The organism is Vibrio sp. RE88 (assembly GCF_013113835.1).
Classification (GTDB): domain Bacteria; phylum Pseudomonadota; class Gammaproteobacteria; order Enterobacterales; family Vibrionaceae; genus Vibrio.
Window position 1 is genome coordinate 1 of record NZ_VTYQ01000003.1, and the last position, 57,671, is coordinate 57,671.

Annotated in this window: 45 protein-coding genes (1 of these 45 running past the window's edge); 33 read left to right on the plus strand and 12 right to left on the minus strand. The window is 45.0% G+C overall.

Going from position 1 to position 57,671, the window contains the following annotated elements:
• The coding region (locus F0265_RS05930) for an Ig-like domain-containing protein (protein ID WP_171748195.1) at nucleotides 1-2,486 on the minus strand (2,486 nt) is incomplete at its 3' end.
• Between the two features lie 415 nt (nucleotides 2,487-2,901).
• On the opposite strand from F0265_RS05930, the gene F0265_RS05935 reads away from it, so the two are divergent.
• The 3 genes from F0265_RS05935 (at nucleotide 2,902) to F0265_RS05945 (ending at nucleotide 5,278) form a co-directional block, all read left to right on the plus strand.
• Nucleotides 2,902-4,206: a TolC family outer membrane protein gene (locus F0265_RS05935; RefSeq protein WP_171748196.1), complete on the plus strand. Its 1,305-nt coding sequence runs from the start codon at nucleotides 2,902-2,904 to the stop codon at nucleotides 4,204-4,206.
• A 1-nt stretch (nucleotide 4,207) separates the two neighbouring features.
• Nucleotides 4,208-4,819 carry an OmpA family protein gene (locus F0265_RS05940; RefSeq protein ID WP_006962111.1) on the plus strand — a complete coding sequence of 204 codons (612 nt, stop codon included), beginning with the start codon at nucleotides 4,208-4,210 and terminating at the stop codon, nucleotides 4,817-4,819.
• A 105-nt stretch (nucleotides 4,820-4,924) separates the two neighbouring features.
• Entirely contained in the window at nucleotides 4,925-5,278 is a 354-nt protein-coding gene (locus F0265_RS05945; RefSeq protein WP_019278084.1) for a DUF2750 domain-containing protein, read from the plus strand.
• 65 nt (nucleotides 5,279-5,343) lie between these two features.
• Here the strand turns inward: F0265_RS05945 and queC are convergent, their stop codons facing one another.
• The gene (queC, locus tag F0265_RS05950; protein WP_006962109.1) at nucleotides 5,344-6,039 is read right to left on the minus strand and encodes a 7-cyano-7-deazaguanine synthase QueC; all 696 of its coding nucleotides are present in this window, start codon (nucleotides 6,037-6,039) and stop codon (nucleotides 5,344-5,346) included.
• A gap of 10 nt (nucleotides 6,040-6,049) precedes the next feature.
• A complete protein-coding gene (gene queE, locus F0265_RS05955) occupies nucleotides 6,050-6,700 on the minus strand; it encodes a 7-carboxy-7-deazaguanine synthase QueE (protein ID WP_171748197.1) in 651 nt (216 codons plus the stop codon).
• 175 nt (nucleotides 6,701-6,875) lie between these two features.
• On the opposite strand from queE, the gene F0265_RS05960 reads away from it, so the two are divergent.
• Nucleotides 6,876-7,685: a Cof-type HAD-IIB family hydrolase gene (locus F0265_RS05960; protein WP_171748198.1), complete on the plus strand. Its 810-nt coding sequence runs from the start codon at nucleotides 6,876-6,878 to the stop codon at nucleotides 7,683-7,685.
• A gap of 29 nt (nucleotides 7,686-7,714) precedes the next feature.
• On the opposite strand, the gene F0265_RS05965 is transcribed toward F0265_RS05960, so the two are convergent.
• The 8 genes from F0265_RS05965 to F0265_RS06000 all read right to left on the minus strand — a co-directional run bounded on the left by F0265_RS05965 (nucleotide 7,715) and on the right by F0265_RS06000 (nucleotide 18,416).
• The gene (locus F0265_RS05965; protein ID WP_171748199.1) at nucleotides 7,715-9,142 is read right to left on the minus strand and encodes a bifunctional NUDIX hydrolase/phosphatase PAP2 family protein; all 1,428 of its coding nucleotides are present in this window, start codon (nucleotides 9,140-9,142) and stop codon (nucleotides 7,715-7,717) included.
• A gap of 14 nt (nucleotides 9,143-9,156) precedes the next feature.
• Nucleotides 9,157-9,633 (minus strand): GNAT family N-acetyltransferase, encoded by a 477-nt coding sequence (locus F0265_RS05970; RefSeq protein WP_171748200.1) that lies wholly within the window; start codon nucleotides 9,631-9,633, stop codon nucleotides 9,157-9,159.
• Nucleotides 9,634-9,745: 112 nt separating this feature from the next.
• Entirely contained in the window at nucleotides 9,746-11,623 is a 1,878-nt protein-coding gene (locus F0265_RS05975) for a propionyl-CoA synthetase (RefSeq protein WP_171748201.1), read from the minus strand.
• A gap of 57 nt (nucleotides 11,624-11,680) precedes the next feature.
• Nucleotides 11,681-12,871 carry a 2-methylaconitate cis-trans isomerase PrpF gene (prpF, locus tag F0265_RS05980; RefSeq protein WP_171748202.1) on the minus strand — a complete coding sequence of 397 codons (1,191 nt, stop codon included), beginning with the start codon at nucleotides 12,869-12,871 and terminating at the stop codon, nucleotides 11,681-11,683.
• Nucleotides 12,872-12,880: 9 nt separating this feature from the next.
• On the minus strand, nucleotides 12,881-15,472 hold the full coding sequence (gene acnD / locus F0265_RS05985) for a Fe/S-dependent 2-methylisocitrate dehydratase AcnD (protein WP_171748203.1): 2,592 nt from the start codon (nucleotides 15,470-15,472) through the stop codon (nucleotides 12,881-12,883).
• Nucleotides 15,473-15,552: 80 nt separating this feature from the next.
• The gene (gene prpC / locus F0265_RS05990) at nucleotides 15,553-16,680 is read right to left on the minus strand and encodes a 2-methylcitrate synthase (protein ID WP_171748204.1); all 1,128 of its coding nucleotides are present in this window, start codon (nucleotides 16,678-16,680) and stop codon (nucleotides 15,553-15,555) included.
• 122 nt (nucleotides 16,681-16,802) lie between these two features.
• The gene (gene prpB / locus F0265_RS05995) at nucleotides 16,803-17,699 is read right to left on the minus strand and encodes a methylisocitrate lyase (RefSeq protein WP_171748205.1); all 897 of its coding nucleotides are present in this window, start codon (nucleotides 17,697-17,699) and stop codon (nucleotides 16,803-16,805) included.
• Nucleotides 17,700-17,711: 12 nt separating this feature from the next.
• Nucleotides 17,712-18,416, minus strand: a complete 705-nt coding sequence (locus F0265_RS06000) for a GntR family transcriptional regulator (protein ID WP_006962098.1) — start codon at nucleotides 18,414-18,416, stop codon at nucleotides 17,712-17,714.
• Between the two features lie 281 nt (nucleotides 18,417-18,697).
• On the opposite strand from F0265_RS06000, the gene F0265_RS06005 reads away from it, so the two are divergent.
• The 22 genes from F0265_RS06005 (at nucleotide 18,698) to F0265_RS06110 (ending at nucleotide 46,560) form a co-directional block, all read left to right on the plus strand.
• Nucleotides 18,698-19,495: a hypothetical protein gene (locus F0265_RS06005; protein WP_099609185.1), complete on the plus strand. Its 798-nt coding sequence runs from the start codon at nucleotides 18,698-18,700 to the stop codon at nucleotides 19,493-19,495.
• Nucleotides 19,496-19,689: 194 nt separating this feature from the next.
• Nucleotides 19,690-21,672, plus strand: a complete 1,983-nt coding sequence (gene tssI / locus F0265_RS06010; protein WP_171748206.1) for a type VI secretion system tip protein TssI/VgrG — start codon at nucleotides 19,690-19,692, stop codon at nucleotides 21,670-21,672.
• A gap of 1 nt (nucleotide 21,673) precedes the next feature.
• On the plus strand, nucleotides 21,674-22,246 hold the full coding sequence (locus F0265_RS06015) for a hypothetical protein (protein WP_171748740.1): 573 nt from the start codon (nucleotides 21,674-21,676) through the stop codon (nucleotides 22,244-22,246).
• The gene (locus F0265_RS06020) at nucleotides 22,243-22,545 is read left to right on the plus strand and encodes a PAAR domain-containing protein (RefSeq protein WP_019278072.1); all 303 of its coding nucleotides are present in this window, start codon (nucleotides 22,243-22,245) and stop codon (nucleotides 22,543-22,545) included. The genes F0265_RS06015 and F0265_RS06020 overlap by 4 nt, the downstream gene beginning before the upstream one ends.
• Nucleotides 22,546-22,941: 396 nt before the next feature.
• Nucleotides 22,942-24,345 carry a type VI secretion system ImpA family N-terminal domain-containing protein gene (locus F0265_RS06025; protein ID WP_171748207.1) on the plus strand — a complete coding sequence of 468 codons (1,404 nt, stop codon included), beginning with the start codon at nucleotides 22,942-22,944 and terminating at the stop codon, nucleotides 24,343-24,345.
• A 34-nt stretch (nucleotides 24,346-24,379) separates the two neighbouring features.
• Complete coding sequence (locus tag F0265_RS06030; protein ID WP_006962090.1) at nucleotides 24,380-24,901, plus strand: type VI secretion system tube protein Hcp; 522 nt, start codon at nucleotides 24,380-24,382, stop codon at nucleotides 24,899-24,901.
• Between the two features lie 19 nt (nucleotides 24,902-24,920).
• Nucleotides 24,921-25,427: a type VI secretion system contractile sheath small subunit gene (gene tssB / locus F0265_RS06035; protein WP_006962089.1), complete on the plus strand. Its 507-nt coding sequence runs from the start codon at nucleotides 24,921-24,923 to the stop codon at nucleotides 25,425-25,427.
• Nucleotides 25,424-26,902 (plus strand): type VI secretion system contractile sheath large subunit, encoded by a 1,479-nt coding sequence (gene tssC / locus F0265_RS06040; protein WP_171748208.1) that lies wholly within the window; start codon nucleotides 25,424-25,426, stop codon nucleotides 26,900-26,902. Before tssB ends, tssC begins: the two co-directional genes overlap by 4 nt.
• A gap of 61 nt (nucleotides 26,903-26,963) precedes the next feature.
• Nucleotides 26,964-28,358, plus strand: coding sequence for a type VI secretion system contractile sheath large subunit (locus F0265_RS06045; RefSeq protein ID WP_171748209.1), 1,395 nt, complete (start codon nucleotides 26,964-26,966; stop codon nucleotides 28,356-28,358).
• A complete protein-coding gene (tssE, locus tag F0265_RS06050; protein WP_171748210.1) occupies nucleotides 28,358-28,780 on the plus strand; it encodes a type VI secretion system baseplate subunit TssE in 423 nt (140 codons plus the stop codon). Before F0265_RS06045 ends, tssE begins: the two co-directional genes overlap by 1 nt.
• Entirely contained in the window at nucleotides 28,773-30,524 is a 1,752-nt protein-coding gene (gene tssF, locus F0265_RS06055; RefSeq protein WP_171748211.1) for a type VI secretion system baseplate subunit TssF, read from the plus strand. Before tssE ends, tssF begins: the two co-directional genes overlap by 8 nt.
• Nucleotides 30,525-30,544: 20 nt before the next feature.
• Nucleotides 30,545-31,474: a type VI secretion system baseplate subunit TssG gene (locus F0265_RS06060; RefSeq protein WP_171748212.1), complete on the plus strand. Its 930-nt coding sequence runs from the start codon at nucleotides 30,545-30,547 to the stop codon at nucleotides 31,472-31,474.
• A 74-nt stretch (nucleotides 31,475-31,548) separates the two neighbouring features.
• Nucleotides 31,549-34,161 carry a type VI secretion system ATPase TssH gene (gene tssH / locus F0265_RS06065; protein WP_171748213.1) on the plus strand — a complete coding sequence of 871 codons (2,613 nt, stop codon included), beginning with the start codon at nucleotides 31,549-31,551 and terminating at the stop codon, nucleotides 34,159-34,161.
• Nucleotides 34,162-34,195: 34 nt separating this feature from the next.
• Nucleotides 34,196-36,730 carry an MFS transporter gene (locus F0265_RS06070; RefSeq protein WP_253809357.1) on the plus strand — a complete coding sequence of 845 codons (2,535 nt, stop codon included), beginning with the start codon at nucleotides 34,196-34,198 and terminating at the stop codon, nucleotides 36,728-36,730.
• Entirely contained in the window at nucleotides 36,727-37,728 is a 1,002-nt protein-coding gene (locus F0265_RS06075) for an ABC transporter substrate-binding protein (protein ID WP_171748215.1), read from the plus strand. The genes F0265_RS06070 and F0265_RS06075 overlap by 4 nt, the downstream gene beginning before the upstream one ends.
• Complete coding sequence (locus F0265_RS06080; protein WP_038158866.1) at nucleotides 37,725-38,438, plus strand: transporter substrate-binding domain-containing protein; 714 nt, start codon at nucleotides 37,725-37,727, stop codon at nucleotides 38,436-38,438. Before F0265_RS06075 ends, F0265_RS06080 begins: the two co-directional genes overlap by 4 nt.
• 3 nt (nucleotides 38,439-38,441) lie before the next feature.
• Complete coding sequence (locus F0265_RS06085) at nucleotides 38,442-39,380, plus strand: type VI secretion system-associated FHA domain protein (RefSeq protein WP_171748216.1); 939 nt, start codon at nucleotides 38,442-38,444, stop codon at nucleotides 39,378-39,380.
• Complete coding sequence (gene tssJ, locus F0265_RS06090; RefSeq protein WP_171748217.1) at nucleotides 39,380-39,862, plus strand: type VI secretion system lipoprotein TssJ; 483 nt, start codon at nucleotides 39,380-39,382, stop codon at nucleotides 39,860-39,862. Before F0265_RS06085 ends, tssJ begins: the two co-directional genes overlap by 1 nt.
• Before the next feature lie 20 nt (nucleotides 39,863-39,882).
• Nucleotides 39,883-41,214 carry a type VI secretion system baseplate subunit TssK gene (gene tssK / locus F0265_RS06095; RefSeq protein WP_171748218.1) on the plus strand — a complete coding sequence of 444 codons (1,332 nt, stop codon included), beginning with the start codon at nucleotides 39,883-39,885 and terminating at the stop codon, nucleotides 41,212-41,214.
• A gap of 5 nt (nucleotides 41,215-41,219) precedes the next feature.
• A complete protein-coding gene (gene icmH, locus F0265_RS06100; RefSeq protein ID WP_065741701.1) occupies nucleotides 41,220-42,425 on the plus strand; it encodes a type IVB secretion system protein IcmH/DotU in 1,206 nt (401 codons plus the stop codon).
• Between the two features lie 2 nt (nucleotides 42,426-42,427).
• Nucleotides 42,428-45,811, plus strand: a complete 3,384-nt coding sequence (gene tssM / locus F0265_RS06105) for a type VI secretion system membrane subunit TssM (RefSeq protein WP_171748219.1) — start codon at nucleotides 42,428-42,430, stop codon at nucleotides 45,809-45,811.
• A 2-nt stretch (nucleotides 45,812-45,813) separates the two neighbouring features.
• Nucleotides 45,814-46,560: a hypothetical protein gene (locus tag F0265_RS06110; protein ID WP_171748220.1), complete on the plus strand. Its 747-nt coding sequence runs from the start codon at nucleotides 45,814-45,816 to the stop codon at nucleotides 46,558-46,560.
• On the opposite strand, the gene F0265_RS06115 is transcribed toward F0265_RS06110, so the two are convergent.
• Entirely contained in the window at nucleotides 46,526-49,567 is a 3,042-nt protein-coding gene (locus tag F0265_RS06115) for an HD domain-containing phosphohydrolase (RefSeq protein ID WP_171748221.1), read from the minus strand. The two genes, F0265_RS06110 and F0265_RS06115, sit on opposite strands and share 35 nt — an antisense overlap.
• Nucleotides 49,568-49,999: 432 nt before the next feature.
• On the opposite strand from F0265_RS06115, the gene F0265_RS06120 reads away from it, so the two are divergent.
• From F0265_RS06120 to F0265_RS06150, 7 genes are all read left to right on the plus strand, one after another.
• Nucleotides 50,000-50,971 (plus strand): tripartite tricarboxylate transporter substrate binding protein, encoded by a 972-nt coding sequence (locus F0265_RS06120; protein ID WP_171748222.1) that lies wholly within the window; start codon nucleotides 50,000-50,002, stop codon nucleotides 50,969-50,971.
• A 200-nt stretch (nucleotides 50,972-51,171) separates the two neighbouring features.
• The gene (locus tag F0265_RS06125) at nucleotides 51,172-51,690 is read left to right on the plus strand and encodes a tripartite tricarboxylate transporter TctB family protein (RefSeq protein ID WP_171748223.1); all 519 of its coding nucleotides are present in this window, start codon (nucleotides 51,172-51,174) and stop codon (nucleotides 51,688-51,690) included.
• Nucleotides 51,691-51,707: 17 nt separating this feature from the next.
• Complete coding sequence (locus F0265_RS06130; RefSeq protein ID WP_019275836.1) at nucleotides 51,708-53,234, plus strand: tripartite tricarboxylate transporter permease; 1,527 nt, start codon at nucleotides 51,708-51,710, stop codon at nucleotides 53,232-53,234.
• A 102-nt stretch (nucleotides 53,235-53,336) separates the two neighbouring features.
• Nucleotides 53,337-54,764, plus strand: coding sequence for a TolC family protein (locus F0265_RS06135; protein WP_171748224.1), 1,428 nt, complete (start codon nucleotides 53,337-53,339; stop codon nucleotides 54,762-54,764).
• Between the two features lie 9 nt (nucleotides 54,765-54,773).
• Nucleotides 54,774-55,748, plus strand: coding sequence for an efflux RND transporter periplasmic adaptor subunit (locus F0265_RS06140; RefSeq protein WP_021457570.1), 975 nt, complete (start codon nucleotides 54,774-54,776; stop codon nucleotides 55,746-55,748).
• 1 nt (nucleotide 55,749) lies between these two features.
• Nucleotides 55,750-56,910, plus strand: coding sequence for an ABC transporter permease (locus F0265_RS06145; RefSeq protein ID WP_171748225.1), 1,161 nt, complete (start codon nucleotides 55,750-55,752; stop codon nucleotides 56,908-56,910).
• A protein-coding gene (locus F0265_RS06150; protein WP_171748226.1) for an ABC transporter permease crosses the window boundary here: on the plus strand, nucleotides 56,907-57,671 show its 5' portion. The gene runs 360 nt beyond the window's last position; 765 of the gene's 1,125 nt are visible here — the first part of the coding sequence; its start codon is at nucleotides 56,907-56,909; its stop codon lies beyond the right edge, outside the window. The genes F0265_RS06145 and F0265_RS06150 overlap by 4 nt, the downstream gene beginning before the upstream one ends.

Sequence of the window (57,671 nt, forward strand, 5' to 3'; positions counted from 1 at the left end):
AGGGTAACCGCATGGTCAACAGGGTTGGAGAGGTTGATACTGAAGGTTGCCACCTCACCTTCGGAGACGGTACCTGCACCTGTGACGGTTAAATCAGGGCGATCGGATTCATCGCTGATTGTACCTGTCCCAGACTCATTGAGATTAAAACTCTCATCGCCTATTGTAGCGTTTGCACTTACATCCAACGTAAAGCTTTCGTTGCCCTCAAAAATACTATCATCCGTAGTTTCAACAGAGACTTGAATGTTAGTTGCGTTACCGGGAATGGTGTAGCTGCCATCTTGATTCGCTGCAGCTGTCTGCGTCTGCCCATTCACTTGATAACTAACATCGATGGGATTTACGGCAAAATCATCAAGAGTCGCAGATTGATCATTGAAATTTAATGAGAAGTTATAGGTAACATCGCCATCAACATCATTCGACAACGCAACGCCAAATACTGCTGTATTGCCTTCTACAACAGATTCTGAACTAACCGAAAGAGTTGGTGTATCAGCATTACTACCACCTACTTGTTCGTCGGTAATTGTGCCTATTCCTGATTCATTCAAGTTAAAACTATCATCACCAACGGTAGCGTTCGCTCTAACATCCAGTTTGAAGTTTTCGCTGCCTTCAAAAATATCGTCATCTAATGTTTCAACTGAAACTTGAATATTGGTTGCATTGCCAGGGATGGTGTACGTCCCATCCTGATTGGCTTCAGCTGGCTGAGTAACACCATCCAGTTGGTAGCTGACACTGATCGGATTCGTTGTAAAGTCTGCTAACTCCGCAGATTGTCCTTCTATACTAAGTGCAAAGTTATAAGTCACATCACCATCGACAACATTCGACAGTGCAACATTAAACACAGCGGTGCTGCCTTCAACGACAGGTTCAGAGCTCACTGACAAGGATGGAGTATCCGCGTTGCCTCCTCCCTGTTGTTCATCACTGATCGTGCCTGAGCCAGACTCATTCAGGTCAAAGCTTTCACCACCCACTGTAGCACTCGCATTAGCATCCAACGTAAAGCTTTCACTTCCTTCGAAGATCTCATCATTTGCGGTTTCAACCGAGACTTGGATGTTGGTCGCATTGCCTGGAATGGTATAACTGCCATCTTGGTTTGCGGTAGCAGTTTGAGTAACACCCGCTATCTGATAAGTGACACTGATAGGGTTTTCGGCAAAGTCAGCAATCTCAGCAGTTTCACCATTGAGATTTATTGAGAAGTTATAGGTAACATCACCATCAACATTGTTTGACAAAGCAATATCGAAGACGGCGGTGTTGTCTTCAAACACGGATTCATTGCTGACCGTGAGTTGCGGAAGATCGGACTCGTTGCCAGTGTTGTCCAAAATTGCTGTGCTAGCACTGCTGCTGCCAGCACCATCTCCAACTAGACCGAATACAGGCTCAACGTTAAGCTGGTATTCTTCTGAACCTTCAAATGTTGTGTCTTGAGTAGTGTTGACCGTCACACGGAGTGAAGTAACACCCGCTGGCACCTCAACCGTTCCATCAGCTCCCACTATAAGAATAACGCGCTGCGATGACCCTGAGTCGTCAGAAGAACTTATTACTTCTACACTCATCCCTGACAAGTCTTCATCTTCAGCAGAACTCAAGGACAAAGTCAGTTTTAAGGTTGTGGTTTGATTTGACGCTTTATCAAAGTTGATGGTGTAGCTCGCGTTGCTACCTTCGTCGACCTGAGTATCTCCTGAAACCGATATAGCCGGGATTGGGGTGACATCAACATTAACTACAACTGTATCTGTTCCTCCATTTCCATCATCTACCGTTACCTCAAACGCATCGGAACCATCATAATTTTCATTGGGGGTGTACTCCCAAAGCCCAGTAACAGGGTTGATTGTAACTACCCCGTTTTCAGGGGATGAGGAGATAGAAAAAGTGAGGGAGTCATCGGGGTTTGGATCACTAGCACTCACCTGTCCACTTATCGACGTGTCTTCATTCGTCGTTACAGATACATCATCGGCAAGAGGACTGCTGTTTGAAGCAGTAAACGTTGGGGCTTGTTGAATGGCTTGATATTGGTCTAAAAGCGTTAGGCTCTGAGTTCTCGAAATACCCAAGCTTTCAAAACCTTGAGTATCAAACTCAGTATTAGCTATGGTTTCGTCACCTGTCCTGACGATGGAACCAATTGTGGTCAGACTAGAGCCTATTTGCCCACCAGCAGCGGTTGAAAATTCATCACCTAATTGGGTTGGGTCTTGGCCCTCTTCCAGCGCTGCAATAATGTCATCTATTTCGTTTGTGATATCCTGCAGTTCAGCGCTTTCATCAACAATGCCAATGTTCACATCGGCAAAATCTGGGTTAAGCTCTTCCATGGACATAACTACGTCGCCTGGTTTGGCGACTTCGTTATCATTCAATACGCGAATATTTCCACTTTCATCTATTGCAATTGTTTGTCCAGCAGCTAGGTTACCAATTACTACGTATGCACCAAAACCCATGATAAACCCCTAATCCTTTACAACGTTTTGTCTGTCAAAGTTGTGACAGGTGAAGTTAATATACACATTCACATGATGCATAAATTAACATCGACAACTTTCAAAACAAAAACATTTTTGCTTGTAGTGTTAACAATCTCTACTAAACAAATTACATAGTCGATCGCACATTCTTTGGATAAAGATCACATTTTATTAATCTTTATCTGCAACTTTCATTTTTCATTCCGATTTGAGTATTCATACTAGCCAAACAACATTTTATTAACGAACCATCATCCCAGTTTCTTAAATGATGTTAGTCTTCATAAGCAGATAGTGTTATTTTATTGACGTCGCAGATGGATAATTCTCAAAAATGAGACTTCATATTTGAGTAATATCTCTCGTTCAGGAGTACCCAAGGAGCCCCATCGTGAATTGGAATAGGATTAAGTTGTTGAGCATTGCCACTATGCTCTCTTTTCCAGCACAGAGCCAAACACTCGAACAAGCAGTAGCTTATACAATAACAAACAACCCTGATATTAAAGCTTCGTACAACGAATATATGAGTAAGCTTTATGATGCGAAAGCATCATCAGGTGCGTACCTGCCTTCCATAGACCTAGATGCTGGTATTGGTTATGAACAGGTTGATTTAGCTTCTGGGACAGAAGACGATCTCACCAGAAAAGAAGCGACGCTGAGCCTCACTCAGTTAATTTGGGATGGCTCCGCAACGCTTAATGATATGGATAGAACGGCAGCCGATGCCGAGTCAGTTAGGCTTCAGCTACTTGCGGACTCGCAAGATATTGCACTTGAAGTGACTGATATTTATCTTAACGCAACCAAAGCCTACGAAGTGTTAGCACTGTCGGAGAGCAACTTGGCTGTACATAAAGAAATTTATAACGATATCAAGAAGCGAGTGGACTCGGGTATCGGTTCGACTGCTGATTTATCGCAAGTTGAAGCACGTCTTGCCAAGGCGCACAGTAATCTACTCGCAGCACAGAACAATCTTTATGATGTTCACACGCAGTTCAAACGAATTGTCGGTAAATCGCCACAAGCTTTAATTTTCCCACGAGCAGATGAAAATGCGGTCCCGTTTTCTGTAGATGAAGCGCTGGACTTTGCTTTTAAAAATCACCCAGTGATCAAAGTCGCTCAAGCGGACGTCGACTCGGCTCGATTCCAGTATGACCAAACTAAAGGCGTAAACTACCCAACTCTGTCTATCGAAGCCAACCAGATTTGGCGTGACGATGCAGGTGGTATACGTGGTAGTAGCAACGAATCTTCAGCCATGCTTCGTATGCGCTACAACTTGTACAACGGTGGCTCTGATTCTGATCGAACTGAAAGTGCGGCTTATCAGCTAAACAAAGCGAAAGACTTTCGTGATCGCACATTCCGCAGCCTCGAAGAAGGTCTACGCCTGTCATGGAGTGCATTGGATCTCACTTTGCAGCAGAAGGAGTTCCTAGCGGACCACGTAGACTCGGCATCTGAAACGGTTATCGCCTATGAAAAGCAATACAAGCTTGGAAAACGAACTTTACTTGATCTATTAAACACTGAGAACGAGTTGTTTGAAGCACGCAAAGATTACCTAGATGCTAAATACGCTGAGCAATACGCAAAATATCGAGTCATGAATGCGACAGGTGGTTTGTTGGCAGCGTTGCGTGTTGACACCCCAGAAGATTGGAATAAGGCGGTTGAGTACTAATATGAAAAAAGCATTTTTCACCCTCACTGCTGTCGCCTGCCTATTGTCTTCTGCAACTCACGCTGAAGACGTTTATGACTATCGACAAACGCCTGTACCAAATCAGATAGCTGATTTACTCGACGATGACAAAGACGGTGTTATCAACGCACGCGATTTGTGCCCAGATACCCCACTAGGTGCCGACATTGATAACGATGGATGTGGAACATACGTTAAGTCGGAAGAAGAAATGGATCTTCACATTTTATTCGAGAATGACTCCAGCGACATCCAGCCTGTATTCCTGACTCAAATTCGCGAGATGGCCGATTTTCTTAAAATCTACCCTTCAACATCAATTGAGCTACAAGGCTACGCCAGTAAGGTCGGTAATCATGGCCATAACATGGCTTTGTCACAACGTCGTGCTGAAGAAGTCGAAAGTGCTCTGATTAATAACGGAGTCAGCCACACTAGGATCAGAATTGTGGGTTTTGGTGATACGAATCTCGCTGATACAGGCGATGATGAAATCACACATGCGAAAAACCGCAAAGTCGTGGCAACCGTCGTAGGCCACAAAGGTAGCATCAAGAAAGAGTGGACCATCTTCACTAAAAAAGCGAAGTAAGCGACCTTCTCACCATTTAAATGGGCACTCAATGTGCCCATTTTTATTTAGCTTTCATAGCAACAGTGGTACCCTATCCGCGATTCTACTTATGAGATAAATCCTATGAGCAAATTAACTGCTGATATTCAGGCTAACCTAGAGCTATTCGTATCTGAAACCAAAGCAAATAGCTTGGTTTGGGGTCTTCGCAATGAAGAAGGTTGGCTGTCTTGTGACTCAACGGAATTTGAAAACAGCGAAGTCATGCCATTCTGGTCTTCTAAAGAAGACGCACAAGCACACAACGTGGAAGAGTGGTCAGATTTTGAAGTTTTGGAAATTCCACTAGATATCTTCGTTGAAGACTGGCTACTAACACTAGCAGAAGATGGCGTTCTAGTTGGTACAAACTGGAATGCGCAGCTAGAAGGCAAAGAGCTTGAGCCGTCTGAGCTTGCAAAAATGTATCTGGATTAATAACTCCTGATTAGAAAAACGCCCTCATTTGAGGGCGTTTTTGTGTTCGCGATCATAGAGAAACTTTACGCTTCACTACTTTGCTTGCTGACTAACGAGGCCATGACCGCTTCTCGATTGTCGATGTAATCATTCAAGCCCGCTTTTCTTAAGTCGCATGCTGGGCAATCACCACAGCCATCACCAATAATGCCGTTGTAACACGTCAGTGTTTTTTCTCTCACCAATTGCAGTGCATCGTATTGGTCAGCCAGAGCCCAAGTTTCCGCCTTATTTAGCCACATCAGCGGCGTAACAATGTCTAGATTACGGTCCATACCTTGAACCAACGCACTGTTCATCGCTTTAACGAAGTCATTACGGCAATCAGGATAGCCTGAGAAGTCCGTCTCACACACGCCAGTAATCACAGCCTGAGCACCAATTTGATACGCATAAATGCCCGCTAGGGTCAGAAAAAGAATGTTACGGCCAGGGACGAAAGAGTTAGGTAAGCCATTTTCCTGCAGCTCATGTGAAACCGGAATATCATCACGAGTCAATGAGCTAATGGCAAGCTCATTCAGCAAGCCCACATCCATCACTTTATGCGCTTTAACGCCTAGCTCTTTTGCAAGGTCTTGAGCCACTTCAATTTCCAGTTTATGGCGCTGACCATAATCGAAAGTGATTGCATGCACTTCATCATAATTCTTAAGTGCCTGAACGAGACATGTCGTGGAATCTTGGCCACCACTAAATACTACAACTGCTTTTTTCATTTCGTTTCCCTTACGCAATACTTAGATACTTGTGTGTCTGGATAGAGAGTCTCCAGTTACGCGCAATACAAGTATCAATACATAGCTGAGTGGCGCGTGTTTTCTGACTGATCGGCTGTAAGGCAATAGTCGTACTCTCAGGCACGCCAGCGCGCTCAATCAAAGCATCGAGTTGCTCAATGTCTTTATCGGTCGCCACTGGATGTTTAATCTCATTTGCTCGGAGTAAAGCACAATCCAGAACAGGCAGTTTACCTTTCATTGCCACTTTTGGTGACACTGTCACCCAGGTATTTTCACTCGCCAAAACTGGTGATGTGCCACTGGTTTCAATTTGGCAACGACATCCAATCGCTTCGAATGCTTCTGTCATCGGACGCAAGTCGTAGATGCATGGTTCGCCGCCAGTAATAACAATATGCTTAGCCTGATAACCTTGTTGACGATACTGCTCGATAATGTCACCTCCAGACACACTACACCATGTTGGTGAGTCTTCCGTTTTCGCGAGCACTTCCGCTAACGGGCGTTCGTCTTGAGGTGTCGCATCCCAGGTTTGTTTCGTATCGCACCAAGCACATCCTACCGGACATATCTGCAGACGAACAAACACCGAAGGAACGCCAGTAAAGACGCCTTCACCCTGAATGGTTTCGAACATTTCGTTTAATTTGTACAACTTTGTCTCAGCCTAACTCATCATCAATATTTAGCAGGAACGAGACCATAAATGACTGCACTGCGAAGGTCAACTAAATCAGAAATTGATCATTCCGATTCACTCATTTAATCTGCTTCTTTCTTTAGTGATAACTTTAAAACTTTTAGGTAAGTATATGTACAAGCTGATTGCTTTGGATATGGATGGCACCTTGCTAACCAGCGAGAAGTCCATTTCAGAAAGAACAAAAACCGCCATAGAAAAAGCGCGAGCTCAGGGAGTCAAAATCGTTCTTGCTTCAGGCCGCCCTCTCGCAGGAATGCAAGAGAAACTGACAGAACTTGGCATAGACGGACACAATGAATTTGTGGTCTTCTACAACGGAAGTACTGTGAAAGAAATTGGCTCAGGAAAAGTCATTCATCAAGCCTACATTGACGGTCGACGTGCGAAACAAGTGGCGAAGCTCGCTAAAGAGCTAGGATTGTACTGTCATGCATTCAGTACTGAGCACGGCTTAATTACGCCTGAGAATAACGAGTTTACTACCTTGGAATCTGACATTAACCAAGTGCCGATTACGGAAATGGCGTTCGATTCATTGGAGGATGACCACCCTATCATCAAAGCCATGATCGTCGGTGAACCATCAAAACTGACGCAAGCTGCGAAAGCCATTCCAGATGTACTTCATCAGGAATTCACCATAGTACAAAGCGCCCCGTTCTTTCTAGAGTTTCTTAACCTTGAAAGTAATAAGGGCGTCGGTGTTAAAGCGATTGCAGACTACCTTGGTATTCACGCTGACGAAGTGATTTGTATGGGAGACGCGGAGAACGATCATCACATGATTCGCTATGCGGGGCTCGGAGTCGCAATGGAAAATGCGATGGAGCAAACTAAAGCCATCGCTGATTACATTACCACCAGCAATAACGATGACGGCGTTGCATTGGTCATCGAACAATATGTACTGGCTCAGTGATACTCATGCATTAACGATAAAAGCTGCCATCAGGCAGCTTTTGCAAATTTCCTAACACTAACTACAAACAAAATCATGAGCACTGGGTAACGAATTGCATCTAACCCAAATGACAACACACTGCTTCGAGAAACCAACACTTCACTGTACTCAAACAACCAATATATCGCGACCATGGATATGGTGATCGGAATAGTCAGCTCTGCTGTGATTTTCTTTTCGTTTTCATCCGCCGTATAAATCACTCCTAACGCAGTGCCAATGATCCCAAGCCAAATACCAAATACCGGAATTGGCCATACAGAGACCATCACCAAGCCAGCGGCAATCAACACAAACCAAAGTGCTTTCAACTGTATCAATGTCATCAATTCTACGTCAGGTTTGTTATCTAAGCGGATCAAATGCCAGGCGCACAAACCACCAATCAGCAAACCACTCACCATATCGACAATAAAGTGTGTCCCGGTGTAAAAACTGGAAATAGCAAGCCAAGCAATCAAGCCCACACTAGTCGCTGCAAGGTAATCTGGCCCGTTCTCCCTCATTTTGTTTAGTAGTAAGGTGATCACGCACATCCATACTGCAAACGGCAAACTCGGTAAGCTGTAACCTGAGAATTGTGGTAAAGCCCTGCTCGCAAGATAGACCTGTGGTGGAGGGAGCTGAAACCCCTGTTTCGCCAGTAAAACAATCAATGACGTAATCGTTACGGCGAAAAACACTTTATAGCTAAAATCTCGCCCAAAACGCCAATAAAGATAGGGAAAGAGAACCAGCAGAATGATGGGATGATTCAGTTGAAGGCTTAACTTAAACAGTTCTTCAATAATGGCTTCGGCATGAGTTGGTAGCTTGTCTAGCAACAAACGGAACTCATTTAACCAAGCCAACTCCATTTGATTAAAGGTAGGCGCAGATTCAACCAAGTTATCCACATATCGAACAGGCTGAGGGGTTGCTTGTTCAAAATACCCTGCAATCCGTTTAAGTTGTTCTGGGAATCGGTATTCCTGAGCATTGATCATCTCTGGCGAAATTAACATTGCCGACGCAATTTCAACGCCATAATGCGGTGCAAACCATATTGGTAATTGGTGTGCATCAAATGAATCATCAATGTGAAACGCCACAATTTCAGAATCAGATATACAATCGTAATAAATCGTGTTGTTTCTCTGACCCAGAACTTTATTGATTGAAACAACCAGCCCTGTTTCTTCCCAGGTTTCGCGCTGTGCGGCTGATTCTGGCTTTTCGCCTCGTTTCACATTGCCTGCAGGCAACCATGACTTGCCAGTCAAAATTTCATTAACAAGCACCAGCTTATCATCCGCTCTGATGACACAGGCGGCGCCTTCTATTTCTGGCTGTTTTTGCTCAGCGAAAAGCAAAGATGAGAAAAATGTGAGTGTAAAAAACAGAAACACTCGATCCAACTGCTTAAAAATGGTCATTTATTACTTCTTGTTTAACCCACTGGTTTGCGGAGCCAATGGATGTGATGTTCGAAACCCAGTTCTTTATAAAAATCCAGCGCATTGCTGTTGAAATTCCACACTTCAACAAAGATCTGTTTTACGCCATAGTCATCAAAACGCTGTTCAATCGACTTGCATAATTGTTTTGCAATACCCGACTTACGACACTCTGGAAGAACATAAAGTTCATCGATACTGCCCATTTGTACGGGTTTACTCACGCTGGAAATCAGCTCGCAAAAATGACCGGATACAAAACCAACAATCCGTTGACCTTCAAAAGCAATTAGTACAATACATTCTGGGTCATCTAAGTATCGAGCGATGCTCTTTTCCTGCTCTATATCTTCTGCAGTTTTAAAGTGTTCAGGACATTGGTGATGATGTTCATCGTGCAACCTGAACATCATGTCATTGAGCGATTCTAAGTCCTGCGCTTGAGCGACTCTAATTTCTAATTTGTGCATATTTATTTTGATGTCGCAAATAAAACCACAGTGTGAGTCGAACATAAAAATTTATCAACAAAAAAGCCCCTTAAAGAAGGGGCTAATTAGTGATTATGGAACGCCGTCTCAACTATGATTCGAGGGCTTTCTGAATTTCTTCCAGACTCGTCGGATCATCGATGGTTGAAGGAACAGTATACTTTTCACCATCGGCTATTTGTCGAATGGTCTTGCGAAGGATTTTACCCGAACGCGTTTTCGGTAGACGCTCAACGACCAGCGCGTGCTTAAAGCAAGCAACTGCGCCTATTTCATCGCGTACCTTGCCCACGAGCTCACCTTCAAGTTGCAAGTCATCGACTTTGACACCGTCTTTTAGGACCACAAATCCTAATGGTAGCTGCCCTTTTAAGTCATCATGCACACCGACAACCGCACATTCCGCAATGGCTGGATGACCACCAACAATTTCTTCCATTTCACCGGTCGACAATCGATGTCCGGCGACATTAATCACATCATCGATACGGCCCATAATAAACAAGTAGCCATCTTCGTCTAGGTAACCACCATCACCTGACACATAGTAGCCTGGGAACTGGCTCAAATATCCCGACTCAAATCGGTCATGGTTACGCCACACGGTAGGCAAACAGCTAGGTGGCAATGGGCGTTTCAACGCAACAAAACCTTGTTTATTCGGCGCGACAGGCTCACCTAGCTCATCCAATATTTCAACCTGATAACCGGGGATAGGTTTAGTCGCTGAACCTGCCTTAACAGGCATCAACTCAATCCCCGTTGGGTTACCCGCAATTGCCCAACCTGTTTCCGTTTGCCACCAGTGGTCCACAACCGGTTTGTCGGTTTTACTTTCTACCCACTCCAAGGTTGGAGGGTCTAAACGTTCCCCCGCCATAAAGATGGTTTTTAGATTCGACAGGTCATATTGCTTGAGGTACTCACCGTCTGGGTCTTCTTTCTTGATGGCACGGAAAGCAGTTGGTGCAGAGAATAATACATCGACCTTATACTCTTCACACACACGCCAAAAGGCGCCTGGGTTTGGCGTTCTCACAGGCTTTCCTTCAAACAAAATCGTTGTGCAGCCATGAATGAGCGGCGCATAGACAATATAAGAATGCCCGACTACCCAGCCCACATCAGAAGCCGCCCAATAAACACCATCCTGAGGAACGTTGTAAATGGCACTCATTGAGTACTTCATTGCGACAGCATGGCCTCCGTTGTCACGTACGACTCCTTTCGGTTTTCCGGTTGTGCCTGAGGTGTAAAGAATGTAGAGAGGGTCAGTGGCCAGAACGGGTACGCACGCATGAGGTAAAGCGTTGTTGTACGCCTGCATCCAATCCACGTCTCGCGCCTGACTTAATTCAGCCTCACACTGGGGGCGTTGTAATATCAAAACCTTTTCAGGTTTCCAGCGGCTATCCATCACTGCTTTATCAACCATAGGTTTATATGGGATGACCTTATTGATCTCGATACCACAAGACGCGGTCATGATAACTTTTGGCTCAGCATCTTCTATCCGTACCGCAAGCTCGTTTGGGGCAAAGCCTCCAAATACCACAGAGTGAATGGCCCCTAAACGTGCACATGCCAACATTGCCATTGCGGCTTCTGGAATCATTGGCATGTAGATAACAACTCGATCGCCTTTCTCCACCCCTTGCTCTGCTAGCATCCCTGCGATCTTGGCGACCTTATCCCTAAGCTCTTTGTATGTGTACTTTTGATTGTTACCGGTGACAGGAGAGTCATAGATAAGTGCTGTTGTCTCCCCTCTTCCTTGTTCACAGTGGTAATCGAGTGCAAGCCAACAAGTGTTAAGCACACCATCAGGGAACCAACGTTCAATACCGTTTTCATCCTTTTGCAAAATGGTCTTTGGTTGCTCAAACCAGTCCAATTGCTCGGCTTGCGCTTTCCAAAATTGCTGTGGGTTTTCCTGAGCCCAAAGGTATTCTTTCTGATATGCAGACATAATGCTTCCTCCAGTATGTCCTGACATTACTTACATCGGGTTTGTTACCGACGAGATTTATTCTTCAAAGACATTGGAGGGAACACGCACAAAGCCCTCCATCAAAATACGAGCGCTTCGGCTCATTGCGGCTTTTTCTACTACCCAGCCTTGGTTGGAATGAGTGGCCCGAGCACCTACTTTTAGCGTTCCGGACGGATGCCCAAAAGTCACTGAATGCTTCTCACCGCCTCCAGCGGCCAAATTGACTAATGTCCCCGGCACACAAGAAGCTGACGCAATGGCAACTGCGGCCGTTCCCATCATCGCGTGATGTAACTGGCCCATAGATAAAGCTCTCACCAGCAAATCAACGTCATTATCGTCAATCTGTTTTCCGCTTGAGGCTTGATAGCTCTTCGCTTTGCTAACAAAAGCCACCTTAGGGGTGTGTTGGCGAGACTCTGCTTCTTCAACCTTATCAATAAGCCCCATTTTGAGTGCGCCATAAGCTCGGATCTTTTCAAATCGTGCTAATGCCAACTCGTCACTATTGATATCTTGTTGAAGCTCAGTGCCGGAGTAACCAAGGGCATCGGCATCAATAAAAATCGTTGGGATACCAGCATTAATCAAAGTAGCGTTAAATGTACCAACCTCAGGTACTTCAAGATCATCGACTAAATTTCCCGTTGGAAACATACTTCCATCACCCGCAGCAGGGTGCATGAAATCCACTTGAATTTCAGCCGCAGGAAAAGTCACCCCGTCTAGCTCAAAGTCTCCAGTTTCTTGAACAAGTCCATTGAGGATAGGCACGTGGATGACAATCGTTTTTCCGATATTGGCCTGCCACACTTTCACCGCAACCACACCATTTTCAGGTATACGCTCTGCAGGGATTAGCCCGGCATGAATCGCAAACGGGCCAACCGCCGCCGATAGGTTTCCACAATTTCCGCTCCAATCAACAAAAGGCTTATCAATGGAAACTTGCCCAAATAGGTAATCCACATCGTGCTCTGGCTGACTGCTCGGTGAAACGATGACGGTTTTGCTTGTACTCGAAGTTGCCCCTCCCATACCATCGATTTGTTTAGCATAGGGATCGGGGCTACCAATGACTCTTAGCAGCAACGCATCTCGAGCCTTTCCCGGTTTTTGTGCCTCTTCGGGTAAATCAGAAAGATTAAAGAACACACCTTTACTCGTACCGCCTCGCATATAGGTCGCGGCGACCTTTATCTGGCTCGGTCTAATGTTACTCATAATCACTCCTTATTGAGCCAGAAAGTCTTGAGCGAAGCGTTGCAATACACCACCCGCGTTGTAAACAGAGACTTCGTCGGCGGTATCGAGTCGACACGTGACCGGCACGTCCAGCTTTTCACCGTTCTGACGCGTCACAACTAAGGCAAGGTCAGTCCCTGGCTTAATCTCACCAATCACGTCATAAAGTTCGGTCCCATCAAGCATTAACGTCTGGCGGTTGACACCTTCTTTAAACTGCAAAGGAAGCACGCCCATCCCCACAAGATTGGTTCTGTGGATACGCTCAAAACCTTCGGCAACGATAGCTTCGACGCCTGCCAAGCGAACGCCTTTTGCCGCCCAGTCACGAGATGAGCCTTGACCATAATCGGCTCCTGCAACAACAATGAGGGGTTGTTTTCGGTTCATGTAGGTTTCGATAGCTTCCCACATACGCGTGACCTTTCCTTCAGGCTCAATACGAGCCAGAGAACCTTGAACAACTTCGCCTTCGTCTCTAACCATTTCGTTAAATAACTTAGGATTCGCAAAGGTCGCACGCTGCGCGGTAAGGTGGTCTCCACGGTGAGTCGCGTAGGAGTTAAAGTCTTCTTCAGGAACTCCCATTTTCGCTAGGTACTCACCTGCAGCGCTGGACGCAAGAATGGCGTTAGAGGGAGACAAATGGTCGGTTGTAATGTTGTCACCGAGTATTGCTAGAGGCCTCATTGAAGACAGTGTTCTTTCACCCGCTAATGCGCCTTCCCAATAAGGGGGTCTGCGAATATAGGTACTTTGCGGCCGCCAATCGTATAAAGGATTACTGTTGCTTTGTTCATCATCAAGTTTAAACATTTGAATATAAACTTGATTAAACTGCTCGGGTCTAACGTACTTACCCACAACCGCGTCAATTTCTTCATCAGTTGGCCAAAGGTCATTGAGGTAGATAGGCTTGCCGTCAGCGTCTGTACCCAACGTATCTCGCTCGATATCGAAGCGAATCGTCCCTGCCAACGCATAAGCAACAACCAAAGGCGGTGACGCCAAAAATGCTTGTTTCGCATAAGGATGGATACGCCCGTCGAAGTTGCGGTTACCAGAAAGCACCGCCGTCGAATACAAATCTCGTTCAATGATTTCTTGCTGAATCTCAGGGTCTAACGCACCACTCATCCCGTTACATGTCGTACACGCATACGCGACGATACCAAAGCCTAGTTTTTCCATCTCTTCAAGCAAACCTGCTTCTTCAAGATACAACTTCGCAACTTTTGAACCCGGAGCGAAAGACGACTTCACCCATGGCTTGCGGACAAGGCCCAATTGGTTGGCTTTCTTGGCAACCAAGCCTGCGGCGACAACGTTTCTTGGGTTACTGGTGTTCGTACAAGAGGTAATCGCTGCAATAATTACCGCGCCATCTGGCAATTGACCTTCACTCTCTTGCCACTGGCCTGCAATACCCTGTGACGCTAGCTCTGACGTTGGTAAGCGGCGATGTGGATTCGAAGGGCCGGCCATATTGCGTGTCACTGCAGACAAATCAAACTCAAGCACACGTTCGTATTGCGCCGTATCTAAATCATCAGCCCAAAGGCCTGTTTGCTTGGCGTAGTTCTCAACCAGTTCAACTTGTTGGTCATCCCGCCCCGTCAATTTTAGGTAGGTAAGCGTTTGTTCATCAATGTAGAACATGCCTGCTGTCGCACCGTATTCAGGCGTCATATTGGAGATGGTTGCGCGATCACCAATTGTTAGGTCACTGGCACCTTCACCAAAGAACTCAAGGTACGATGAGACAACACGCTCATTTCGTAAGAACTCAGTGATAGCAAGAACGATATCCGTGGCGGTAATACCAGGTTGGCGTTTACCGGTGAGCTTAACACCCACAATATCCGGTAGGCGCATCATTGATGGTCGGCCTAACATTACTGTTTCAGCTTCAAGCCCGCCAACACCAATGGCAATAACACCTAATGCGTCCACATGCGGGGTATGACTGTCAGTTCCGACACAGGTGTCTGGGTAAGCAATACCATGCTTGGCTTGCACTACAGGTGACATTTTTTCGAGATTAATCTGGTGCATAATGCCGTTACCTGCAGGAATAACGCTGACATTTTCGAATGCCGTTTTACACCACTCGATAAAGTGAAAACGGTCTTCATTCCGACGCTCTTCGATCGCGCGGTTTTTCTCGAACGCATCAGATTCAAAACCCGCATGCTCCACCGCCAGAGAGTGGTCGACGATCAGCTGGGTTTCTACCACAGGGTTCACTTTAGCGGGGTCGCCTCCTTGGTCTGCAATTGCATCACGTAAACCGGCTAAATCAACTAAAGCGGTTTGCCCCAAAATATCGTGACAAACCACGCGTGCAGGGTACCAAGGAAAGTCTAAATCGCGTTTGCGATCAATTAGTTGTTTAAGAGAGGCTGTTAGAGACTCAGGATCACACCGTCGCACTAATTGTTCAGCAAGAACTCGCGACGTGTAAGGGAGAGTCTCATAAGCTCCTGGCGTAATATCATTGACTGCTTCTCGGGCATCGAAAAAATCAAGATGAGATCCCGGAAGCGACTTACGATATTTTGAATTCACTGTACTACTCATATCATTGCTTCCATTCAGATAATATTCGGGTATCCGAGCCTCCCTACAAGCTGGCAAGGAGGCTCTTGGGTAACTGGGTGTTACCTCTTTTCGATAGGAACCCAATCCTGATGCTCAGGACCTGTGTAATCCGCACTTGGGCGAATAATGCGGTTGTTGGCACGTTGCTCATAAACGTGCGCAGCCCAGCCAGTCAGACGGCTCATGACGAAGATAGGTGTAAACAACTTGGTTGGAATGTCCATAAAGTGGTACGCCGAAGCATGGAAAAAATCTGCATTACAGAACAGTCCCTTTTCACGTTTCATCACCGACTCGACTCGCTCAGAGACCGTATAAAGGTGCGTATCACCCACTTTATCTGAAAGCTCTTTCGACCAACGTTTGATTAATGCATTTCGAGGGTCACTTTCACGATATATAGCATGGCCAAAGCCCATAATTTTGTCTTTATTGGCTAGCATCTGCATGATGTTGGTTTCTGCCTCATCAGGCGTCTGCCAGTTTTCGATCATTTCCATCGCAGCTTCGTTTGCCCCGCCATGGAGTGGACCACGCAAAGTACCAATGGCAGCCGTAATACAAGAATGGATATCCGACAGCGTCGAGGCACACACACGAGCCGCAAACGTCGAGGCGTTAAACTCATGCTCAGCATAGAGAATCAGCGAGCAATGCATGACCTGCTTATGCAGTTCACTCGGATCTTTGTCCGTGAGCATTTTAAGAAAATAGCCACCAATACAATCTTGAGACTGGTCTTCGGTATCAATTCGAACGCCATCATGACTGAAGCGGTACCAGTAACAAATGACTGCTGGGAATAGCGCCAACATTCGTTCCGTCGCATCTTGTTGCTCAGAAAAATCCCTTTCCTGTTCAAGGTTGCCAAGAACCGAGCAACCTGTTCGCATCACATCCATAGGGTGAGCGCTTGCTGGAACCAGTTCCAACGCTTGCTTTAGCTCAGCAGGTAAGCCGCGTAAACCAATCAGACGCGTTTTGTATGCATCCAGCTCCTGCTGCGTCGGTAAGTGACCACGTAACAGTAGATGGGCTACTTCTTCAAACTGCGCGTTATTGGCTAGATCAGTGATATCGTAACCTCGATACGTCAGACCTGTACCTGTTTTACCGACGGTGCATAATGCAGTGCTTCCGGCGCTTTGACCTCGTAGGCCTGCACCACCTATCTCTTTAGTAGGCATGTTGAACTCCTTTTCTGTCCGCTCTGCTCTCTGAATGGAGCATTTTCTGTTCGGACAAGTTTCACGTTATTGAATTAAAAGTTTTCCGATACTTTTCTTAGGCTTCCGTTTGTTTCTGTTGGCTATTTTCCTTCTGAAAACAGCTGATCTAATTTGTCTTCGTAATCATGGTACTTGAGGTGTGCATAGAGCTCTTTACGTGTTTGCATCGAATCAAGCAGTGCCTCTTGATTTCCCTCTTTCAACAGGTGGGCGTACACCATCTCTGCGGCTTTATTCATCGCTCTGAAAGCACTCAATGGATACAGCACCATATCAACATTTGATTTAGCTAACTCTTCACCACCATACAATGGCGTTTGGCCAAATTCGGTAATATTCGCCAATATAGGCACGTGTTTTCCGGTCGCTTGCTTTAGCGCTTCAGAGAACTGTGAATACTGCTCTAATTTGTTCATCGCCTCTGGGAAGATCATGTCTGCGCCAGCTTCAACACAGGCAATCGCTCGTTCAATGGCGCTATCCATTCCTTCAACTGCGAGCGCATCAGTACGAGCCATGATGACGAAACTCTCGTCATTGCGTACATCTACCGCGGCTTTAACGCGATCAACCATTTCCTGTTGACTGACAATGGCTTTGTTTGGTCTGTGACCACAACGCTTTTGGGCCACCTGATCTTCCATATGAACAGCGGCAGCACCGGCTTTTTCCATCGCTTTGATCGTGCGACCAATATTGAATGCGCCACCAAAACCAGTGTCGATATCCACCAACAAAGGCAGATCACACGCGTTAGTAATGCGGTCAACATCGACCAAGACGTCATTGAGGGTCGTGATTCCCAAATCAGGGAGACCGTAAGATGCGTTGGCAATACCGCCACCTGACAAATATATCGCTTGGTGACCTATGTTTTTCGCCATCATGGCGCAGTATGGATTAATCGTACCGACAATCTGCAAAGGATCATTTTGCTCTACGGCGGCTCTGAATTTCGCCCCTGGAGATAAACTCATGACAGTTTCCTTCTAGTCATTTTCAGCAAGTAAAATTTGTTGCTCTATTAACCGTCTGCTGCCTGAGATATGTCTTCTCATCAACATTTCGGCCAATTCCTCATCACGATTACGAATCGCCTGAAGGATAAATTTGTGTTCGTTCAGCGCTTCTTTTGGTCTGGATTGAGCCCGCGGCGATTGGTATCGATACATACGCAGCAAGTGATACAGCTCATCACATAAGAGCGCGATCAACTTACTATTGCGGCTCGCCTGAATAATGCGATAGTGAAAATCAAAGTCGCCTTCCTGATGAAAGTAAGAAGCGCCTGCAACTTCATCGATGTGCTTTGAGTGCTTGGCAAGCAATAGCTCCAAACTCAACAGCTCTTCCTGAGAGATATAACGTGCTGCCAAGCGCGCAGCCATACCCTCTAAAGCCTCTCTAACCGCGTAGATTTCAACCAGCTTTTCAGGGGAAAAGGTAATCACTCGTGCCCCGACATGAGGAATGCGCTCAATCAACCCCAATCCCTCAAGTCGCATGATAGCTTCTCGAAGTGGGCCTCGGCTCACCTCGAATCGTTTCGCCAACTCAGGCTCAGAGATCTTACTTCCGGGTTCCAAACTACCTTCTACAATTGCTTCAATTAGAATTTCGGTCAGGCTTTCTGATTTGGTGTTTTCTTTCTCTGTTGCTCTACTTTTCATACGAGTCGTGAGTTCGTCATTCATACTTTTGCTCGCTTACCTGTCTAACTCAATGTGTCAACAGTTTTGATGTCATACCTATAAAATAGCCGATCGAATTGTCGACAATCAAGATAATTGTCGACAATTTAGACTAAGGTATAAGTTAATTCGGTAGGGACATCTGACTTTAACGAAATGCAGTACTCGTTTCTCATCTCTGTTTGTGAGCTCTATCGGCAAGAACAACACAAGAACAATGACTTAACTCTCATATGTAATTAGTATCGTTAGTATAGAAGTAACAATGGATATCTATGACAAGGATGCAGACTCCAATTGGTAAGACATCAATCGCTGTTGCTCTAGGCTTGAGCCTGACAGCGTGCTCAATGTTCTCTGAACCTAAGAGAGAACCCTATTACCCCGCACTTAGAGACGCTGTTTATTCTGACGAAGACATTACGGTGATCGAATCAAACAATGTTCTCAAAACTGCCATTAAGTCCAATCAATATGTCAACGTTGCAGACCACGATAAAGTTAATGGCAACGCAGCCAAAGTATTTGCTGAAGTCTTAAATAGCTCAGCAGTGACGGTGAAAGACATTCAGAATGAACAGTTCCATGAAGGCTTAGAAACCATCATTAAGCAGTTTACTTGTGAGCTGTATGCCAGCAAACAACCCGCTGATTCTGTGCAGCTCTGCCCACTAGATTCTAAGATTGTCGACAATAATCTACATTACCTACCCTTCGAGGATGGGTTACGGTTTACCCAAAGACTGAGCACAACACTGAATGACGATGAGGATAGGCTACAGCTTGAGTTGTTTCTAAAAAGTACGCACGAGCGCTCACTCGATTCTCTTTGGGGAGCAGTGCATGAATTGGGAAGTTTTAAGAACAGCCAGCTTTCTGAGGACAGCTTAGTCCTTACTATCAATATGAAAGTGTATAAGAAGTCTGATTCAAACCTACGATGGACGTATCTTCACCCAGAACCATTGGTCTTTTTTGTCGTGCTTCCGTCAGTCGATTTGATCATTAATCGTCCAAATGAAATAGAAAGCATGGATTTCGCTTATAGAAGCGCAAAATTGTTAGTCGTTGATAGTCGCTAAATGAATCTTGGATTCTGAGAGAGGCTCACACATTCAGCGATTTAACATGCAATCAGCCTTTTATAATAAGTGGTAGGATTTATTTACGATTAGTTTACTGCTACTTTTTATAAATCCAACAAATTATATCTTACGTATCAGTATAATTTTTAAGGTCTTTTTTTGTAACAGACTCATTATTTCAAGGATATTATATGGCTGATAAGTATTCAGCGTCGGCTAGCTTAATTTCGGCAAAGGATTATAAAAATCAAGAGCATACGGTAAGTGAATTTACCGTAACTCAAGCTTTGTCTACTCCTTTTGAGATTACTGCCACACTCGTTTCTTCTAGTTTCAGTGTTAAAGATCAACTAGGTCAATTGTTGACGATTAACCGTTATTCCAACGAGTCCGGCAGCAATAAGCTACAACGTTCTTTCAATGGCGTGATTGCTCGCATTGAACAAATGGGCCTAGACGCCAACCTGCAGTTTATGCAGTACCGAATTACTCTCAAGCCTTGGTTTTGGCTACTAACGCATACACACTCATTTCGCGTCTATCAAACTCAGTCGACGAAAGACATCGTCAGTGACATCTTCGATAACGCGGGCTTCAAAGGAAAGTACAAGCTCTCTAGTTTGCCTTCCACAAAAAGAGAGTACTGCCTCCAGTACAATGAGTCTGACTTTGATTTTGTTACTCGATTGCTTGCCGAAGAAGGCCTGCACTACTACTTCGAGCACGAGTCCGGCGACCATACAATGGTCATTCAAGATGCTCAGTCCCCTTTCGACAAAGCCGACGTCGCCAAATTCGATATGCAGGAAACCCCTTCTGGGAGCCTCCCGCTGATCAAGTCCTGGGCACCGGTTATGTCTTTCCATGGCGCGAGTGTTGAATTAACGGCGTATGACTACTCGCAGTCTAAATTAGTGACAAGCAAAGCCAAAACAAGCAGCAATACGATTGCAAACAATACGAAGCTGGCATCCGTCCACTACCCTGATTTGGGCATAAGTGGAGATATGACCGACTTATCCAGCAATCTAGCTAAAAGGCGGATTGAGCAAATAGAACAAGATTACCAATCCGTTATTGCTCACGCTGAACACGATATGTTCGAGATTGCGACGTGGTTTTCCTTGTCCAGCCATTTAGATAAATCTCAGCTCGGCGATTTCTCGGTTGTCAAAACATCAACACACTACGCGGATGATGTTCGATGCGCCACTGAGGTGAAGCTTATCCCTAAAGCCACACCGACTTACCCCAAGCCTCGCTCCAAGCAAGTCGTCAATGGTTTGCAAAGTGCTACGGTTGCGGGTTCAACCGCAGGTGAAATCAACCAAGATGATCAAGGCAGAGTCCGTATTCAATTCCATTGGGATACCGAAGCCAGCGGCGACAAAACCAGTTGTTACGTGCGTGTCGCACAAATGATGGCTGGTAGCGGCTATGGGACGCAGTTTATTCCACGAGTGGGCCAAGAAGTACTGGTTTCCTTTATTGACGGCGACCCTGATCAACCAATCATTACGGGCAGTGTTTACAACAGTAAAAACGCGCCTCCTTATAAAGAAGCAAACGCGACCAAAACAGGTATAAAGACTAAGCTAACGGGCCAGACAAACGAGCTCTACTTCGACGACAAGAAAGACAACGAGCTGGTTTATCTTCATGCTGCCAAAGACATTACTCAGGAGGTTGAAAACAATCATACTGAAACCGTTAAAGGCGAATTGAGCCAGTCGGTGACGAAAGCGATGACAATTGCGACAGAAGACAATTACACCCTGAACATCACAAAAGCAATGAGTGGTTCAGCGAAGTCCATCACGCTAGAAGCTGATGACTCCATCGACCTCAAAGTCGGCTCGAGTAAGATTTCAATATCTTCGTCATCTATCTCCATTGAAGCCACGAACATCGATATCAAAGCAAGCAGCGCGCTCAACCTTGAAGGGACGAATGTCACCAGCAAAGCTACATCTGCGAACAAAGTCTCTGGCACCACCACAGCTCTTGAGGCCACCAGTTCAAACAGCATTAAGGGATTAAGCATTGCAATTAAAGCCAGCACAACACTAAGTGCTGAGGGTTCACTAAGTGCTGAATTCAAATCTGGCCTGAAAGGCACATTCGATGGTGGTGTTTTAGGCGAATTGAAAGGCGCCATTGTGAAGGTAAACTAAAATTATGTACAAGAAGATTCCCTATCAGAGCAGTGCCCAGATCTTACCGAGATTTCAAGCCTCTGATGAAGCAAAAGAAGTCATTGGCGAAGAGCTGCCCATTGACCAAGTAATTCAAAAGCTCCAGGAAGCTAAGCTGTATAACGATCTCATTCAGTTTCTCGCACATGCTCTCCCTGTCCGAGAAAGCATTTGGTGGGCATTGTGCTGTGTATCGAGCCGAAACGACATATGGACAGATACACAGAAGATGTCACTAGACACGGTCAAACAATGGGCTCAATCACCATCAGAAGAGCTTCGAAGACGCGCGGAATTGCTTGCCAATCGCTTGGAGCTAAATTGCGGCCCTTCCTGGTTAACTCAAGCTGTATTTTGGAATGGTTCAGGCAGCATCGTAGCACCAGACTTACCCGCTGTACTACCTGACCCGTTTTTGTACGCGAAAGCGGTTGGTGGCGCGATCAATCACGCTGCATCACTACCAGAATGGGATAAATCAGAACAGTATTACGAAAATGCCATTCAAGCAGCTTTAGACATCGCTTCTGGCGGCAATGGAGGCCTCAAATGACGTTACCCGCAGCTCGACTGACAGACATGCACGTCTGCCCTATGCAAACACCCGCTGTCCCACCGATCCCGCATGTGGGAGGGCCTATTACAGGCCCTGGTGCACCCACTGTTCTAGTTGGAAACATGCCCGCTGCCACACTTGGAGACATGTGTGTATGTGTCGGACCACCAGACTCCATTATTAAGGGAAGTGCTACCGTGCTCATCAATAGCAAACCAGCAGCCAGAATGGGAGATACAACAGCACACGGTGGAACCATCGTCTTAGGGATGCCAACCGTACTCATTGGCGGATAGAAGCAATATCTTAGAACTGGCGTAAATTTAGGTCAAAAGACATGTTCTGGACAATTAACGTCCAAGAAAAGTAAAAGATTTACCTATAAAACTGGCTTATTAAGTTGCAACACAATACCCGATAAATGGATGCTTTGAACGAAAAATGTCATTTTCTGGTCATAAATTACTCTAATTCATTTTTTGTAAACCACAGCAAAAACAAGGTATTGATAAAAATTATACGTCATCCGTCCAGTTTTCTAGAGACAGATCACTTTTCAAAGCAAATAATAAAAATGAACGAGCCTTTTCAAAAAATAAGCCTAGACTATGAAAGGTAAGTTTTTATTTATTAATACTAATTAACAACACAATTTATAAACCTTTTGGTGAAACACTAGCAACGGAAAATGTATGGTTGATATTGAAGCACTATTGGCACCTATCTCGGAAGAACACCCATCAGGTACATACCTGAAGTTAGATCGTAGTGCCTATCGTACTTTGAGAAACAACTACAACACGGCACAATCTTCTTTCCGTCAACTTATCGAAACACCAGATGCGTCTAGCGATGAAGCGCTAATCGAAGCCAACCAAAGTAACTGGGATTTGCTGCGTACCTCAACGTTTGAGGCGCTAACATCACAGACTAAAGATATCGAATTTTTAGGCTGGTACATTGCCAGTCAACCTTTCACCGCTTCACCGTATGAGAACCTAGCAAGTGCAACAAAAGTTCTAGCGGGTTTCATTGAGTCGTTTTGGGGAACTCTTAACCCCCATCCTCCAATTGAAAAGTTAAAAAGTAGCGACGAAGCTGGTCAGACAAAAGAGTTAATCGAATTTCGTTTAAAGCCTCTGCTGCAACTTGTTGGTGAAAGCCAAGACTCTACTGCGCTTTATATGCCGCTACAAATGATCGCTCTCATTGACGATGTGTCTTTTGGCGATTTTCTACGTGCCGAAAGAAGCGGCACGATGGCAGAATTGAAAGATAAAGCGCAATCACTGTTTTCTCTCGATGTAGAAGAGACGCTCGCAAAACTTTCGGAAAGTTATCAAAACTTTGATGCGGCTGAAAAACTGATTGCTAAAGAGTGTCAGGCTGCAGGCGTAGCTCCTGCCAGCTTTAAGTTCGTAAAAGCGAACTTAGCCGATTTGATCAATGCGATTCAGTATCTTGTGGGAGACAAGTTCGCTCGCTGGCCTTTAGACAGTGAGTTCAAACCTGTCACAGATGAGCCTCAACCAGAAGCAGCAGTTGCACCTCAAGCAGCTGCACCTGTCGAAGCATCAAATGCTGTACCTGCTTCTGCTGAAGCCACCAATGCAGATCCGGTAGCTCAAAATCAAGCACAGCAAACGCCTCAAGCTTCCGCTGTGCAGCAAGTTCCAGTGGCTGGTGTAATCACCAGCCGGGATCAAGCGTTTCATGAATTACGCAAGATTTCAGATTTTTTTCAGCAAACTGAACCACATAGCCCTATCCCATTTTTGCTAGAAAGAGCAATTCGATGGGGTTACATGAGCCTACCTGAACTGTTGAATGAAATGACAGGAGGTAACTCAGGGGTAATTGCTCATATCAATCAAGTATCTGGTATGGACAACCTATCTCAAGCTGACCTGAGCAATAAGCCATCGGCGTCCGCACAAACTTTATCCTCCGCATCTGGGCTCACTCAGACAGATGTTCACGTTCCGCCTCCGCCGGCTTCAGCTCCTTCAGAGCCAGTCACAACGAGCGAACAACATACTCAAACTGAAGCGAACACTACTCAACCTGAAAGTGGTATTAGTAACTTCGAGTGGTAAAAACACTAAATGCTAATTAGCGAAGGAGATCAACATGGCTTCTATTTTCATGAGAATTGATGGCACTACACCTAAAGGTGCAGCAACTGTAGAAAAGATCGGTGGTAAAGATGGCTTCTTTGCTATTGACACCGTGACTTGGAATGCTGTTCGTGGCGTGGGTATTGATGTAGGTAACGCAAACAACGCAGACCAAGGTATGGTTGCGCTTGGCGAAATCAACGTAACTCGTGGTTGTGACGGTGCAACTCCGCATCTAACAACTTTCCTTTACGCACCAGGTGGTGAAGGTAAAACAGTTGAGATCGTAATGACTAAACCTAACCGTGAAGGTTCTGGTGCAGATCCATACCTAATCGTAACTCTAAAAGCAGCTCGTATGTCTAGCTACAACATGGCTGGTTCTGACGGCACGCTACCAAACGAATCTTTCTCTCTAACCTACACTGAAATTTCGAAAGCTTACTACATCGAAGGTGAAGGCGGTAAGATCGAGAAAGGTCCTGAAGTTGGCTTCGACGCAACAACTGCGAAAGTTACTTCGACTGCTGCTTAATTAGTTAAGGAGAACCATTGTGGCACTTAATTCCCAACACAAACGTGTAAGTAAAAACCGCGTAAGTATTACTTACGATGTGGAAACTAATGGCGCTGTAGAAACCAAAGAACTCCCATTTGTGGTTGGGGTAATTGGTGACTACTCTGGTCATAAACAAGACAAGGAAGACGTTGAAGATCGTACGTTCTACAACGTTGACAAAGACAACTTTGACACCGTGATGAAACGCGTTGGCCCAGAGTTGTCTTTGAAAGTCGACAATGTACTTGCAGACGATGATAGTCAGTTTGAAGCTGCCTTGAAGTTCAACTCCATGAAAGACTTCGAACCTGAAGCTATCGTCGAGCAAGTAGAACCTCTTAAAAAGCTTGTTGAAACCCGTAACCAGCTAAAAGTGCTACTTTCAAAAGCAGATCGCTCTCGTGACCTTGAGAAGCTGCTAAAAGAAGTGCTCCAAAGTGCAGATACTATCAATGCATTATCGGAAGAGCTTGGTGTCAATAAGGAAGGAGGCGAAGAATGAGTACAGAAGCTGAAAATCAAACGCAAACCGAAGCTGCAGAAGGTTCGCTGAGTTTTCTAGACAGAGCAATTGAGGCCACCACTCAAACGCCTGCTGATACAACAAAAGAGCTGTTCTCAGTTCTGGCTGAACAAGCGCTTTCCGGTACAGTAACGTGGGATAAGAACGTTACTAAAACCATCGAGAATGCAATTTCAGAAATTGACAAAAAGCTGTCAAAGCAGCTTTCTGAAGTCATGCAACAAAAAGACCTTCAGAAACTGGAAGGTTCATGGCGCGGCTTGCAGAAGTTGGTGAAAGAAAGTGAATTAGGTCGTGATCTTAAAATCAAAATGGTTGATTTCTCTCAAGATGAGTTGCTAGACCAATTTGAAGACGCACCGGCCATTGACCGTAGCCCACTATTCAACGCAGTTTACCAAGGCGAATTTGGTACTGCGGGTGGTGAACCTTACGGTACATTCATTGGTGATTACGAATTCAGTGCGAAAGATGAAGATGTTGCCCTACTTCGCTATATGGGTGAAGTTGCAGCAGCGTGTCACGCACCATTTGTTGCGGCAGCGAATGCTCAAATGTTCGAATTCAACGACTTCACTACTTTTGATGAAGGCAAACCTGTTGCTGCTGGTTTTGATTCACCAGCATACGCAGCTTGGAATGCATTCCGTGAAAGTGATGACGCGCGTTATGTCACGCTAACTCTGCCAAGAACGCTAGCACGCCTACCATACGGTGCTAAAGGTCTTGGAACTGAGCTATTCGATTATGAAGAGCTTGATACGGATATGGATGGTAATCCAAATCCAGAAAATAATGATCAACTTGTCTGGTCAAACGCAGCTTACGATCTTGGTCTTAAAATGACTCAAGCTTACACTGCGTCAGGCTGGTGTACTTCTATTCGTGGTCTGGATAACGGTGGTAAAGTTGAAAACCTCCCTAACCTTACTTACAAAACAGAAGCTGGAGATCTCGTTCAACAGTGTCCAACAGAAGTTAACCTAACGGATGAGCGTGAAAAAGAGCTCAGTGATTTAGGTTTCCTACCTCTTGTTCACTATAAGAACTCAAACTACGGTGTATTCATTGGTGGTCAAACGACGCAAAAACCAAAGACATACACAGATCCAGACGCAACAGCTAACGCTTCTATCTCTGCACGTCTTCCATACATCATGGCGAGTAGCCGTATCGCTCATTACCTGAAAGTAATGGGACGTGACAAACTAGGTTCAAACCTTGAAGCTCCGGATATTCAACGTGAACTTCAACTTTGGATTGACCAATACACCAACGCTGGTGCGATTGGTAACGAGCAACGTGCTAAAACGCCACTTTGTGAGTCTAGAATTGAAGTAGTCGAGCAGCCAGGTCGCCCTGGTTCCTACTCGGCGGTTGCGCACCTTCGACCATGGCTACAACTGGAAGAACTGACAACCTCCGTACGTATGGTTGCTAAGATTCCAGGTTAATCATATTTAAGGCCGGAGAAATCCGGCCTTCCTTTCTTCTTGTTTACAATCTAAGGACAATATGAAATTGAATTTCGACGCAGATTGGCAACAGAAGTTTGCCGCTTTAGACAGCAAAAAAAGCGACTTTCTAAGAGACGCGCTCTTTTTACTGTCTGAAGTTAACTCAGATGCGTTGTCAAACAAACCATCACTCGTTAACTTTGTATCTTGCCTTGTTGCGAGGTTAGATGACATCCTATCAAAACAGCTAGATCAGATTATTCACGACAAGGACTTTGAACAGCTACATAGTAGTTGGTTAGGGCTGCAAGGCCTTGCTACCCTTCCAGTCAACAAACAGCGAACCAAACTTAAACTTCTCGATATGGATTGGGAAGAGGTCTCTGCCGACGTTAACCAAGCGTACAATATCAAAGCTTCAAACTTGTTTAACAAAATCGGTAACCAAGAACTCAATACCCTTGGTGGCCACCCATTTGGATGTATTGTTTACACGCACCCCATTGCCATCGATATGGACTTCGATGCTGACTATGACGACCTGTTTACGGTTGAAATGCTAAGCAAGTTAGGTGAGTCCACATTGTGCCCGATGATATTTTCCCCCGACGAAAGTTTCTTCGTTGACCCTGGAGCAGACTGGCTGTCCGACATTAATCGGATTGAAAAAATCATCACTGGCCCAGATTATCAAGCATGGCAGTCACTACGTGGCAAACCAAGCGCTCGATTTACTGGGTTTGTCATGCCTTCAATTCGTATGCGTCATTGCTATCGCAATACCAAAGCAGGGTTCATTTACAATGAAGTCGGAACCGGCCTATGGGGCAACGCAGGTTTTGCATTTGCGGCCACGATTATGCGTGAATACCATCGCGTAAACTGGTTCGGTTTTCTTAAGTCTCGTTGGAATGATAAATCCCAAGGCGCGATCGTCAATATTGACCAACATAACAGCCTGTTTTTGAGAGAACCTCAAACAAACGTCGTGCTGTTTGGCCAGATATCCACCTTTTACGCTCAAAATGGGTTCGTGCCACTTACCAAGAGTCCACTCAGTGACAAGTACTTTTTTAATGGAAACAACTCAATCTGGCAGAGTGGGACATCCGATAACGAAAAGATCCTGACACAAATTCAAACCAGTTTGATGTCTTGTCGTATCGCCCATTATTTGAAAGTTCAGGTTCGCGAGATGCTGGGTAGCTTCAACACAGCAGCCGAATGTGAACTCTTTTTAACTCAATGGGTAGAGAAATTCGCTAGTAACGTAACATATGCGAATGAAGAAACCCTCGCTAAATACCCTTTAAGCTTTGCCAAGATTAGCGTTTCAGAGTCTGAAAATCAGCCCGGTAGCTTTGTATGTACACTGAGAATTGTCCCTCAGTACCAGTACGATCACTTCACTGGTGAAGTCGTTCTCACCACAGAACTGGATGAGGCCGCGTAATGGGATTCTGGAAAACGTTTATAGACCCTCGCAGCTCAATCCAGAGCGAAGAGATTGATGATATTAAATACCATCTCACCAAACTCTTGGAGTCAGAATCTTCTCTTGTTGATATTGACGACCGCTTTACTGAACTCCAGCGCTCTAACCTTCGCTTTGGCATTGAAGATGTTCAGCTGCTCAGTGCAAGCTTGGACCAAACTCAATTGGCTCTAAGACTAGAAAGCTATATTCGACACTTCGAGCCTCGCTTAACACAAGTCATGGTTGAATTGCTTGAGCGAAAAGACAACGAGAATGCTTTGGTATTTAACATTATTGCAAAAGCGAAGACCTCGAAAGGAGAACAAGAGCTGGTTTTTGATTCAAAGATTTCTCTCAATGATTTAACTACAGTAATGACGGAGGATAGTTATGACTGATCCTTTAATGCGTTACTTCGAGCAAGAGCTTACTTTTGTCAGGCGTGCATTAGGTCAATTTGGCCAACAACACTCGGAACATGCTGAGCGACTAAATATTCATCAGGGGCAAATCGAAGACCCCAGTCTCGCTCGCTTATTGGATGGCGTTGCGCTCCTCAATGCAACGGTAGAGAAGCAGTTATCAGAACAGTTACCAGAAGTCGTCGAAGGCCTATTAGGTGTTCTCTACCCGAGTTATATTCAGACGATTCCGAGTGTGGCGTACCTACAATTAGCGCAAGAAGAAGATGTGCCGGAGTCCGTTTTAATACCTAAAGGCTCACACTTTACTTCCGAAGCAAAAGGACGATTGTGTCAGTTTACGACTGTCGACGACCTGAAAACTGCTCCTTTTACATTGACCGATACGACAGCCTCTAGCGCGCCGTTTAAATTCAATCGTCCCGCTGGTACCGAGCAGTCTACGGCGGTGATACAACTGTCGTTTTCCACTGGGGATCCAGATACTCATTTTTCTCAGCTTGGCCATCAAGACCTAGATCTATTTGTTCAGGGTTTCGAAAATAATGCCGACTCTCTGGTAGAACTTCTGTTGGGGCAAACCAAAGCGATTTCGATATCAGATGCCAGTTGCGAGAAGCACGTTGTCTTACTAGCAGAAAAACTTAAAAGCCGGATAAGCGACCTGAACTTCTTATTCCTTCCTCAAAAAGGAAACCAATTTTCGGGCTTTCAACTTATTAGCGAATTTTTCTTCTTCAAAGAAAAGCGCCAGTTTTTCCGTCTGAAAGATTTTGGACAGGCAATAAAGCAGTTTGAGTGCTCCGAAATCAAATTGAACCTGTTCATGAATTCCATTCCTACGGAATTCATGCGCTTATTCGATAATCAAGTATTTAAGCTGGATATTATTCCAGCGATTAACTTGTTTGAACAAACAGGTGAACCAACAAATTATGACCAGCGCTCTCTGACTATTCCTGTCAATGCAGATGCTCACAGCGAAAGTGACATTGAAGTCGTCGAAGTCAAAGAAGTCTTTGAGATCACCCCTCAAGGTGAAAAACCTCTGGTTCCACTATTCCGAGATAGCTATAAATCCAACCCAAACGCCGATTATTGGCAGAGTTCAAGAGATATTAATGGTCAATTCCAACTCGCTATCAGTCTAAAGCCAAACCATGACTTAGAGTTCAACAAACTCTACGGGACACACTTGCTTTGTACCAATGGAAAACAAGCATGTGGTATTAATGGAGAAATGGAGTGCCTGGAAAGTATTGACCTTCCTGGCGTATTTCGCGCTATTTACCCACCTACGGCTCCGATTGAGAGAGAACAGAACCTCAATCTTCACTGGCAGTTTGTCGGCTTATTGAATGGTAACTTCTCTTCGCTATTGCATGCGGATAATCCGACGGAAAAGCTGAAGCAAATGCTACAGTTATGCAGCCGAGAGCAAGTCTCCGCAGAAGAAATACAAACGATTCACAACGTATCCATCAAATCTCAGGTTTCAGCTATTCGAATCATGGGTAAAAACGTATTTTCTCCAGGTACAGAGATTGAACTCACACTCGATACTCAGGGAGGCTTTCTAGTCTTTAGCGATGTTCTAAATCGTTTCTTCCAACAGTTTTGCAGTTTCGACCGCTACATCCAACTGTCTATTAAAATATACGGGCGAGACGGTGTCGCAAAACGCTACCCTAAAATCCATGGGAGTCAGCTAGCAATGTAGTTGCTAGCAGGAAAGCGCTTATGTCATTCATTAACGACCTAACCCAGCACCCACAGCAATACGACTTCGCTCAAGCGATGAGATTGTTAACGCATTGGATTAATCAAACTCCGGACCGAGTTAAGCTTGTGCTCAAAGCAGAAGCTATGCCAACAGGTGATGCCAGCGAAATTCAGTACTTCTCTCTGAAGAACAACCGGCTCAAGTTGAGATTGGCAAAACAAGCCTTATCAGGTGTAAAAGGGGTTATCCCTAACTACATATATGAAGAGCTGTTAGCGGCTTTACATAACGATGACCATGCTTTGAAAGACTTTCTTGATGTCTTCAATCAGCGATATTTCGAAATTGTCAGCCAACTGGAAACAGGCTCCTGGCTCGTTGTACAAAATGAGCTCTACCCTGCAAAGACTGCGCTGTTAAACCACATCGCGACATTAAAAAAGAATCATGGCAAATATTTCCAGTATTCGATGTTGTTGAGTCAGGGGCAACGTAACTTAAGTACATTGAGCCAAATGCTAAATGACTACTTCCCTTTCGCAATTAAAGTTTCCACTAAAACGCATGAAAGACGCCAATTGCCTTCCGATTCTCTAACTCGATTGGGACAGAAAGAACATTTCAACAGCCGAGTAGGTCAAGGCTTTTTGATTGGCAAAACCTGTCTGACACATTTTAGTCATCTAATTGTCTCCATCACCCCGAAAACGGAAAACGAGTTGATAGCGATTCAATCAGACCCGATGTTGGCGAGCCATATGAAAGAACTCATCCAACATTACTTAAAGGACAACACCCCGACTTCCGTTTACCTAAATGTGAAGCGGGAGTACCTAAATCGACCACGACTATCAAGCAATAAATATAACGCGGCGAAATTGGGCGAAGTTGATTGCCTTGCGCCGGAAAGGAAACCTCAACAAATCGTAAGTATTCTTCTGAAGTAATCTGACTTCAGGACCAAACAAAGAGTTAGGTATTAAAGACGTATTGATGCCTCTTGAGATACAAGGAAAACGGTATGACGCAAGTTACACTAACAAATTTAGTCGCTAAGCTGTCACCAGAGCTGAAACAAGCACTTGAAGTTTCAGCTGGTGCCGCAATGAATCAAAATGTGCCTTCTATAGAGACAGAACACTGGTTGCTGCAGCTTCTTTCTCAGCAAGATAAGCATCTAAATAGCCTGATTCAATCACAGAACTTATCCCAAGATAACTTGGTCAACGAGTTATCTTCAAAAATCGCTCGTTTTCCTAAAGGTAATGAAGGCCAACCGACGTTAAGTCAGGCGCTTACCGAAATCGTCAAAGATGCTTGGATGATTGCCTCTGTCAACTATGGCCATGGCGAAGTGATCAGTCTTCACCTAATTCAAGCTATGCTGCAACAAAACGTGCTGGGCATGAATACGCTTCAGCTAGAAAGCTTGCAAAGTGTCTCACTGGAATCTCTTCAAGGGCTTATCAATAAAACGGCCGTTGCAAGAGCAAAAACGGGCGCTGCTGCCGCAGATGGCACTGGAGGAGCCCCTGTCGGCAATGACGCATTAAGCAAGTACACAACAAACCTGACACAGCAAGCGTTGGACGGCAATATTGACCCTATCTCAGGTCGAAATTCCGAAGTACGTAAGGCAATCGACATTCTATGTAGAAAACGCCAAAACAACCCAATCATGGTTGGTGAGCCTGGTGTAGGTAAAACGGCCGTCGTTGAAGGCTTAGCTCTGCGTATCGCAGCCAATGAAGTTCCTGGCGCTCTGCAAGGCGTACAGATCCATTCACTTGACCTTGGCTTACTTCAAGCAGGCGCAAGCGTCAAAGGTGAGTTTGAAAACCGTCTAAAAGATGTCATTAATGAAGTTAAAAACAGCGAGCAGCCAATTATCGTCTTCATTGATGAAGCTCACACCTTGATTGGCGCAGGTGGTGCCGCTGGTCAAAATGATGCAGCTAACCTTCTCAAGCCTGCTTTGGCACGTGGTGAGTTTAAAACCATCGCAGCGACCACTTGGGCAGAATACAAAAAATACTTCGAAAAAGACCCAGCTCTGACACGACGCTTCCAGGTTGTATCAATTGAAGAGCCAAACGCTGAAGATGCCAAGCAAATGTTGCGTGGTATCGCAGCATCACTTCAAAAACACCATGGTGCCTTCATTGCAGAATCGGCGATTGATGCTGCTGTACATTTATCGATTCGTTACCTTCCAAGTCGCCAACTGCCTGATAAAGCGATCAGCTTGCTTGATACTGCCAGCGCTCGAATCGCTTTAACACAAGGTGCTAAGCCAGAAGTGATTGAGGCGCTTGAACAAACTATTCGCTACCAGCAAAACGAAAAGGCAGCGCTGGAAAAAGAAAACGCTCTGTTTGGTATTGCAGAAGATGAAATTGCAGAACTGGCTACCGAAATTTCTGAAAACGAGAAAAAGCTGACAGACTATCAAGCTCGTTGGAAGCAGGAAGTTGATTTTGTTGATCAGATCAAAGCGCTCCAACAGGAAATCAGCGATGAGCAGGCTGAAGAGTCAGTAGATAAAGCTAAGCAAGACAAACTCAATGAGCTTATCGATCAACTTGGCGAACTGCAGGGTGAAGAGCCTCTAGTTAATGCAATGGTTGATGACAACACCATTGCTCAAGTCATAGCTAACTGGACTGGTATTCCTGTCGGCAACATGATGAGTGACGAAATTGCCCGCCTTCTTTCATTGGAAGAAGAATTGGATAAGCGTGTGATTGGCCAAAATGTTGCAAAGCAAGAGCTTGCCAAAGCAATCCGTATCTCACGTGCAGGGTTAACTGACAGCCGTAAGCCGATTGGCGTGTTCCTAATGTGTGGTCCAAGTGGTGTAGGTAAAACTGAAACCGCGATGGCCCTTGCGGAGCAGCTGTACGGAGGTAGCAACGATCTGACGGTGATCAATATGACTGAGTTCAAGGAGGAGCATAAGATTTCTATGTTACTTGGCTCTCCTGCTGGTTACGTTGGTTTCGGTGAAGGTGGCGTGTTAACAGAAGCAATTCGTCGCAACCCATACTCCGTGTTGCTTTTGGATGAGATGGAAAAAGCGCATCCAGGTGTTCATGACTTGTTCTATCAGATTTTCGATAAGGGCCACATTAAAGACAGTGAAGGTCGAACAGTAGATTTCAAAAACACCATCATCATTATGACGTCAAATGCGGCGGATCAAGCCATCTGTGATGTCTGTGCCGACAACAGCGAACGCTTAAGCAATGAAGAGTTGCTTGAAGCTATTCGCCCAGATCTCCAGCATTACTTTAAGCCAGCGTTTTTGGGTCGTACAACAATCGTACCTTACTACCCACTAAATGATGAAGAGTTAGCTAAAATCACAGAGATATCTCTCAACCGCATTAAGAAAAAGCTGGCAGAGCAATATCAAGCATCGTTCACATGGGATGAAGGTTTTGTTGACTACGTAGTGGGTAAAAACACTGATCCAACTACAGGTGGTCGTGCTGTTGAACAGATCATCAACCGTTCATTGATGCCAAAATTGGCGGAGGAATGTATCAGTAGATTGAGTTTGCAACAGCCAATCACTCAAGTATCTGTTACAGCCGCAAACAGCGAGGAAGGGTTCGAACTTACCATTCAGTAAGTTCGGATAAAACAGCAGGATGGATACCGCATATATGGATAAAACTAAGCGATTTATATCTTTGCGAGCCAAGCTTATCTTGGCTATCGTAGCTGTCCTGCTGTTTTCAAACGGCCTGAACACAACGCTTAACTATCTCAACTTCGACAAACGCCTGACACAAACAAGCGATTCAACGTATCAGGTCGTTTTAGATGAAACAGACAACGACATTCGCCAAGCAATGAGCTTGGGTTTACCTTTGTCATCAATTTCCAATATTCAATCACTCATTGAGAGACGCTCTGAGTTGGTTGATGGCATCAGCAAAATTCAAGTAGTAAACAGTGCAGATGAGGTCCTGTTTACGACTGGGGTCGCTAAATTCGATACCGACCGTCTACTCACCACCGATATCGTCAATACTTTTGATGTCAAAGAGGGTGAACTTAGGCTCTATTACTCACCACTTTATCTCGACCAAATTAAACAAGATCTGCTGTCACAGCAAATAATGGACACCTTTCTATGGGTGATGGTCGCTGCAGTCATTGGTTACTTGGCATTAAACTCCCTGCTCGACTTTCTGCTTAAGAAAGTCAAATCCGCCACAAGTGCAATCAATACTCAAGGGCTACCGGACAGTGAACTTTTGGCCGCTGCAAAAACACATATTATTGCAGACCGCAGTGGTTCAAAGTGGGACAAGATTCGAGCCCGATACTTCCCACTTTTGATTATTCTGTTAGCGATCGTTCTGACAGTCACATCAAATTTGGGGAGCTCTTATCAGTCGTTAAGCAAATTCTCCGTCGTTTACGAAAATCAACTTGAGCAAAAGTCGAATCTGATTGGCGACACTCTTTCTCACATGATTGGTCGCTTAATTGATGAAGGTGTTCCGCTAGATCGTCTAGCAGGTTTAGAGGAAGAGTTTTCCGCTTACATTGAGCATCATCCTGAATTGTTATCTATACGTCTCGAACGCGATGCCGCTGCTATTTATCAGCACCCTAAGTTCTTTCCAGACTATGTAGAAGCCAGTGAGCTTTCTATCCCAATCGATGATACGGGCATTATCAAGCTACAGATGATGGCGGATACCAACATCATTCCACAGATGATCAAAGACAGTATTATGGACATGATCACTGTCTTAGTTGCCTCTGGATTGTTTGTCATTGAAATCATTTTGTTTATTTGCAATTTCATGATCATCAAGCCATGGAAGCAAATAAAGCAACTGATCGCCATGGGTGACCATAAACAAGTACCCTACTTGGTTCATGTTCAATCCAATGACGAGTTCGGAACATTAATTGGAAAACTCAATGATTTGGTAAAAGGCTCTTTTGCCAATAAGGAATTGCCAACTCGAAATATTCAGGACTATCGCTTTGTTCGACTTCCTCTATTTATCCTGATCTTTTCAGAGGCCGCATCTCTTGCCTTCTTCCCTAATTTTGTTGCCAGCCTACCAAGCACTCACAACCTAATTCCGGCTGACCTTGTCACCAGTTTGCCGATTTCTCTCTTCATGTTGTGCTGGGCAATTTCCCTACCATTTGCTGGCTACTGGTCAGATAAAGTTGGGCGTAGAAAGTCGTTGATAGCTGGGGGGTTACTAACTTCTGTAGGCTTGGTTGCAACTGCATTAAGCCCTAATTTAGAGCTCCTACTCATTGCCCGAGCCGTTACCGCCGTTGGTTATGGTATCGTGTTTATCTCTGCTCAGGGTTATGTCACCGACACTACAAATTCTCATAATAGAACCAAAGGTATGTCGACGTTCTTGTCTGCGTTTTTCTCTGGCTCCTTATGTGGTGCGGCAATCGGAGGCGTTTTAGCTGACAAACTGGGTTATTCAGTGACATTCTTGCTTGCAGCAGCACTTGCAATTGTAGGCGTTATGCTGGTTATTAGCTTCTTTGACCGCGGTGAAGCCAATAGTGAAAGCAAGCCAGTAAGACTCTCCGACTTTAAAATTCTGTTGAGCAACAAATATTTCGCACTCATCACTTTCTTCAGTGCTATTCCAGCAAAAGTCGTTCTTACAGGTTTTCTCTACTACATCTGCCCTGTTTATTTGCAGTCGCTTGGCGAAAGCAGTGCCGTATCTGGCCGAGTAATGATGACCTATGGCCTAGCAATCATTATCATTTCACCGCTGGCTGCCATGTTAGTAGACAAATGGAACAACAAAATCGCCTTTATATTTATCGGCGGTATCTTGTCTGCGGGGGCATTGATTAATATTATGATGCTTCCCGGCACACTTGGGTTGTTATTAATCGTGATACTTGTTGGTATTGCGCATGGTATTTGTGTTTCGCCTCAGGTTCCCCTTATTATCGAACTCTTGTCTGATTCTGGCTTGGATAAAGGAAAAACCATTGGCATATTCAGGCTGACTGAACGAATCGGTAATATCGCCGGCCCTCTAGTGGCAGGGCTCGCGTTAAGTGTTTTAGGGTTTCAAGACACCATAATGTTGTTCGGTGTGGCGCTTCTTATTAGTTCAATCGTCTTACTAAGCTTCTATAGCTTATTTGTTCGTCGCGATAAAAACCAAATGGAGGTGGTTAAATGAGAGTTCTACTTTTATGTATCCTAGCTATCCTGCCGTTTTTATCTTCAGCAGAAACATCGGAACCAGAAAAACACGTTGTCATGGTGTTGTGGCGAGGTGTTACCGATGCAGAACGCGGATTTATGGATTACTTGTCCAATAAAATGAAAGTGCGCTATACCGTGCTTGATGCAAAGCGTGACAAAGAAGCACTGAAACAACACTTAGCAAGTGTCGAAGAAAGAAATCCTGATTTGATCTATACCTTTGGCACAACCATCACTTTGAACCTATTGGGTACAGAACACAATCCAAGCCGATTTAGAGAGCAAAGTAATACACCAGTTGTATTTAGTATTGTTACCGACCCTGTCGGTTCTAAAATCGTTGACTCTCTTGATGAAAGTGGTCGCAACTTCACAGGCGTAAGCCATATTGTTCCACACAATGTTCAGTTCAATGCGATTAGTCAATTGAGCGGAATAAAGACAATTGGGATCATTTTTAATCCGCTAGAAAACAATGCAGTTGTGACAGCTCGCAGCATACAAACACTTTCAGCCAAGTATAAAAAGGACGTATATCTTTATCCACTGAGAACATTAAATGACAAACCAGACTCTAGCTCTGTCGGAAAAGTTGTTGACCTAATGATTGAGGATGGCGTTCAGCTAGCTTACCTGCCACCGGATTCCTATATCATCAGTCAAGGGCAAGATATTGTAGACAGCTTGCATCGACAAGGTATCGCAACGTTTTCAGCCACTGAGTCACCTATACGCAAGCATGACGCTCTATTTGGTATTGTAAGTCGCTACTACAACGTGGGCCAATTTGCCGGTCACAAAGCAGAGCAAATATTAAGTGGTAAGTATGAGCCGAGTGACGTTCCAATCGAGCCTCTGACTCAGTATTCATACATAGTCAATGTTGGCGCTGCAAGAACACTAGACTATTATCCACCTGTTTCTATTTTAAAAATTTCCGAGCTTATTGGAGGAAATGAATGGTCAGAATGATGCCGTATTTTACTTTCTGCCTAACTATTTTGATTGGCTTATTCACCGTAGCCAATGCATCAGCACAATCAACATTTGGGCCTGCCCGTCTGCATTTGACGACTCAAGACTGGCCGCCCTATCAAGACTACAAGCATGGGCAGATGCAAGGTCTCGCTTTAGACAAGGTAAAATGCGCACTTAGCCATATGGGTCAACCGTATCAGATAACCATGACGGTCTGGTCGGATGCCCAGCTCAGAGTTCAAAGTGGCACTCAACATGGCTTCTTTGTTGCGACACAAACGGCAGAGCGAGACGAATACGCGACGTTGTCGGAACCTATCGCTCAGCAAGAGCTTCGTTGGTACTTTGGCCCTGGTGTCGAGCCTAAGATGGACGAGCTAACCAAAGTTAACCTCAAATTTTCTGCAAAATTTGGGTCCAACAAGTGGTTTTGGCTAAAGCGCAACGGATTCAACGTAGTCAAACAGCCGCGAGATGCTAAAGTATTACTAAAGCTTTTAAAACAAAGGGAAATTGACGTAGCACTGGAAGATGAAAAAGTGTTCAGCGGAGAGCTAAAAGAGGCATCTTTGCCACATGACTTTTTCCAGTCTCAATTGATGGACACCAAACCGATGGGGGTCTATTTCTCAAAACGATTCCTTAAGAAGTACTCTGGGTTTTTATCTGCATTCAATGCAGCGATTTTAAAGTGTGAGGGATAACAAGTGACAATTAGTATTCATTTGATTTCTGTACCCTCTGATGAAGTCGTTACTTCTAGGGTTGTGTACTTACCTAAAACAGGTGGTGAGTTTGGACGGGCGACTTCTTGTGACATCTCTTTACCCGACCAAAGTAAACGTATCTCAAGAGTACACGGCAGTATTCGCCTTGCTGATAGCGGGTATTGTGTAAAGAGCACAGGTCAAAATAGCGCCGTGCTCAACGATAAAACGATGGCAAAGGAAAAAGAATACCCTCTCAATGACGGTGATATTCTCAAGGTCGAAAACTACACCATGTTGGTGTCAACATTGGTCACGTCAGAGCAATCACCAGCAGAGGAAAAAGACGACGATTTGTTTTCAGAACCTTTTTCACTCCAACTTGAGAATGATGAAATCGACTTTTTGGAGGAAGATAAAGCTCCCGTGGAAAGTAAAAAAAGTAACCATTTCTCCCAAGACAACATTCTAAGTGATGACCCCTTTGCTGCGGATCCATTCGAAGACTTAGACGCAGATACCATTGCGAAACACGTTGAAGTAGACGACATAAATGCGAAAGTAGTCCAAGATCCGGAAGATTCCGAGTTTCTACCAGTGCATCCAAAAGCGGATACTCCGATTGAATCCTCTCTCGAAAAACTGCTTTCGATGACGGAGAAAAACCAAAAGTATTTAAGAAACCCAACGTTACATCACGAAGCATTGTTTGATGCCCTTGAAAAAACCGTTGATCAGTTTCTTAACGAATTTGCACCCACCCAGTTAGAAAGGCAGTTTAGCGACTATATTTCTGGGGGCGTGTTCAGCAGTAAAGAAAAGAAATACTGGAAAATCTATCGTAAACACTTTCAGCACCGACAAGAAAATGGAGATTTCCGACGCCAGTTTAAAGCCCTCTTTATGGAAAACATGCAAAAGCAAAGAGAGGAAAATTGATGGCTAAGTGGTGTTTTGTTTTGGCACTGTTTCTGGTGGGTTGCTCATCCGATCCAGCGCCTGTTGTTACACAATACTCGTTAGCAATTAAGTCGGACAAATCGGCTAACCCTTCAGAGTCTAACGACTCTAACCCTGTGGTTGTACGCCTTTACCAGCTGACTGATGCACAAATGTTTAAACAACAGCCTTTTATCGATCTGTACAGCAATGACGTACAGTTACTTAGCGCCAACTTGGTTTCTAAGCAAATTTTGCCAGTGATCATTCCTGGGAGCGAGGAGAAAATAACGCTAGATATCAATAAGCAGACACAATACGTTGCTGTTTTGGTGGAGTTTATTGACTATCAGCAAAGTGAGCCAAAGTCGGTTTCAATGCTACCTAAAAATTCAGATGAATATTTGCAACTTAGCATTTCAGGTGACAAAGCTAAGCTCGAAGTTATCACGCCAGATTCTCCCTGGTGGAAATTATTTTAATCATAAAATAGGGAAAGTACGTGGACGCATTCAAAAAAGTAGTATGGCAAGAAGGTATGTTCATTGCCCCACAACATTTTCAGCAGCAGGATCGATATGTCCAAAATTACGTTCGTCAAAATATCGAGACCTTAGCAGGATTTGCTCCCTTTTATGGTGTGACTGAATTAACCATCAATCACGATCTGCTTAAAATTGGTAAGCTCTCGGTTGCTTCATCAGCGGGTGTCTTCCCTGATGGTACTCACTTTGAATTGAAAGAAGAGGTTGCCAGAGATATTCCTCAAGGAACAATAGAAACCATTGCTTATCTCGCTCTACCAATATCTTTGCAAGGCAACAATGACTATGGCAGTGATGAATCAGAGCAAAGCCGATATGTCACGCAGTCCATCAGTGTATTCGACACATCAACATCAGAAAATGCGAGTGTCGAGATAGATGTTGCCCAGCTGAACATTTCTATCAAGCTAGAGGGTGAAGATACGTCCGGTTTCACCTTGATTCCTATTTCTAAAATTCTGGAGAGCAGCGAATCCGGAGATGTGGTACTGGATCGCGCATTTATTCCTGCCTGCCTTCATTATGGCGCTTCGACGTTATTGGTCGAACGCATGAAAGAGATCCACGCCCTTTCTTTCAACAGAGCAACAAACTTGCTCAAGCGAATTCAAGCAGGCCAAGGGCAGAAGAGCCCTCAGTCCATGATGCAAGATTATCTTTGGCTACAGACTTTGAACACGTGGCTCCCGTGGTTTGATCTCACCATCAATAATCCCAAATTCCAGACACATGATTTGTACCTCGAACTACGAAAATTTGAAGCTCAGGTAATGGCTCTAACCCCGGCAATTCCGGAGCCATGCAGCAATCTTCAATACCACAGGCTGTATGACAGCTTTAATCCTTTGTTTTCAAGTTTGAGGAATATGCTTACCTTGGTCCAACAGGACTCAGTTATCGAGTTCAACTGGGATTCCTCTTTGTTCGAACGTCGTCGTTTGTTACGTACACTTATTAAGGACACGGCCAGCGTCTCTAATCGCCGATTCGTACTTGCCGTTAAATCGAATATCAGTAGTGCTGAACTTAATGAGCTGTTCCCGGTTTCAGCCAAACTAGGTAACAACGCGCGCATTGTTGAGCTAGTGAGAAACAGCTTATCCGGTATAGCGCTCTCCCCGCTGCCTGTTGCGCCAAGTGAATTAAAGCCAATGCAAGGGGTTTCCTACTTCGAAGTGGATACCTCCGATAGAATGTGGCTTGAGATGCTCGAAAACCGTGATGCTATTGCACTTCATGTAGATACACGCATTAGCGAATTAGAAGTCATGTTGTACGCGTTGAGATAATGCCTATGGACTACTTAGACGAAGAAACACTGGTTTGGGACACAAATAAGTCTGACTTTACCGACAAGAACAGCGATGAAAACACATCTCGCTGGGTGTCAGTTAATGCCAGTAAAAACCATCATGAATTTCTGAATTATTTCGATAAAGCAGAGAACCAGTTAATTAATATCAGCAGTGAGTTACTTTCAACAACATTAAAAGTATCAACACTGCCAGAGCCAGAAGATGTCACAACACTTCGCCACCAGCTTGTAAGCAATATCAATGAAATCAAAGCTAAAGGCGCAGAGCTAACCTACCCTGTAGCGGTAATTGATAAACTCTGCTTCCTATATGCCGTGGTTTTAGATGAGTTAATTATCTACAGCGAATGGGGAGAGAAACGCGGCTGGGAGAATAAGACCCTGCTCAGCGAATTGTTCGGTATGCGAAATGGTGGTGAGTTGTTTTTCACCGTTGCAGAGAAAGCAACACGACAGCCTCATAAATTGATCGATTTGCTTGAGGTCATATACATATTCCTCAACATCGGCTTCAAAGGGCAATATAGAGAATCGGGCAGTGAGCAGTTAAAGAGCTTCATCCATCAGTTAGAGCAGGTCATCAGCCAATACCGCCAAAGTAACAGCATTCACTGTCGAACTCGGGTTAAGCAACCGAAAGCACGCAAGCCAACTCGAAGAAAACGCTACCTGCTGACTACACTGTTTTTCAGTACTCTGATTGCACTAAGTATTGGCCTGACTCACTTCTGGTACGAGAAAACAATGCCCCAGCGCGCACGAGACTTTAGTTTCTTACCCGACTTTAGTGAGCGTTACGTCTTGTCTGGTGAAGTAAACGATATTGTCTTCATTAGCAACGATGATGATTTGGTAAATCCACCACAACGAGCTAGCAAAGTAGAGATGGTTGATGCAACCCCACCGCCTTCAATGCTGACTAGCAAGTCAGAATGGTTGGTGCAATTGGCAACTTTCTCTTCGCAGAAAAATGCGGATGCATTTATAGGTACTTTGTCACCTTCCGCTTATACACCAGCTGTAGAACAGTTTCACTCCTTTTACCGCGTCATTGTACGCAGTGAGTCCTCTCAGCAAGCCAGAGAGATTAAAGCTTGGTATTTAGAGAAAGACGCAATTAAAGCCATCATTGTGCAAAACAAAAAAACAATAAAAGACACTAAGAAAACTTCAGAGGCTCCTTAGGAATGGCAGAATCAACTTCATCTAAACCTACAAATAACAGACGAAGCAGCATACTTTGGACTCTGCTGTTTGTGGTCATTATCTTTGTTATAGGTGGCCTTCTGACTTGGAAGTATGCCTACCCAGCACATACTTTAGTTGGTGTACTATCGACACTGCTGGTCGCTGTCGTTTTCGGCACATTATGCTATTGGTTACTCTCTCGTCGAAAGAACAAGCCGCAAGCATCTAATCAAGAAAAAGCGCTGATCAACAAACGCTGTAAACTACTTGCGCAGCACTTTAAGCTGATGCTATACGTGCAAAAGCGAAAAAAACGCCTCAGCAGCCGTTATGATCAACCGACTTATATCCTACTCAGCGACGATCCTCGTAAAGATAAGAGCATCATCACTCAAATGGGTTATGAAGCTTACAAAGTGGACGATTTTGGCAACGATATCGAGTTCCCAATTCTATTTTGGCTAAGTGAACACTCGATACTTATTTCGGTGAGCTTGGGAGAGGACCAAAATCCTGCTTACATCAAAACGCTCTGCCAAAGTCTAAATAAATGGCGTCCACGTCAGGCAATAAATGGCCTTCTATTAACAACGGATGTTAAAGATCTCCTAAGTACTACAGAAACCCTAACGCAAAAAGCGGATCAGATAAAATCTGAGATTCAGGGATTCAATCGTGCATTTGGCCTTAACCTGCCGGTGTACAATGTCATTACTCAAATGGGCCAAATTAACGATTTTTGTCAGTTTTTCTCTGCTTTTGATGAAACAAAACGGAACGAAGTATTTGGTGCCACGTCGCCGATTCAAAAACATGGCGGAATTGATGGTGACTGGTTTAATGAAGAATACGACAGCCTCATTAGCCAGCTGATCGCGAATATGAGTACAGCGCTAGCATCGCAGCTGAATCAGGATTACCGCAATGCCATCTGCGCCGCTCCATACCAATTCGGTTTATTGAAACAAAGTTTGTGGCAATTCCTTCACCGTTTGTATCGCGGTGATCAGCTACAAGACGGGCTTAACTTCCGCGGATTTTATTTCACTCATAGCGGCACAAACCAAGCTCAACACGATGTCTTGGCCAACGTCGTCAACCAATCCCTTGGGCACGAGCAATTTCAACAACACCAACAAATCCCAGTGCAGCAAACCCTGTTCGCCCAGCACCTGATGACTCACGCTGTACTCAATGAGCATGAACTCGTTGGCGTCAATCGTCGCAAAGAAAACTTACTACTGACGATGCAAACCGCCTATACCCTATTCTGGCTAGGATTGTTTGCAAGCGTGCTACTGGTCATAAAATTGGATTTTGACTACCAAAGCCAACGTGAAGCACGTGCCGATAGCATGCTAGAACGCTACAAGGAAGCGATAGCTGCTCAGCCGTATGACATTGAAAACATGTCAGATAACATCCCGAACCTGTATTCTCTAAACCGGATTTACTCTCTGTATCTTGAGCCAAAACCTTGGTACACCCTGCCGTTCATGCCAAGCTCAAGCATCATGAGAGATGTTCAGACAGCCTACTTCAGTGAACTGCAGCGCGTACTGATTCCGTCAATGGAAAATACGTTAGAGAAAGATCTATTTGTTTATGTGAACTTGGAAGACCAAGCGAAGACGTTGTCGTTACTGAACAACTATCGCCTGCTGTTCAACCCCGAACGAACCAACATTACTGAACTGAAGAATTACTTTGTCACAACATTAGAAGAACAAGGCGAAGCAGACAGCGTCAACGTTGCTCAACTTAGGGTCTTGCTGGACGACGTTTTTGCTCAGGATTTAGTTCCTATCAAGCCTAATTTTGACTTGGAGAGCTTAGCCAAAAAGGTCATTAACCAAACTGGTATTGAGACCCTTTTGTATGAGCATATTCTGAATTCACCAACCTACTCGAAGCGCATTGATGTTCGTCAGGAACTTGGGACCAACTTTAATCAGTTGTTGTCTTTCACTCCTGATTACGTGGGTTACCTAGTTCCTTACCTATTTACACCGTCGGGCTTCAACGAACTTGATTTGTCCGTTGATTCTCCAGTACTAAAAGACGCGCTGAAGGCCTACGAAGGGGTGGCCGGCACCTCGCCAAGTGCACTAGAAATGTATCGTATCAGCCGCGATCTCAAGCAGATGTATCAAGGCGATTACATTAATTACTGGCGAGATTTTGCAACCCATATCCAGGTTAAAAACCTTTCAAACGCTGACGAGCTAAAACAAACTCTAGCGGTACTAACAACCGCTTCTAACAACCCACTGGCTCAGTTGTACACGACCATCAGCAAATACACATCGGTTGAACTCATTCAGCCCGAAACGGCGAAGGAAGGTGAGCAACCACCTGAACAGGATATCGATAAGAAAGAGTCTGCACGACAAATCTTTATCGCGTTCAGCCAATACCACAAACAAGTCACCGCTGATGACCAAGGTAATAAGCCAATTGATGCGTTACTAGGTCGATTTACAGAGGCAGAGACATGGTTAGGTAAATTCTATGAGGCGGAAGATCCACAAAAAGTGGCCTATCAGGCGCTAACCGCTGAAATAAAAACCAGTAATCCAATTACACTTTTGGCACAACAAGAAGCTTCTCAACCAAGCATCTCGCGTCAGATATTAGCTCAGATTACCAAGCAAACTAATGATCTTGTGATGAGCTTGGCACATGCCTATCTGAACAGCACATGGAAAACAGAGGTCTATCAGCCTTACGAAACAACGATTGCGGCGTACTATCCGTTTAACAAAACGGCAAGCCTAGATGCGAGCACAGCTGATGTTGCAGCCTTCTTTAAAGTTAACGGTACCTTAGACCAGTTCTACCAAACAAAGCTGAAGAGTTTCTCCACCGAAGAACGCTCACCATACTTGTATGGCTTGTTACCGAATACGGGGCTAGCGTTAGACCCAGCAGTGTGGCAAATGATAGACAAAGCTCGTGACATTCGAAATGCCCTATTCTTAGCAGATCCACAAAACATGTCATTGCAGTTCCAGCTTAAAGCCAAAGAGATGAGTTCAGATGTCACTGAGTTTATTATCCGTGGAGAGAAACCATTGTTTACTTATCAACACGGCCCGCGCCTATGGAGTAAGCAAAGTTGGAACGCAACCGCAATTGAGCAAGATACTTTGGGTTTCCAGATAAAGGCGCAAGCTAGCTCTATTGCTAATGAGAAATTCGAAGGCAACTGGGCTTGGTTTAAACTGATTGAACCAAGGGTTGCATCAACGACCTCTCAACAAACCGAAGTAGCCATTAAGTATGGTGATAGTCAGGTTGAATTGAGTATCAAAACGCAGGGACAAAACAACCCATTTGTGCCGAATTTCTTCTCGGCTTTCTCATTACCATCGAGTATCTAAATGTGAAGATAAACCGCGAAGCAGCTAGCAAAATCGAAACATGCTTTAGAGTACTGAAGGTTACTCAGTACTCGCTGCTTCGCAACGGCACTTATCTCGCTACTCACCCACATTTTGGACCTACGATTGTAAAATTTGCTCATAGCGTAGCTGCAAAACAGCAACTCAAAACAGAAGCTGAATTCCTGCATCATCATGCCTCTCCCTATTGGCCCAAGTATCTGGATTATGGATCCGATATGGGTATGGACTGGTTGATGCTGGAATTTTTTGAATCTCTGTCTATCGATTATTCTCAGCTAGATCCATCCCTAAAGAAAGAAATTACCAATAACGCTGAGCAGGCGCTCATTGCGCTGCACGACACAGGGTACATTCATGGCGATATCAAGCCTTCCAACCTGATAGTAACGCCATGCTACCGAACCATATTGGTCGACATGGGAAGCATACTCCCCATAGGGTCCAGTTACGAACAGCAAACAAACCCTTCTCTCTCTCCTATGTTTTCAGCTTTAAACCCGAACCTACGCACTGGCAAAATTTCCCCTCAGAATGATTTCTTTTCACTCGCCATTTCGCTGCAGACAATGTGGGAGCATCACCCTTTTTCAGAACAGTCTTTGATTGAGTTTATAAAAACAGAAAAGCTCCCAATATTAGGGAGCCTTTCGAGTTGTTATCAAATACTGGTTGCTCAACAAGTTAAGCGTGCTAGGCAACTTGCTCTGGCGTCAGGTACTGAGTGATATCGACTTTATCGTTCTGGCTTTCGGGCAAAAACTTGTTGGCATACTCAAGATAGGCGCCACTTTGTAAAAACAATAAGAACAGCTCCATATCGACATGTTGATCCAACGCCATCTTGTAGAGGATATCTACCGCGACACTCACTGGCTTAGCTTTTTTGTACGGCCTATCCGCTGCAGTCAGTGCTTCAAAAATATCAGCTATAACCAATATTCGTTCTGGTACTGATAAGTCTTCCGCCGTTAATTTACGTGGATAACCCGTGCCTTTTAAGGTTTCATGATGCGTTGAAGCATAACGCGGAACGCGGCTAAGTTCAGGTGGGAATGGTAAAGCTTCCAACATTTTGATACCGCTAATAATATGTTCGTTGATCTTGAATCTGTCTTCAGCCGTTAATGTGCCCCTTGAAATCGATAAGTTATAAACTTCTCCGAGATTGTACTGGTGTTCCGGCACATCCATTTTGATACCAAACTTAGGGTCAAACTCCAACGGTCTAATCCGGTGCTGTATGTGCTCCGGTTTGTCATCAAGTAACTTCTCTGTTGCTGGCAGAGTTCTTTGGCACGCTGGCTTATTCAATTCTTCAAAAGGCGATAAGCCCAATCGGTCATCAAAATTTCGCTGCCAAGTGATTTGGCTTATGGACTTAATTCTCTCGACTTGATCTTTCCCCATAAATTCACCGCCTACGTTCGATGTCGCGACAAACTCAAAATCCTCTTGTAGCTGAGCTTTCTTTGCACGCAATATCTGTAAGGCTTGTTCTTTATCTAAATCCCCAGCTAACTGAGATTGCAGAAATTCGATTTCAGCGTCTCGCCACAGTACTTCAAATCGCATTCTAACTTCGTGAATACGGTTATAGTTGGCTTCGAGTTTTGTGCCTTTATCAACGATATGTTCAGGTGTGGTTATCTTACCGCAATCGTGTAGCCAAGCGGCAATACGAAATTCCCTACGCTCCTGACTATTGGCAAACGAAAAATCTTTCAGTGAGCCCGAATCACATTTCTCAGCCGCTTCTGCAAGCAACATTCCAAGCTCAGGAACGCGATTACAGTGGCCTGCCGTATAAGGAGATTTGTCATCAATGGCTTGAGCAATCAACTTAATAAATGACTCAACAAACGCCTCTTGTTGCTTTTCATGTCGTTTTATTTCGCGTGCCATATCATGAATCGAATGTGATAACGCCCAGACTTCCTTAATATTAGAATTCACTATCTGTACATCATCAAACTTGCGACATTTGATTTTCTTCGTTTCTTCCTGAAGCTGACGAATGGGTTTCACTATCGGATTACCGAATACCCAAGCTACAGGTAACAACAAGCACAAGACCACCACAGTACCACCAATCGAGGTATACAACCTGTCATATACCTGCGCCATCACCACATCTTCCGGCACGATAACAGCAAGGAACTCTTCGTTGTCTTGAGCATTTTTTCCTAATGCCTCTACATAAAAGAATTTGCTGCTACCGTTCACCTCTCGTTTGTGGATAGTCCCTGAGCCCGCCAAGGAGTCTAATCCTTCATAAGGCACTCGATGCTCTTTAACCTGGCTAAACCAAGCATCACTCAGCGTTGTCAGTTCATCGGGTGTGATGCTGTCAATGGCGCGAGCTAATAGTGGCTCGAGCGCGTGATGCTTTTCACTTAGTGTCAGGTAAAAAGGTGCAGATGCCTGAATCGGCAAGAATTGGAATTTAACATTGTTGTTTTGACCCAAATGTTCCAAAGTCCTCCTCGTGTCGAGTAAAAGCTGGATATCACCTTTCAGTAACGCCTGATACGCATCTTCGCCGTCACTGAACACTGTCGGGCTAACTTCTCCCATAACAGAACTAGCGTTAAAGCGATGCCCATCAATAACTCCAACCTTACTTGAGTACCAATCAGGTGCTGTCTCCCCCAAAAAAGCCATGGCTAAAGGTTCTTTAAACAGGAGTATCCGAACGTGCTCAGCATCCACATCCATTTCTGGAAGCGAATGTGCAATATCCAGCTGGTTTTGGTTTAACTTACGAATTAGCTCATCACTCGAAAACCCATTAATAAACTCAAAATGGAGCCCCGTTTTCTTTGCCAATAAATTCAGTAACGCGATAGAGTAACCCTGCGGTTCACCGGCACGGGCGTAGTCATATGGCCTCCAGTTCAGTTGATTCGATACCAACAAAGATGGCGCCCTATCAACTAGTGCTTGTTCACTCGGGCTTAAAGTTAGCGGCTTGGTCACAGACTGAATCTCATCCGTTCCCTGTTGATTGGAAGCAATGATTTCACCAGTGCGATGAAAAACAAACGATTCTATACCTGCGTCGGTTGGCAAGCCCATTGCGGCAGCGGTGATTCTTGAACTGATCGAAGACAGAACTATATCAATGCCCAATACCGCTTCCCGTGTCTTCAGAGAATAAGTCTGCCCAGTAATTTTCAAGTGCTTAAAGAGATATGGCTCTGTCTTGTACACATCATCTGCTGAAGCAGCTTGGTACCAAGGACGCTGTGTGGGGAAATAATTACTTTGTTTAGTACGAACACCAGTTTGTTCAAAATCGGAGGTGTAATAAATCGTCTGGCGTATTCGATTATGTTCCGGACCATTAATTTTGATCACCACCCAACGGTCATCCGCACGGGCTTCAATGCGCTGCCGAACAATTGGCGAAGACTCTAAATTGATGATCTGATAGAAGTCTTCTTGGCCATTACCAAAATAAATACTGTAAAACAATGGGTTATCTTTCAGCACTTGAATCAGTATGGTACGGATTTCTTCTTCACTGAAATCATGATCGATCGTTCTTGAAATACTGCTCAGAATCCGCGCACTGCTTTTCGCGTTCAGATCGACCTCTTGGATATACTCACTGACGTCGGTTGTCGCCTTGGTCAGTTTGCTTACTACGTGCTCTTCAGACATCTGACGAGTAAAAATATACTGCAGGCTAATTGCGAACATCGATGTAACGATCGTTGCAATAATGAACATCGTTCCGACTGTAAAGCGTATCGAGTATGTGTGCTTATGCTTCTTCAATTCGTCCAACTACACGCCCTCCATGGCCATAACTTCTAGACTTTGAGATGAACTAAAGTACTAATTAAATAGTGTAGTAATTGCATAGAAAGCAGAGACATATCTGGAAGGAAAATTTCGATTATTCGTAGCGCGTCAACAATTTAGCTGCAGAACAATGCCGATTAGGGTAAATGTTCAGGTCAAAAATTTTGCCGTGAACTTTATGAACGAAATCCTCACAATGCTCAATATTGTTTTTATCAACGTATTAACGACAATTATTTAACACACCATTAACCTTAAACGCATCTATTGACGAGTTTCCCTCCCTTGTTAATGGAAAACTGATAACGATAAGTGCAATCTCAATGAAGATGCACCTGAACATAAGGAACGTGAATCATGTTTAAGGTACTCAAGCCAACACTGGCAGCTTCAATCATCGCTGCGTCTTTTTCTTTTAACACTTTTGCAGCCGATCTTGAAAAAATACACTTCTTAATCCCTGGCGGTGCTGGTGGTGGCTGGGATATGACGGCTCGTGGAACGGGTGATGTCCTCGTTAAGTCAGATATCGTCGACAACGTCTCATTCCAAAACCTATCCGGCGGTGGCGGCGGAAAAGCCATTGCTCACCTGATCGAAACCGCTCAGCGCCAAGAAGATACGCTGATGGTGAACTCTACTCCAATCGTCGTGCGCTCACTGACAGGCATTTTCCCTCAGTCATTCCGTGACCTGACACCGGTCGCAGCCACCATTGCAGACTATGGTGCAATCGTGACTTCTGTAGATTCCAAGTACAACACTTGGGAAGACGTAGTTAAAGACTTTGAATCTAACCCTCGCAAAGTCAAAATTGCCGGCGGCTCAGCTCGTGGCAGTATGGACCACCTAGTTGTAGCGGCAGCGTTCAAGGGTGAAGGTTTCGATGCACGTAAAGTGCGCTACATCGCTTACGATGCAGGCGGTAAAGCTATGGCCGCTCTACTATCTGGCGAAACACAACTGCTTTCCACCGGCCTAGGTGAAGTACTGGAGATGTCAAAATCTGGGCAAGTTAAGATCCTAGCGATCACAGCACCTAAACGCCTAGATGCAGCACCGGAAATTCCAACTCTAACGGAATACGGAAACGAAACTGTCTTTGCTAACTGGCGTGGATTCTTCGCCGCTCCAGGCACCAGCCAAGAAAAGCTGGATGAGTGGAACACAGCGCTGCAGAAAATGTATAACACCGACGAGTGGCAGGTCGTTCGAGATCGCAATGGCTGGATCGATAACTATAAGGCAGATAAAGATTTTTACGCTTTCCTTGAAGATCAAGAAAAGCAAATGGGCGACCTAATGCGCGAGCTGGGTTTCCTTAAGTAATCCTGTCGAGGGCAAACTTGCACTTGCCCTCTTTCCTTTTTGCCGTACCTGAGATAACGACACAATCTCCTCTGTTTAGAAATAAACAGCTAAGCCTCTTTGACCAGCAGCAAATGGCTTATTGGTTAGTGATACATGCTCATTAATCCCTCTTGTACGGCTTTTTTCTTCCCTCAATGTGAATGCAAATGGAGTTGGATATGTCGGACTTGCCAACGAATTCTTTCAACAAAGGTCAGTTTTTCTCAAAAGAGAATTTGCTTTGTCGCGATCGCGTCGGTGCCATGATCTTTCTTATCGTATGCCTTTGTTATGGTTATCAAACATCACAAATCCCTCTTTTTCCCGGTGACGAATATGAACCCTTCACGGCTCGCACCTTACCCACACTCCTGACCTTTATTGGTATAGGTCTTTCTCTGATACTGCTTGTAACAGGTCAAACGGATAAACAAAGTGGCGCGGTAGTGGATTTTAACTGGAAACTGCTGATCGCTTTTTTAGCGTTAATGGCGTTTTATGGTTTAGGGCTGACTTACATTGGATTTGTGCTCGCAACGGGACTATTCCTGCTCGCAGGTTTCTACCTACTGGGTGAACGACGGAAAAAGGTCCTGTTCGGAGCCTCTTTCCCTTTTGTCATCGCATTTTATCTGCTGCTCACTCAGGGACTGGACATTTATCTGGAACCAGGCGTCATTTTCACCATGTGGTCGTAAACAGTAAGGAATAACAAATGTTAGATGGAATCTTACAAGGTCTTTCGACCGCAGTTATGCCGATGAACATCATGATGGTGATCGTCGGATGTTTCGTTGGTACCTTCATCGGTATGCTTCCAGGCCTTGGCCCTATTTCAGCTATCGCTCTGATGATCCCCATTACGTATGGATTAGATCCTTCATCAGGCCTAATCTTAATGGCGGGTGTGTATTACGGTGCCGTCTTCGGTGGCTCAACCTCTTCTATTCTGATCAACGCTCCGGGTTGTTCTTCTACCGTTGTGACCGCTTTTGACGGCTACCCAATGGCGCAGAAAGGCCAAGCTGGTAAAGCGCTAGCACTGGCTGCCTACTCGTCATTCACGGGTGGTACTCTATCCGCGATTATGCTGCTTGTAGCGGCTCCTGCACTAGCAAGCGTATCACTTAGCTTCCAGTCTTCTGACTACTTCGCACTGATGCTATTGGGTTTATCGGCCGTTGCTGCCTTTGCTGGTAAAGGTCAGGTAATCAAAGCTTGGATGATGACGATTCTGGGCCTGATGCTGTCCACGGTAGGTATCGATAAAGGCGTGGGTGTTGAGCGCTTCACGTTTGGACTGACAGACTTAATGGATGGATTCAGCTTCCTACTGCTAGCGATGGCAACTTTTGCATTAGGCGAGACCTTAATGGGCATCCTGAAGCCAGAAAAAGACACTCGCAACGAAGAACAAAGCAAAATGAGTGACATTGGCAGCATGAAAGTCACCAAAGAGGAAGTCAAAGAGGTAGCGCCTGTTTCGATCCGTTCTTCCATATTGGGTTTCTTTACTGGCGTGTTGCCAGGCGCTGGTGCAACTATCGCAGCCTTCCTGAGCTATGGTATGGAACGTAACCTAGCACCTAAAGATAAAAAAGAAGAATTTGGTAAAGGCAGCATCCGCGGGTTAGTTGCTCCAGAGTCAGCAAACAACGCGGCATCAAGTGGCTCATTTGTACCACTTTTAACTTTGGGTATTCCGGGGTCAGGCACAACAGCCATCATGTTAGGCGCACTGATTGCTTATGGCATCCAACCGGGCCCACGTCTGTTTGTCGAGCACCCTGACGTCTTCTGGTCAGTCATCATCTCGATGTACTTCGGCAACATTGTTTTGGTTATCCTTAACTTGCCACTGATTCCGTACATTTCCAAGCTGTTAGCAGTTCCTAGAACCGTGTTGTTACCGATGATTCTGTTCTTCTCTATCACTGGTGTTTACCTAGTGTCATTCAACACTATGGATGTTTTCATCATGTTGTTGATTGCGATGGGCGCCATTGCGCTTAGGCTGGCTAATTTCCCTCTCGCTCCACTACTGCTTGGTTTTATTCTTGGTGGATTGATGGAAGAGAACTTGCGTCGGGCGTTGATGATCAGTGATGGAGAACTCAGCTTCCTATGGGAAAGACCTATCACAATGACCTTTACAGTGTTAGCCGTATTAGTGTTGTTTAGCCCTATCATCGTTAAGCTGTTCCAAAAGCTGAAACCTAGCCCCGTTAAAGCGGAGCAATAAATACCCATTCCAAGGAGGCGATTTAGCCTCCTTTTTAACCTCTATTTGCCAACAATATCAATTAGAGTATATACTCTAATTTTTACAGATAGAGTTCATTGTATGTCGCTGCGTCCTATTGCCTTGATAGTTGGCTGTCTTAGTTCATTTCCATTTGCAGCCCATTCCGCGGCAATCAGTTTTAATGAAGCTTGGCAGCTATTGCAAAACGAAAACAATTCGCTGGCTGCGCAACGAGCGAATGTTGACCGATACCAACACTTAGAAAATGCAACTGATAACCTGAACCTGCCATCAGTGACCGTCGGGGCAAACTACACGCGCTTAGATACCGATGTCACCCTATCGGGCAATCAGTTGATTGAAAGTACCAATGGTACGCTACCCAGCGTCGGCAGTATCTCTCTTCCTCCCTCATTACTCTCAGGGCTCGGTCAACTGTTTACCGATCTAGGTAATACAACCTCTACGATTACCGAGCGGGACATTTTCACGTCTTCCATCAGAGCCATTTGGCCTATTTTTACTGGCGGTCGAATTACTGCAGCACAATCAGCCGCACAAGGAAAATCAGAGGAAGCGCAAAGCCAACTCGCGATGGAGACTCAGGCGCGATACGAAGACTTAAGCAAATACTATTTTAGTGTCTTGCTAGCGAAAGAAGTGGTCGAGACACGTCAGCTGGTAGAAAACGGCTTAAAAACGCACAGAGACAACGCACTTAAATTAGAGCAGCAGGGGCAAATTGCTCGAGTTGAACGTCTCCAAGCAGAATCCGCACTCGACCAAGCGACCATTGAGCGTAAGAAAGCACAAAAGAATCTTGATATCGCACAGACAGCACTCACTCAAATACTCAGCCAATCTTCGACGGTTGAGCCACGCGATCATCTATTTATCAACGACACACTTCCCCCAATGGACGCATTCATTAACCAAACTCTAATCACCTACCCGGGGTTGTCGTTGCTTGATGCAAAAGAGAAGCAGGCCCGAAGTCTGATCAAAGCAGAAAAAGGCAAATATTACCCTGAGGTCTACCTGTATGGTGATTACAGCTTACATGAAGATGATTCACTCGCCAGTCAGATGAAACCAGATTGGCTCGTTGGCGTTGGCGTCAGTATTCCGCTCATTGAATCAACAGGTCGCTCGGATCAAGTTAAAGCGGCTCATAGTGCGGTGTCTCAAGTGCAATACCTCAAAGCACAAGCCAAGCAAGATTTAACAGTGCTTGTTCAAAAGACCTATTTAGAGGCGCAGCAAGCTCAGGAAGAAGTGCTCGGACTTAACTCCAGCATTGAGCTGGCTGAAGAGAACATCAAACTGCGAGAGAAGGCCTTTTCTCAAGGCCTTTCTACCTCGACGGACGTCGTTGACGCTCAGCTTTACTTAGCCAGTGTCCAGACCCAGAAATCAGCCGCAAGCTTTAACTATTTAATATCGCTATCAAAGCTTCTCGCTTTATCGAGCGAAATGAACACTTTTCAACAATATCAACAAACCTCTATCAACACTTCAAACCTTTAGGATACCGAGATGAAAAAAGCCAAACCGATTGTACTGACTGCTGCCGCTTTAGCCATATCGTCTTGGATTGGGTATAGCTTCTATCAGGCCTATCAACCAAAGCCAGTGCGCCTGCAGGGGCAGATTGAATCGCAACAATACAGCATTTCTTCCAAGGTACCGGGCCGTATCGATCAGGTGCTGGTTCGAAAAGGTGACAAAGTAGAAAAAGGCGAGTTGATTTTCACTCTTCATAGCCCAGAAATAGAGGCCAAACTGGAGCAGGCTATTGCAGGTCAGAAGGCCGCAGGTGCGCTCGCTCAGGAAGCAGAAAAAGGGGCAAGAATACAGCAAATCCAAGCGGCAAAAGACCAATGGCAAAAAGCAAAAGCCGCCTCTCAATTAATGGAGAAAACCTACCTTCGGGTTAACAACCTCTACAAAGATGGCGTTGTCGCTGAGCAAAAGCGCGATGAGGCTAAAACCCAATGGGACGCGGCAAAATACACCGAAAGTGCCGCTTATCAAATGTACCAGATGGCTCATGAAGGCGCCCGCGACGAGACCAAGGTTGCTGCTGCAGAGAAAGCTCGTATGGCAGCAGGCGCGGTTGCAGAAGTTGAGGCTTATGCAAAAGACACGCAAATCGAAAGCTGGTTTGACGGTGAAGTGTCACAAGTACTACTGCAAAGTGGTGAGCTTGCCCCTCAAGGTTTTCCTGTGGTGACCGTCATTGATACGGACGACTCTTGGGCGGTACTAAATGTCCGCGAGGATCAACTTAGTCATTTCACCAAAGGCCAAAGATTCAGTGCTTATTTACCTGCGCTTGGTCATTCACTTGAATTTGAGGTCACTCATATCGCAGTCATGGGTGATTTTGCTACTTGGCGTTCAACCGATGCATCACAAGGCTTTGATTTGCGCACTTTTGAGGTCGAAGCCCGACCATTGGCTCACAAAGATACCCTGCGCATGGGCATGAGCCTAGTTGTTGAGTTGTAAAATGTCTGATTTGTTCGCCACGCAGTGGCGCATACTGCAACGAGACCGATGGCGGCTCTCGTGTCTGACATGGATACCGCTTATTTTGGTAGTCTCTATCTGGGCGATATTCTCTCAAGGTATTGCCCGAGACCTCCCCATTGGCGTTGTCGATCTGTCCCACAGTCAGCTTTCAAGGCAGCTTAGTCGCAACTACGATGCAACCGCCACACTGTCTGTCACGCATCACTTTGCTGACGTTGCGGAGGCAAAACAAGCGTTGGTTTCAAGCCAAGTGTATGCGTACGTTGTCATTCCGGATAATTTTGATAAAGACATTTATCGCGGTTTACCTCCTGAAGTAAGTGCGTTCTACAACAGCCAAACAATATTGATTGGAAAACTGATCGGTTCAGCACTAGTACAAGCTCAAGCAACATTCAATGCGCACATTGATGCTTCAAAAGCACTCGCCAAAGGGGACAGCACCGTTGACTCTGCCGTAGGTACTGCTCTTCCAGTGCAAACACAGATTACCCCCCTGTTTAACAAGAACGCTAACTATGCTCAATTTCTGGTCTCTGCCATTGTTCCGGCCTTGTGGCAAATCATCATCGTAGTTTCAACCATACTGGTGCTGGCGGCTAATCACAGGGACAGAGGTTTGACTCAGTGGCTCAAAAGTGCGCCAGCCATGCAGTGGACTCGTACATTGCTGCCTTATTTCCCAGTATTCATGGTGCAAGGTTTCACTTTTCTGTGCTGGTTTTACTTGGGTTTCGACTGGCCGATGAATGGCAGTCTACTAGTGCTAATGTTTGCTCAGGGGCTGACTGTTATAGCCTGTATGATCATGGGTAGTTTTTTCTTCTTTTTGACACTCGACCCCGCGCGCGCCATGAGTTTTGCAGGAGCATTTACTGCGCCAAGTTTTGCTTTTATGGGCATCACTTTTCCAGTCACTGACATGAACCCACTGGCACAATTCTGGCGAAGTTTGCTTCCTATCAGTCATTACATTGAGGCTCAGGTAAGCCAAGTCAGCTATGGACAGGTTTGGGTTAACACCGCGCTAGGGCTACTACCGATGCTAGGGTACCTGCTACCTGCGTTGATATCAGTACTTTTGATCAAAAAGCATCTATCAAAAGATAACGGGCTAAATACGCTGGGGGCCAAATGACAATCAGAGAAGTATTCTACGCAGAGCTCAAAGCACTTCTAACAAACCCTGTCGTGATGCTGACGGTTTTTGGAGGCGTCGTATTCTATTCGTTCCTCTACCCGCTTCCCTACAGCCACCAAACTCCAAGAGAGCAAAATATCAGTATCGTTAACCTCGATCAAAGCCAGATAAGCTACCAGTTGGAGCGAATGGTAGACGCAACGCCACAAGCCAAGGTTGTTCAGCGAGATTACACCATTGAGTCCGCTCACCAAGCTTTTCTCAACGGAGAAGTGAGCGGCTTTCTAGTCATCCCAGAGCATTTCTATAAAGATTTATTATTAGGCAAAAGCCCAACGCTCTCTTTTGCTGGCGATGCATCCTATTTTCTGGTGTACGGCACCATAGTAGAAGGACTGGCGCAAGCCGGAGGTACATTGGCGGCACAGACTAAAGTGTCCAGATTAATATTGGACGGCGTACCCCTCTCTTTAGCTAGCGAACAATTCGCCACCACCAAACTCAACTTAAAACCAACCTTTAACCCGCGTATGGGCTATATAGATTATGTTGTGCCCGCCGTCTTTGTTTTAATCCTCCAACAGACACTTGTCATGGCTTCTGGCCTAATGACCGGCAGTCAGAAGAATGGCGCAGGGTATTGGAGTAAAACCAGACCGACAACGCTTGTGTTGGTTAGGCTTTGCGTACTCACCGCTGTTTATTATCTTTTAAGCATGTATTACTTTGGGCCTAGTTTTACAATGCACGGGGTGAAC

Excerpts from the sequence above, each read along its gene's own strand:
- F0265_RS05940 (WP_006962111.1), top strand. The coding sequence starts at position 4,208 with ATGAAAAAAGCATTTTTCACCCTCACTGCTGTCGCCTGCCTATTGTCT.
- F0265_RS05945 (WP_019278084.1), top strand. The coding sequence starts at position 4,925 with ATGAGCAAATTAACTGCTGATATTCAGGCTAACCTAGAGCTATTCGTA.
- queC (WP_006962109.1), bottom strand. The coding sequence starts at position 6,039 with ATGAAAAAAGCAGTTGTAGTATTTAGTGGTGGCCAAGATTCCACGACA.
- queE (WP_171748197.1), bottom strand. The coding sequence starts at position 6,700 with ATGTTCGAAACCATTCAGGGTGAAGGCGTCTTTACTGGCGTTCCTTCG.
- F0265_RS05960 (WP_171748198.1), top strand. The coding sequence starts at position 6,876 with ATGTACAAGCTGATTGCTTTGGATATGGATGGCACCTTGCTAACCAGC.
- F0265_RS05965 (WP_171748199.1), bottom strand. The coding sequence starts at position 9,142 with ATGACCATTTTTAAGCAGTTGGATCGAGTGTTTCTGTTTTTTACACTC.
- F0265_RS05970 (WP_171748200.1), bottom strand. The coding sequence starts at position 9,633 with ATGCACAAATTAGAAATTAGAGTCGCTCAAGCGCAGGACTTAGAATCG.
- F0265_RS05975 (WP_171748201.1), bottom strand. The coding sequence starts at position 11,623 with ATGTCTGCATATCAGAAAGAATACCTTTGGGCTCAGGAAAACCCACAG.
- prpF (WP_171748202.1), bottom strand. The coding sequence starts at position 12,871 with ATGAGTAACATTAGACCGAGCCAGATAAAGGTCGCCGCGACCTATATG.
- acnD (WP_171748203.1), bottom strand. The coding sequence starts at position 15,472 with ATGAGTAGTACAGTGAATTCAAAATATCGTAAGTCGCTTCCGGGATCT.
- prpC (WP_171748204.1), bottom strand. The coding sequence starts at position 16,680 with ATGCCTACTAAAGAGATAGGTGGTGCAGGCCTACGAGGTCAAAGCGCC.
- prpB (WP_171748205.1), bottom strand. The coding sequence starts at position 17,699 with ATGAGTTTATCTCCAGGGGCGAAATTCAGAGCCGCCGTAGAGCAAAAT.
- F0265_RS06000 (WP_006962098.1), bottom strand. The coding sequence starts at position 18,416 with ATGAATGACGAACTCACGACTCGTATGAAAAGTAGAGCAACAGAGAAA.
- F0265_RS06005 (WP_099609185.1), top strand. The coding sequence starts at position 18,698 with ATGCAGACTCCAATTGGTAAGACATCAATCGCTGTTGCTCTAGGCTTG.
- tssI (WP_171748206.1), top strand. The coding sequence starts at position 19,690 with ATGGCTGATAAGTATTCAGCGTCGGCTAGCTTAATTTCGGCAAAGGAT.
- F0265_RS06020 (WP_019278072.1), top strand. The coding sequence starts at position 22,243 with ATGACGTTACCCGCAGCTCGACTGACAGACATGCACGTCTGCCCTATG.
- F0265_RS06025 (WP_171748207.1), top strand. The coding sequence starts at position 22,942 with ATGGTTGATATTGAAGCACTATTGGCACCTATCTCGGAAGAACACCCA.
- F0265_RS06030 (WP_006962090.1), top strand. The coding sequence starts at position 24,380 with ATGGCTTCTATTTTCATGAGAATTGATGGCACTACACCTAAAGGTGCA.
- tssC (WP_171748208.1), top strand. The coding sequence starts at position 25,424 with ATGAGTACAGAAGCTGAAAATCAAACGCAAACCGAAGCTGCAGAAGGT.
- F0265_RS06045 (WP_171748209.1), top strand. The coding sequence starts at position 26,964 with ATGAAATTGAATTTCGACGCAGATTGGCAACAGAAGTTTGCCGCTTTA.
- tssE (WP_171748210.1), top strand. The coding sequence starts at position 28,358 with ATGGGATTCTGGAAAACGTTTATAGACCCTCGCAGCTCAATCCAGAGC.
- tssF (WP_171748211.1), top strand. The coding sequence starts at position 28,773 with ATGACTGATCCTTTAATGCGTTACTTCGAGCAAGAGCTTACTTTTGTC.
- F0265_RS06060 (WP_171748212.1), top strand. The coding sequence starts at position 30,545 with ATGTCATTCATTAACGACCTAACCCAGCACCCACAGCAATACGACTTC.
- tssH (WP_171748213.1), top strand. The coding sequence starts at position 31,549 with ATGACGCAAGTTACACTAACAAATTTAGTCGCTAAGCTGTCACCAGAG.
- F0265_RS06070 (WP_253809357.1), top strand. The coding sequence starts at position 34,196 with ATGGATAAAACTAAGCGATTTATATCTTTGCGAGCCAAGCTTATCTTG.
- F0265_RS06075 (WP_171748215.1), top strand. The coding sequence starts at position 36,727 with ATGAGAGTTCTACTTTTATGTATCCTAGCTATCCTGCCGTTTTTATCT.
- F0265_RS06080 (WP_038158866.1), top strand. The coding sequence starts at position 37,725 with ATGATGCCGTATTTTACTTTCTGCCTAACTATTTTGATTGGCTTATTC.
- tssJ (WP_171748217.1), top strand. The coding sequence starts at position 39,380 with ATGGCTAAGTGGTGTTTTGTTTTGGCACTGTTTCTGGTGGGTTGCTCA.
- icmH (WP_065741701.1), top strand. The coding sequence starts at position 41,220 with ATGGACTACTTAGACGAAGAAACACTGGTTTGGGACACAAATAAGTCT.
- tssM (WP_171748219.1), top strand. The coding sequence starts at position 42,428 with ATGGCAGAATCAACTTCATCTAAACCTACAAATAACAGACGAAGCAGC.
- F0265_RS06115 (WP_171748221.1), bottom strand. The coding sequence starts at position 49,567 with ATGTTCATTATTGCAACGATCGTTACATCGATGTTCGCAATTAGCCTG.
- F0265_RS06120 (WP_171748222.1), top strand. The coding sequence starts at position 50,000 with ATGTTTAAGGTACTCAAGCCAACACTGGCAGCTTCAATCATCGCTGCG.
- F0265_RS06125 (WP_171748223.1), top strand. The coding sequence starts at position 51,172 with ATGTCGGACTTGCCAACGAATTCTTTCAACAAAGGTCAGTTTTTCTCA.
- F0265_RS06130 (WP_019275836.1), top strand. The coding sequence starts at position 51,708 with ATGTTAGATGGAATCTTACAAGGTCTTTCGACCGCAGTTATGCCGATG.
- F0265_RS06135 (WP_171748224.1), top strand. The coding sequence starts at position 53,337 with ATGTCGCTGCGTCCTATTGCCTTGATAGTTGGCTGTCTTAGTTCATTT.
- F0265_RS06140 (WP_021457570.1), top strand. The coding sequence starts at position 54,774 with ATGAAAAAAGCCAAACCGATTGTACTGACTGCTGCCGCTTTAGCCATA.
- F0265_RS06145 (WP_171748225.1), top strand. The coding sequence starts at position 55,750 with ATGTCTGATTTGTTCGCCACGCAGTGGCGCATACTGCAACGAGACCGA.